The following is a 49,127-nucleotide window of genomic DNA, read 5'->3' as shown; positions in this document are numbered from 1 at the left end:
CGACATCGGTATCGATGATCATGGATGGCCTGCAGGTGGGGTGGGTGCGGCGGGTGCCAGCCGACGTGCGATCGCGGCCGGGCGGGTATCGGGTTTTGCCTGTGGCGCAAAGAGCAGCCACCAGATCAGCATCAGCAGCGCGATCTTGAGTGCGATAACAACGAACAGCTCGAGCGTCAGCCGGTGCAATGGCCGAGGAGATGACGATGCCAGGTAGTTAGGCAAGAGTCGAATCCCGACATTACGAACCCACCAGCGGGATAGTGGAGATTCTTCGGGTGCGTCTCTCGGGTGTGCGGCTTCGGCCATGATCATTCCCCCTGACGGGTTGGAACTATCGTGGCGTGTCGGCGAACCCGCTTGGCGATACTGCAACGCCTGAATCTTATCACAGGCAGCGTGACGGTTTAGTGCACCGCGCTGATGAGGTGCTTGTTGATGGCATGCAGATCACGAGCAGAATTACTCCCGCGAGCCGAGTGTGCGGCAACGTACAGAGCATGCCGCCGGAAGAGCAGATCATCCAATGGCGGTTCGAAAGCAATATTGGCGACACCCACGACAGGGACGTTTCTCGAGTATCAACGCCAACCTGGATAGCGCCGACATGCAATCTAACGAACACCGTTCCAATCACCCGATTCGCATTCACAAAAGTGATCATGAGCTGGATATCGAGAAGCACTCCGACATTGCCGAAAACGAAGACAGCGAGATCGAAGAAGGTTCATGGAATCATCGCCGCAGTCCAAGTTCGTTGAACAATTCTTCTCCGGGCCGCCGGCCCGAACGCGCCGATCCAACCATGATGCACGATCGCCGCTAGTCGCAGCTGCTTCCGCGCGCGATCAACTTACAGCAGCGCGAATAGACGGCTGGCCTTGGTGAATTGAAATTCATGCCTACGACGGCGATGTACGCCTCGAGACAAGGAAATTGACATGCAACACTACTTTTGGAACGACTACTTCGGTTGGGGATGGCTGCTCTGGTGCGGTGTCCTCATCCTGTTTTTTTCGAGCTTTGGAAACTGGCGCTATACCTACGCGGCGCACAGGCGATATGGCTTGCCTCTGCAGAAAGAGGCGCTCGATATTCTCAACGAGCGATACGCCAAAGGCGAGATCACTCGTGAGCAATTCGGGCAGATGAAGTTGGACATATCGAAGGTATAGGTCGGGACAGATACGGAGTCCCCATGGCATCCGCCGGCCTGCACATCCTGACGATCAATGGCGGTTCGTCGAGTATCAAGTTCGCACTTTTCGAGGCGGATGCTTCATTGCGGCGGGTGTTGGTGGGCGAGCTTGCGCGGATCGGACAGCCGCAGGCCACGTTTGTGGTGCAGGAAACGGTCGCGGCGGATAGCGTTACGCATGCGGTAACGGCGCCGGACCACACGGTTGCCGTGGGTGTTCTGCTCGACTGGATCGAACAGAGAGGTCTGCACGACACGTTGGTAGCGATAGGACACCGGCTTGTCCATGGCGGACCGGAGTTCCACGAACCGCAGCAGATCACTGCGACCATGATGCAAAAGCTGCATGGGCTCAGTCCATTTGATCCCGAGCATATGCCGGAGGAACTGCTGCTGGTCGAGGCGTTTCACCGTCGTTTTCCGAAGCTGCATCAAGTCGCGTGTTTCGATACCGCCTTTCATCACGACCTGCCGCGCGTGGCCAGGCTGCTGCCGATCCCGCGCCGTTATGAGGCTCTGGGTGTCAGGCGCTATGGCTTCCACGGTCTGTCCTATGCCTACCTGATGCAGGAGCTGATGCGTCTCGGCGATCCGGCGGCCACGTCGGGCCGAGTGATCCTGGCGCATCTTGGCAGCGGAGCAAGTCTCGCTGCGGTTGCCGGTGGCAAGTCGATCGATACCAGCATGAGTTTCACTCCCTGCGCGGGCGTACCGATGGGTACACGCGCAGGCGATCTGGATCCCGGGCTGGTCCTGTATTTGTCGAACGTCGAGAAGATGAGCGCGAAGCAGTTCAACGACATGGCCAATTTCCAGTCCGGCCTGCTCGGCATATCCGAAACCAGCTCCGACATACGCGACTTGCTGGATCACGAGACGCATGACGTGCGTGCGGCTGAAGCGGTTGCGCTCTTCTGTTATCAGATAAAGAAATGGATTGGAAGCTACGCGGCGGCGCTGGGTGGTGTGGACACGTTGGTGTTCGCCGGTGGTATCGGCGAAAACGCATCATCGATCCGCGAGCGGATCTGCGGCGGCCTCGATTTTCTTGGAATTGTGCTGGATGCAAGCCGCAATGCACAGAACGGTGCCCTGATCTCTCCCGATGACGCACGCGTCAAGGTACGCGTCATTCACACCGACGAAGAACTCATGATCGCGAAGTCCGTCCGTCGCGTCCTCCCTCTCACGTGCCGGAATACCCAACCATGAAAACCCATACATTGACGCCGGAACTTCTCCACCAGATGGATGCCTATTGGCGCGCCGCCAATTATGTTTCGGTCGGCCAGATCTATCTCTACGACAATCCGTTGCTGCGCGAGCCGCTGACGCTGGCACATGTGAAGCCATTGGTGGTCAGTCACTGGGGCACGACTCCTGGTCAGAATTTCATCTACGTGCATTTGAACCGTGTCATCAAGGAATATGACCTGGACATGTTCTATGTCGCTGGTCCCGGTCACGGTGGTCCGGCTGTCGTGGGGAATGTCTATCTCGAAGGCACATGGACGGATGTTTATCCTGATGTCACCCAGGACGAAGCCGGACTGAAAAAGCTGTTCAAGCAATTCTCGTTTCCTGGCGGTATCTCCAGCCACGTCGCGCCCACGACGCCGGGTTCCATTCACGAAGGTGGAGAGCTGGGGTACTCGCTGAGCCACGCCTTTGGTGCCGCCTTCGACAATCCGGGCCTGATCGTGGCCTGCGTCATCGGCGACGGAGAGGCGGAAACCGGACCGCTGGCCACTGCGTGGCAGTCGAACAAGCTACTTGACCCGATCACCGATGGTGCGGTGCTGCCGATCCTGCATCTGAACGGATACAAGATCAGCAACCCGACGGTGCTGGCACGCATCGACCATGACGAGCTGGAGCAGTTTTTTCGTGGCTGCGGGTGGACGCCGTACTTCGTCGAGGGCAATGACCCAGACACGATGCACGAGCTGATGGCCAGCACGCTGGACCAGGCGATCGAAGACATCCGCACGATCCAGGCCAGTGCGCGCGCGGAGCACAATACCACCCGCCCGCGCTGGCCGATGATCGTGCTGCGTTCACCCAAAGGCTGGACCGGACCCAAGATAGTCGACGGCTTGCAGATCGAAGGGACCTTTCGTTCGCATCAGGTGCCGTTGCTGGTCGACGCAACCCATCCCGATCACGTGAAGCTGCTGGAAAGCTGGATGAAGAGCTATCGCCCCGAAGAGCTGTTCGATGAAAACGGCCGGCTGATCACGCAGCTCGCGGCGCTGGCGCCGATGGGCGACCGGCGCATGGGCGCCAATCCGCACGCCAACGGGGGCTTGCTGATGCGCGACCTGCGCATGCCGGACTTCCGCGAGCATGCCGTGAAGATTACATCCCCGGGTGCCGTGGATGCCCAGGACACGATGGTGCTGGGCAAGTTTCTGCGCGACGTGATCACGCTCAATCACGAGCAGCACAACTTCCGTCTGTTTGGCCCCGATGAAACGCTGTCGAATCTGCTGGGCGCCGTTTTCGAAGCGACCGACCGCCAGTGGGACGCGAACATGCAGGGTAACGACGAGTACCTGGCACCCAGCGGACGCGTGCTCGACTCGATGCTCAGCGAGCATCAATGCGAAGGATGGCTGGAAGGTTATCTGTTGACAGGGCGGCACGGGTTGTTCAACAGCTACGAAGCGTTCATCCGCATCGTCGACTCGATGTTCAGTCAGCACGCCAAATGGCTCAAGGTGACCAAGGAGCTGCCCTGGCGCCGGCCGATCGCATCACTGAACTACTTGCTCGCCTCGCACGTCTGGCAGCAGGACCATAACGGCTTCACGCACCAGGATCCCGGCTTCCTCGATCACGTGATCAACAAGAAGGCCGACATCGTGCGGGTGTACCTGCCGCCGGATGCCAACTGCCTGCTGTCGGTGGTCGACCACTGCTTGCGCAGCCGCAACTACGTCAATGTGGTGGTGGCCGGCAAGCATGCGTTGCCGCAATGGCTGGGCATGGATGCCGCCGTGGTGCACTGCACGCAAGGTATCGGTATCTGGCAATGGGCAAGCAATGATCAGGACAGCGAGCCGGATGTGGTGATGGCCTGCTGCGGCGATACGCCGACGCTGGAGGTGCTGGCCGCGGTATCGATCTTGCGTGAGCATCTGCCCGAGCTGAAGATCCGGGTGGTCAACGTGGTCGACCTGATGAAACTTCAGTCTTGTTCCGAACATCCGCATGGATTGAGCGATGCGGATTACGACTCGCTGTTCACTCGCGACAAGCACATCATTTTCGCCTTTCACGGCTACCCGTGGCTGGTCCACCGGCTCACCTATCGGCGCACGAATCGCGAATTGCATGTGCGCGGCTACAAGGAGGAGGGCACGATCACCACGGCCTTCGACATGCGCGTACAGAACGAGCTGGACCGTTTCCACCTGGTGCAGGACGTGGTGGATCGCGTGCCGGGGCTAGGCTCGAAGGGCGCGTATCTCAAGCAGCAGATGCGCGACAAGTTGATCGAGCACAAGCACTACATCGACCAGCACGGCCAGGACCTGCCCGAGATTCTTCACTGGAAGTGGAAGGCGTGATGTCGCGATAACGCGGCCATGGATGAAAGCGATCGAACGCGAACCGGCATGCCGAAGGTTCGCGTCAACCCGGATGCGGGATGCGTCTGCTCACTGGTAGAGCCTGGCAAAGCCAGCAATGAAAGGACGACGTGTCATGACAACCGATCCCGATCCCTCCAAAGCCACCGATACCACATCGGAATCGAAACCCGCGGCCAAGGACGATCTGAAAACGATGCCGCTGGCGGACCTGGAAAAGAAGCTGGCATGCTCGCCGGATGGACTCGGTCAGGCGGAGGCCGCCAAGCGGTTGGCCCAGGACGGGCCGAACGAGATCGAGGAGAAGAAGCCGAACCTGATCCTCAAGTTCCTCGGCTATTTCTGGGGGCCGATTCCCTGGATGATCGAGGCTGCAGTGATCCTGTCCGGCGTGGTGCGGCACTGGCCGGATTTCTTCATCATCTTGCTGTTGCTGGTCGCCAACGCGGTGGTGGGTTTCTGGGAGGAACATTCGGCGGGTAACGCGATCGCCGCGTTGAAGGCCCGGCTGGCGACGAAGACGCGGGTGAAGCGCGACGGCAAGTGGGTCACCCCGCCGGCGCGTGAGCTGGTGCCGGGCGACGTGATCCAGCTGCGACTGGGCGACATCGTTCCCGCCGATGCCCGCCTGCTGGACGGTGATCCGATGTCGGTCGACCAATCGGCGCTGACCGGGGAGTCGCTGCCGGCTACGCGCAACCCTGGCGATGCGGTGTTTTCCGGTTCGATCGTGCGCCGCGGCCAGAGCAACGCAATGGTCTATGCCACAGGCACCCATACCTACTTCGGCAAGACCGCCAAGCTGGTTGAGGAGGCGCAAACCGTCAGCCATTTCCAGAAGGCTGTGCTGAAGATCGGCAATTACCTGATCATTCTGGCGGTGGCGATGGTAGTGGTGATCATCGCCGTGGCGATTTTTCGCGGCGATCCGATCCTCACCACGCTGCAATTCGCGCTGGTGCTGACTGTGGCGGCGATTCCGGTGGCGATGCCGACGGTATTGTCGGTGACGATGGCGGTCGGTGCGCGCCTGCTCTCGAAGAAGAAGGCGATCATCAGCCGGCTGGTGGCGATCGAGGAACTGGCGGGTGTGGACGTGCTGTGCGCGGACAAGACCGGCACGTTGACCCAGAACAAGCTGAGCCTGGGCGATCCGTTCTGCGTCGACGGCGTCACCGCCGCGCAAGTGACCCTGGATGCCGCGCTGGCTTCGCGCGCCGACAACGACGACACCATCGATCTGGCCGTGCTCGGTGGCCTGAAGGATGACCAGGCTCTGAAGAGCTATCAGGTCGTGCATTTCACACCGTTCGATCCGGTGCACAAGCGTACCGAGGCCAGCGTCAAGGACAAGGACGGCAAGGCATTCAAGGTGACCAAGGGCGCGCCGCAGGTGATCCTGGATCTGGCGGCCAACGCGGCCGCGGTGAAAGGCGCGGTCGACAAGGCAGTCAATGACTTCGCCGCGCGTGGCTTTCGCTCGCTCGGCGTCGCGCGCGCCGAGGCCGATGGCATCTGGCAGCTGGTCGGCGTATTGCCGTTGTTCGATCCGCCTCGGGAGGATGCGAAGGCGACCATCGCGCTGGCGCTGGCGATGGGAGTGAAGGTCAAGATGGTCACCGGCGATGCGCTGGCGATCGCCAAGGAAACCGCCAAGAAGCTGGACATGGGCACGAATATCCTCGATGCCAGCAGCCTGGGTGACTCGACGAAGGAAGAAAGCGCTGCCGTGACGGCGTCCATCGAGAACGCCGACGGCTTTGCCCAGGTATTCCCCGAGCACAAGTTCCACATCGTCGACGTGCTGCAGAAGCACGGCCATATCGTAGGCATGACCGGCGATGGCGTGAATGACGCGCCGGCCTTGAAGAAGGCCGACTGCGGCATCGCGGTGTCCGGCGCCACCGATGCGGCGCGTGCGGCGGCATCGATCGTGCTGACGACACCGGGGCTGTCGGTGATCATCGACGCCATCAAGGAAAGCCGGCGCATCTTCCAGCGCATGAACAGCTACGCGATCTACCGCATCGCCGAAACGCTGCGTGTACTGCTGTTCATGACCTTGGCGATCCTGGTGTTCAACTTCTACCCGGTCACTGCGGTGATGATCGTGATGCTGGCCCTGCTCAACGATGGCGCGATCCTGTCGATCGCCTATGACAACGTGCATTACCGGAACCAACCCGAAGCCTGGAACATGCGCATGGTGCTGGGAGTTTCCACCGTACTGGGCGTGGTCGGCGTGGTGGCTGCGTTCGGGCTGTTCTATCTCGGCGAGCGCGTCTTCCACATCGACCGGGCGCAGATCCAGACCATGATGTACCTGAAGCTGTCGGTGGCCGGCCACTTGACCATCTTCCTGACCCGCACGCGCGGCCCGTTCTGGTCGATCCGACCGGCGCGGGTCCTGTGGATCGCGGTGTTGGGCACGCAGATCCTGGCGACGCTGATCGCGGTCTACGGGTTCCTGATGCCCCCGCTGGGTTGGGGTTGGGCAGGGTTCGTCTGGGGCTACGCGTTGATCTGGTTCCTGATTAATGACCGCGTGAAGCTGCTCGCTTACCGGATTCTTGATCCGGCCAAGGTCGGCGACAAACCGCAAGTCAAGGCCAGTCCAAAACCCGGCGCTGCAACCGAACCTCCAGTCGGAGCGAAACCTGAGCCGATACATCAGGCCAAGGTTGTCGCCATGCTGGACACGAAGGTTTTTCCACCCGATGGCACGGCCGAAGCTTCAACCGACGCGAAAGTCACGCCCCAGATTGACGCAACCGATGCCAAGGCCAGGATACTGCCCGAAGTCAGGCGCGTCGCCACGGCCGAACCGCCATCGCCAGCCGTGCAGCAGGTTCAGCCAGAAATCGAAGTCAAACCTGATTCTGGTGCGAACGCGAAGCCCGAGAGTGGGCCTGAAGCGCAAGCCGGGAAGTTGCCCGAGGTGACGCCGCAGCTCGTCAAGCGTGTCCATGCGCTCTACGAAGAGCTGGGTCGCGAAGATGTTCAGGCTGTCCAGGAAACAGAAAAAGTGCATGCGGCGCCGCGCAAGGATGAAGCATCGAAATGAGTACGTCCCTATCTCAGACATGGCCATCATGATGAAGACGAAGATCGATACAGAGGCATTCCGCGTTTCGCCCGTCGATGGAGTCACGCTCGGCGACCGGCCGACTCGCGTGAAGTCGTTCTGCAAATCGAAGAAGCACTACAAGAAGTTGCTTGAGGAGCACGTGGAAGTGCTGACCGAACTGCAGCAGCTCCACTACGCGTCCGAACGCTATGCCTTGCTGCTGGTTTTTCAGGGCATGGATGGCGCGGGAAAGGACGGCGCGATCCGCCATGTCATGTCCGGGGTCAATCCGCAGGGCTGCGAGGTTTTCAGTTTCAAGCAGCCTAGCGCCGAGGAACTGAAGCACGACTTTTTGTGGCGCACGACGTGTCGGCTGCCCGAGCGTGGCCGGATCGGCATTTTCAATCGCTCGTACTACGAGGAAGTGCTGGTTGTCCGCGTGCACCCGGAGTTGCTGCACACGCAACTGCTTCCGGAAAAAGTTCTGGATGAGAAAGACATCTGGGAGAAGCGCTACCGGTCCATCACCGATTCCGAAGAGCACCTTTCCCGCAATGGCACCCGGATAGTGAAAATCTTCCTCCATCTATCGAAGGAAGAGCAGCGCAAGCGTTTCCTCGCGCGGATTGACGAGCCCGACAAGAACTGGAAATTCAGTCTCTCGGATATTCACGAGAGGAAGTACTGGAAGCAGTACATGGAGGCATACGAGGCCTGCTTGAGCGCGACCAGTGCGCATCACGCCCCTTGGTACGTCGTTCCCGCCGACGACAAGGAGAATGCCCGGTTGATCGTTTCCCAGATCGTTATCGACACATTTAAAGGACTCCATATGGCTTACCCCGAAACGAGCGGAGCACGGCGAAAGGAACTGCTGTCGATCCGCAAGCAACTTGCCAAGTGATGTGACCCTTCGTAGGTGCGGACCCGCATGTGCGCTCGTGCCGAGCGTGACGAGACGAGTCGTGGCCAGTCGACGTGAGGGTGCCCGCCGCGCTTAAAGTCGATCACCGCCAAAGCCGGCGCGTTTCAGTCCCTGAATCACATAGGGACACTCACGCATCAGTGACCACAGCAGACCACTCCGATGATTTTCGATCATCAGCACAACCGGGCCCTGGTTGATTCCGAAGTGCCAAGGCGAAACCCAGCCACCGGCGTGACCAGGCTTTGCGGCATAGGTTGGATTGATGGTTGCCCTGAAGCCGTAAGGATTGACGTCGTGAAGCTTCAACTCGTCGACGAAGTAATCGATGGCAGGCAACACGATCTCCGGTGCAAACGGCAGGGAGGCGACCACCGACCACGGTGCGATGGTCCCGTCGTCGGGACCGTACGGAACTCCCCGTGCGACATAACCAAGAAACTGACGTTCCACGCCGTCAATCAGCACGGTATCGGGACCGGGGCCCTGGCTTGCGGTCAGGCCCCAGCAATTGGCCGTATAGCCGTTGAATCCCAACGGGTTGGCGATGGCATATTGCCGCTGTATGTACGTCGCGCGACGACTGTTTTCAAAATAATCAATGCCCTTGTCGCGCATGAAGTTGTCTTGGATGCCGCGGAAGTCGATCCAGATCTGCGGAAATTGGTGGGTAAACAGGGCGCCGCCGTAGAGGTAGTCGTAACCATAGACATGTTTCCATTCGTACCCCGATGTCCACGCCTGATAACTGCGCTGCGGAATCGGATGGGTTGGTGAGCCAAGCGCCAATAGATAGAGCAACAGGGCTTCGTTATAGCCTTTCCAGCGCGGCGTGAGGAATCCGGACTCGGGACGCCATCCCATGCTTATGGCCGCATCGCCATCAAGCGCCCAATCCCACTCTACGCGTCGATAGAGTGCATCGACGAGTGAGCGAATTTCGACTTCGGCGGGTGCTTGCCCAGCGAAAAATCTTGCACTGGTGAGCATGCCCGCAAGCAGCAGCGCCGTATCGATGGTCGACAATTCGCATTGCCAGGCACGTCGGCCGGTTTGCATATCGAGGAAGTGATAGTAAAAGCCCCGATACCCGGTGGCATCTGGTTCGGGACCGTGAGGACTCTGCGCAAAGAACCGCAGGGTGGCGAGTGTGCGTTGCACGGCCGCCTCGCGCGACAGAAGGTCACGTGTAACTGCGACTGGATAGGAAGCCAGAGCAAATCCCACGGCCGCGATACTTGAAGGCCAATCCCGCGACCACTTGTCGCCAGGCGCAGTCTTGTCGCAAATCAATCCATTGACTGGATTGGCTTCGCGTTCGAAATAGCGAAAAGCCTTCTTCTGGATGTCCTGAAGCTTTTCATCGGCGCTCCCGGGTGGGTTACTCATCGCACGAGACCAGGGGAGGGTGCCGATTCACGAAGACAACGGGTAACCTTGGTCGTACAGCCATTCTGGAGTTGTGCGACGGCTAGTGGCGTCGACACGCGTTCCATCCGAGCCACATGCGCTTGATCTTGAAGATCCGCCGGCTCGATTCGTGGTCATCAGATGACGCTCTCAGTCGACGCGGAAAACAGAGATATTCTCGCAATCAGGGCAACGAAATGTCTGCAGATCTGCGTCTTCTGCGTGAGAGGGCCTGTCTTCGCGGACGGCGCTCTGTGGATGCCTTTGCATCTCGACTTTGTGGCCAGAATTCGCGCATGTCTTGCAAATTACCGGTCCGCTGGGAAGAGTCGGGTAAACATTTTCCATGTTAGCAATCCAGGTGGTCGATTGCGCCGAAATTTGGTCTGTCATTGGTTGAGACCTATGCCTGGCGCGGTCCATAGATGACTTAATTGCCAGCCGGATCTTTGGCCAGCGCGAGATGCTGTTTCAGCGTTGGCAGTATAAACACCCGCCTCGTTGTCACTGAATTCGAAGGTAACCCTTATCCCGTGCACAGCATGTGCAAAAGACAGGATGTTTGGTGATTTTCGATGGGTGCCATTCAATCAGGGACTTCGGCTATTCGTGGCTTGAAATCACCCGTATATGCCACTCTGTTCGATGGTTGCGGCACCAGAAACAATATTGGACAGCGAGCCGACAGTGGCGTTCTTAACCGTTCATCAACTTTGCTGCCTAGCGAGTGGGTCATCACGTTGATATGCAGCCTCTGCCTCATTCTTGAGCGGCTGCGCCACCGCTGTCTCGATCATTTCGCGTGAGTGCTTGGTCGATTCCGCAACCCGGTCGTGAAAAGTGGATCGGAAGCCGACAGCCCGCGACCTCAGCTGCATGATCCGAACAATATCTAAACGACGCCTTTTGCCAGATGGTCGAACATGCGCCATTGACCGTCGACACCCTCGACGGTGATCAGGGTGTCGTTGCCTCGTTGTTGCGCCCTCAGAGCGGCGCTGATTGCGAACCGAAGGGCGTCCATGCGGCTTTTAAATTCTGAATGACCATCATTACTCACCGACACAGACCATTCGCCATGACGCGACGGTGCATAGGGGATGTCAATGATGATCATAAAATGCGCATGCGTGGCTGACTGATCTGAAGCGTGGCCTTATTACAGTGACTACACCGTAAAAGTTGACGACGGATCGTAGCCAATTTTTGGTGGTGTGCTTTACCGCTAAGTCTCAACACGCTGCGTACACAGAGGTGTGGTGGGTTACTGCGCTACGGCTTCTCATCATCACGAACCCAGCACTGATCTTGGGCTAGGTTGACAGGCTAATTCAACGGTGCCCCTGCGAACCCAGTGGAAAGCCAAGAAAGCCATCGAATCGTCGTAACGCTCGCGCAAAAAGCCAGAGATGGCGCAGATGCGCAGCAATTGGCTGACTTCATTGTTTCTTCCTGGCAGACGATCGAAGCTTCCCTTTCGCCCATCATTGGGCAGCGCAGCGTCGCAACGCTCTATAAGCGCAGCTTTTATCTCGCCAGCCGAGAGCATCCATGGTTGATGGATATGCATGAAGGCATGCAGACAACGGTGAATCTTGCTGCGTTGAAAGCCGCACTCCTCGAGCGGACTAGCGCTGAGATCGCAGCCGGTGCGGGAGCCGCACTGCAGATGTTTTACGAGGCGCTAACCAACCTGATTGGGGCCTCGCTCACTGAACGACTAATGCGATCCGTATGGGCAGATCTGTTTCCTGTTCCTACGCAGGAAAACTCAGCATGAATAAGACCGTGACCATCAATCGCTTGGCCACCGGCGTTCCCGGCCTGGACGACGTGCTCGGAGGAGGGCTGCCCGAATTCTCGTTCAACCTGATCGCGGGGCCACCGGGTTGCGGCAAGACTACCCTTGCGCACCAGATGATGTTCGCCCTGGCCACGCAGCGGCGTCCGGCAATCTATTTCACCGTGCTGGGCGAGCCGCCGTTGAAGATGTTGCGCTACCAGCAGCAATTCGAATTTTTCGACGATGAGTCGATCAATCAAGCGGTTCGCTTCATCAGCCTGACCGACGACATGATGGCGGGTGGCCTCAAGCAGGTGCTGCGCCGGATCGTCGACGAAGTAGAGGCGCAGAACCCGGCACTTGTGTTCGTCGACTCCTTTCGGTCGGTGATGTTGACAAGCACAGCCGAAGGCGGGGCCTATCTCAACCTTCAACATTTCGCTCAGCAGTTGGGCATGCTGATGACAAGCTGGCAGGCCACGACGTTCCTCATCGGGGAATACTTCAACGAGGCCGATGCCAATCCGGTGTTTACGGTGGCGGACGGTTTGATCTGGTTGCGTCAGAGCGTGCAACGCAACTCGATGGTGCGCAAGTTGGAGATCATGAAAATGCGTGGCCAACCCACGCTACCGGGGTTGCACACTTTTCGTATTGACGCTTCTGGCATGCGCGTGTTCGCACCCGCTCGGGTATCTGTCGCGACGCCCGCTGTCTCTGCTGCGACGGGCTCCAATGAAAGGCTTCGGATGGGCGTGCCTCGTCTGGATGACATGCTGGGTGGCGGCCTGCCGCGCGGCTATTCCATGCTTGTGGCTGGTCCTTCAGGCTCAGGCAAGAGCATTCTTGCGGCAGCCTTTTTGGCAGAGGGGGCGCGTTGTGGAGAAACCGGTGTCATTGCGGCTTTTGAGCAAGTTCCCAACCGTTCTCATACACCGATTCTTGCTGAGCTGATCGACAAAGGCAGGGTGGCTTTGGTGAATAACCGGTCACCCGATTTGTCGATCGATGAAATCATGCTTCTGCTGGCGTCGGAGATCCGTCGCCTCAAGGCGACACGCGTAGTGATCGATTCGCTGTCAGGCTTCGAGCTTGCCTTGGCTCCGACCTTTCGTCCGGACTTTCGCGAAAATCTATCGCGTATGATTGCCGCCCTCGCGGCGGAGGGTGTCACGGTGCTGATGACTTCCGAGCTGGAGGATCGCTACACGGATCTGCGCTTCAGTCCGTACGGTACTGCTTTCATGACGGACGCCATCATCGTACAGCGCTACATCGAGGTCGACAGTCGGTTGCTGCGCATGATGGCGGTGGTCAAGGTGCGCGGGAGCGCGCACTCGGATGAGTTGCGTCTCTTCAGTATCAACGACAACGGCATCCAAATTAGCGAGATGCTCACTGATCAAGAGGGATTGCTGGGTGGCAGACCTAGGAAGAAAGATCACCGTGATGTAGCGTCCCTCAACGCTGAAAATGCTCATGAATGATCCACACACGTCAGATCTTTTGCTATGAGCAGCAAACCAGTCGATGACACCGAGGCTGCAGCGCTTGCAGCACGTGAACTTGTCCAGCTGCAACAGCAAGCCGAGCAAGTGCGGGAAGTATTGAATGGCTTACAACAGAATCTGGTTGAAGTAGAGACTAGTCTGGATAACAGCCATGCGGCGCAACTTCGTGAAGCCAACGAGCATTTGGTGCAGGCGGCTCTTCTTGCCCATAGCCATGCCGATACCGTCAAGCAGGCACTAGAGCAAGTGTCACGAACTGCCGAACTCGATGCGTTGACCAAACTCCCGAATCGCCCTCTGCTGTTCGATCGCTTTACCCAAGCCATCGCTATGGCAAAACGCACCGGAAATCGGGTGGCGATTCTTTTCATTGATCTCGACGACTTCAAGCACATCAACGATACGTTCGGCCACACGATGGGCGACGAAGCACTTCAAGCGGCGGCACACTGCCTTTCGTCATCCGTTCGCGATGCAGACACCGTAAGCCGCCATGGAGGCGATGAATTCCTGATCCTGCTCCCGGACTTGGCTGATGCCTCCGACGCGGCCGTCCTCGCCGAGAAGGTCATAACGGCACTCGCAAGACCCATGCGGCTTGGTGATCATGTATTGCGGTTGGCTGCAAGTATTGGCATCAGTATCTACCCCGATGACGGTGCGGAAGCCGACGCGTTGATCCACCATGCTGACGTCGCCATGTATCGAGCGAAAAAGGGCAGCCCTGGAAGTGTTGTGTTCTACGGCGATGAAGCTATAGATCAGTCTCCTCATGAGCCGATTGCGCTGGCATCGCTGAAGCGTCCCTTGGTTCGTTATGAGGAGGCGTTGCTGGAGCACGAGCGTCGCCATGCGCAGCTGTGCGAGGCGAACGAGCAGCTTGTGATGGCGGCGCTCAATGCGCAAGACCTGCAGGCGGCCGCAGAACAGGCACACCGAAAGCAAACAGAGTTTCTGGCCTTCGTAGCGCACGAATTGCGTGCCCCGCTGGCGCCAATTCGTCTGGCGACAAGCATGATGGTAGAGGTGGGCACGGAGGAGTTGCCCAAGATGCAGGCGATCATCGAGCATCAAGTCACGCACATGGCTCGACTCGTAACCGATTTGCTGGACGTATCGCGAATCAATACCGGAAAATTGCGAATCGAATGTCGAAGGATCGACATCGTCTCGATTCTCGATGCTGCTATCGAAGGATGCCGGCCTGCGATGGATCTGCGTTTGCAGCACTTCCGGTTGCAGTTGCCCGCAGTTGCCGTGGAGGTACAAGGTGACCCCGTTCGGCTGACACAGGTCATGAGTAACCTGCTCACCAATGCATCGAAGTACACGCAAGAAGGTGGGCAGATCAGGCTGCGACTTGTGCCGACTGACGCTGACGCCGTGATAACTCTGACCGACAACGGCATCGGCATCAGCGCCGCCGCGCTACCGGAGATCTTCAATCCCTTTGTGCAAGATGCACATGCCATTGGGTTCAACGGAACGGGCCTGGGCATAGGCCTGACGGTGGTTCGCGAACTGGTTGAAGCGCATGGCGGCACGATTGTGGCGACCAGTGACGGCAAGGGATTCGGTAGTCAATTCGTGGTGACGTTGCCTCTGGCCCAAGCCTCCCTGACATCCCGGGATACTGGGTCTGCGACATGACACCGTGAACCCCAGCAATTCGGAGCTTGGAGACCTTCGCGGCTCAGAGCCAACCACCATTGAAACCGGCACGCTTGAGCCCATGAACGAGATAGGGGCATTCGCGCATCAATTTCCACAACAATCCGCTTCGATGATTTTCGATCATCAACAGGACCGGTCCCTGGCTGATGCCGTAGTGCCACTGCGAGATCCAGCCTGCTTTATCGATCCCTTTTCCAGGATAGGTAGGGTTGATCGTCGCCCTGAAGCCATATGGATTGACGTCATGCAGTTCGAGTTCGTCGACAAAATGATCGATAGCTGGCAAGACGATTTCAGGTGCGAACGGCAGTGATGCGACCACCGCTGATGGCGAGATCGTGCCGTCATCGGGGCCGTACGGCGCACCGCGTGCGACATAGTTGAAGAACTGGCGTTCGATGCCGTCAATCAGGACGGTCTCCGGTCCCGGACCTTGGCAGGCGGTCAGACCCCAGCACTTCGGCCCATAGCCGGCGAACCCAAGGGGATTGGCAATCGCGTATTGGCGTTGGACATAGGTTGCGCGCTGACTATTTTCGAAATAGTCGATGCCTTTGTCGCGCATAAAGGCATCCTGGATACCGCGGAAGTCTATCCAGATGTGTGGAAACTGATGCGTGAACAGGGCTCCGGCATACAGATATTCATGTCCATAGATTTGCTTCCATTCATAGGCGGTCACCCAGGCCAGGTAGCTGTTTTCAGGAATCGGATGTGTCGGCGACCCCAGCGCTAGCATGTATAGCAACATTGCCTCGTTGTAGCCCTTCCAGGAAGGTCCGAGAAAGCCACTTTCAGGCCTCCATCCCATGCTTACTGTCGAATCATTGTCCTGCGCCCAGTCCCATTCCACGCGACGATAGAGTGCATCGGCTATCGATCGGATTTCAACCTCGGCGGGCGCTTGCCCGGCGAAAAAACGTGCACACGTGAGCATGCCAGCCAGTAACAGCGAAGTATCAATGGTCGATAGCTCACATTGCCAAGCGCGCCGACCGGTCTGCATATCGAGAAAGTGATAGTAAAAGCCGCGGTACCCGGTGGCGTCCGGCTCGGGGCCGTGTGCACTTTGGGAAAAGAATCGCAACGTGACTAGCGTCCGTTGGACGGCTTCCTCGTACGAAAGGAGGGCGCGGGTCACCGCGACTGGGTAGGACGCCAAAGCAAAACCAACGGCAGCAATACTTGCGGGCCAGCCCGATATGTCGTTGCCGTCCGGCGCGGTCTTGTCAAGAATCAATCCATTGCTTGGATTGAACTCATGCTGAAAGTAGCGGAAGGCCTTTTGCTGGATGTTCTGGAGTTTTTCGTCAACGCTCTCGGGCGGATGATTCATTGGATTTCCAGGCTCTTCTATCTATAGAGCCATCATGTAAGCGTTGCTCTGAAACAGAATTTCATCTAGCCGTAAAGTCAGGTAGAAGGCGATCGAATTCGCGTTTTACCACCGCATAGCACTCGCAACAGGCTCGCTCCAGGCCGGGCCGATCGAGCACGGTGATGTGCCCGCGGCGGTATGTGATCAGACCTTGCAATTGAAGTTTTCCGGCGGCTTGCGTGACGCCTTCACGCCGTACGCCGAGCATGTTGGCGATAAGGTCTTGGGTCATGATCAGCTTGTTGGAAGGCAGCCGGTCAAGACTCATTAGCAACCAACGGCATAGCTGCTGATCGACCGAATGATGCCGATTGCACACTGCGGTCTGAGCCATCTGTGTGAGCAGAGCCTGTGTATAGCGCAGCAACATGTGCTGCAACGCGCCGGATAGGCTGAATTCCTTTTTCAGCAACTGCCCCTTGAGCCGATAGGCGTAGCCTCGACTTTGTACCACCGCACGATTGGGTGTGGTTTCACCACCCATGAAAAGCGCCACGCCGACCATGCCTTCGTTGCCGACCACGGCGATTTCAGCCGACGCACCGTCTTCCATGACGTAGAGAAGCGAAATGATGGCATCGGTCGGGAAATAGACATGCTGTAGCGTGGTGCCAGATTCGTACAAGACATGACCAAGTGGCAGCTGCACCAGTTCTAGGTGCGGGAACACACGCTCACGAGCCTCCACTGGCAATGCAAGGAATAGATGGTTCTCTTGGGGTTTATGATTATTCGGCATACGCGCACCAAGCTTGATTCACCCGAAGGCATTGAGAGGGGCGCTCTAAGCGTGGCTCGCTTACAGCTGCTCAGCATAAGCACGTGTTGCGTTCATGCTGTGTGTACGGCGCCGAACATGGCTGCTTCGTGTTGCGCACGCTCACGTAACAGCCTTCCCAAGCCGGGTCATGCAGTGCATGAAGATCCAAATTGGGTGGCCGATCCCGTTGTCGAGCATGTGCTGGATGCGAGCGCATTTCGGCTTAGAAAAATTCCATCGCCGCATCAAATCTACGCTTCGATCGAGGTGAGTGATGTCGCTCATGGTCGTCAATTTCTAAACAAATGACATTGGAAATCCACATTCCGATCGAACGGAAGTTGTCACAGTGAATTGACGCGGTCAGGTAGATCATGACTCACGACCCTCACGGTCGTGAGGTGAATCCATGAACAGATATAAATATCTCGCTTTCGTCGCGATTGTTGGAACCTTCCTCACAGCGACTGCTCCCGCCGTAAAAGCCCAGATCGCCATCGGTGTTGGCATCGGAGTCGCTCCTGAATGCCCTTACGGTTACTACGACTACAATCCTTATCCGTGTGCACCTTATGGTTACTACGGCCCGGAATGGTTTACGGGGGGTGTCTTCATTGGTGCTGGTCCGTGGTTTCGCGGCCGTCACAACTTCCGCGGGCACGTAGATAACCGCTTCGATGCACAACGTGGCTATCGAGGCCATATGCCGAATCGCGGCGAGAGGCCAACGATGGCGCAGCGTCCAGGCAGGGTGGCCAACTTCAGAGGAAATGAAGTTCGCGATGGGCGCGGCCACGTAGGCGGTGGTGGCGATAGACAACACTAGAAAGAAACGGTCGATACATCGCGCTCGGCAGCGAATAAAATCAATTCGTTGCTGCAGCGCGCTGTCAGCGCGATACGTCGAGCAGGCCGCACAGACATATGTGAGTAAGCATCCGACTGTGCCGAAACAGCGAAAGCGGAAGCATGGGCTGCTGTGCACACCAAAAAGTACGGCTTAGGCAGCGAAGGCTGCAAAGCTTGCCAGAACCCAGGAACTGTTCCGGCCACGAGTGCCGCCTTCAATAGCGAAACCAGCCAGGCCGCGCCAGCCCACGAGAACAATCAGGGCGGTGCTCGCAAGCGAAGCAGCCGTGAGAGCAGCGCTCGCGCCGCTGCCCAGAGATTCCCACTGCGCGACTCGCGGTTTCTCTAGTGCAGTCCAACTACTAACCATGTTGATACAACAAGGAAATGCGCGCAGCAACGACATCGATCGTCGTCTTGCCTGCACATTGGCGGCGATCGCAGGCGCGCTTAACACGGCTGCATTCGAGGCGGTCGGTTTCTTCTCAGCCAACATGACCGGGAACGTCTCCTCACTTTCCGACCATGCAGCACTCGGTGAATGGCAGTCCGGTGCGTTCTACCTGACCATCGTTCTTGCCTTCATTGGCGGCGCGGCAGTTTCCACGCTGCTGATCAATGCTGGCAGACGGCGGCAAATGCATGGCATCTATGCATTCAGCATACTGGCTGAGGCGGTTCTGATGATGTTGCTTGGCTGCGCTGAGCTCTGGCTGCCTCAGCAGCAACGCGGGCCTGTTCCAATCCTGGGACTGAGCTTCCTGATGGGACTCCAAAATGCCGTGGTGACGCGTATCTCTGATGCTCGCGTCCGGACAACACATGTGTCGGGCATGGCCACAGATATCGGGATCGAACTCAGCATGCTGTTCGATATTGCTCGTGGGCATGAACTTCATGCGGATGTCGCCTCATACCGATCGAAGCTCCGGCTTCATGTACAGACGGTGCTGTCGTTTCTGGTAGGTGGTGTTGTTGGCATTGTGGTCTATCTCGCTATCGGCAGCCGACTTCTTTTTGGAACGGCTGCGGTGCTCTTGGTTATAGCGCTTGTAGGAATCCGAAAGGCGCACGTGCTGCGCAACGAGCGGTCGATGCTGCCATCGTAGCCCAGCGCCTCGGACCAAGCCTTCCGTTGACCTACTGCGAGTGAACTATCGCTAATACGGAAACGCACAATCCGTATTCTCGCAGTGGCGCACTCTAGGTGATTTCGAGGCGGCGAAAAAGCGGCGCTTTTGCTGAGTCGAGAATGACCGCGAAGACGCACGCGCCGGCAAGCACGCCAACAATCAACCAGACGGATAGAGGCTTCATGGCAATGCCTGTGATGGCCAACGTCGAGGCGATCAGGATATCGCCAGCCGACGACACGATGAGCCATAAGCTCGGGCGGGATGACCACAGCCGACGACGCTCGCGATTGGTATAGGTCGTCGCCTGATTGCCGAACACGATGACGACAAAAGCCAACGTCCTCAATGTATCAATGTCGAACCGCTTCGAGTAAACGCCGAAAGCCAGCGCGGACACGCAAAAAATAAGCTCGCCGACTCCCATGACGACTCCCGCGACCGTCAGATTACCGATTTGCCAAGCATTTGGCGCGGGTGATGGCCTAACGTTATCAGTCGTTAGCGACATGCCGAGGAAGTCGCCGGTGATCATGATGATCACCATGAGTAATGGTGTCAGGATCGCATGGCCGGTCACGACTAAGCCGACTGCGAGAAAGAGCACTTGCACGGTCTTCTTTGTAATGGAGTTCAGCGTATAGGTCAGGATGCGTTGGAAAATCACGCGACCTTCCTTGACCGAAGCGACGATACCGGCAAGCCCCGGTTCGGTCAGCACCATACCGGCGGCCGATTTGGCGACATCAGTCGCCGTCGAGACCGCGATTCCGATTTGCGCCTGGCGCAGCGCTGGCGCGTCGTTAGCGCCATCGCCGCACATGCCGACGGTATGGCCGCCGTTCTGGAACGCCTTGACGAGCTTGTATTTGTCCTCCGGCATGACTCCAGCGAAGACAGCAAATTGTTCGGGGTGGACGCTGTCAGGGATCGGCCCAGGCGGGCAGATGGCACCATCGAGCCCAACCGCGTGAGCCACGATAGTCGCAGTCGCTGGCGCGTCGCCAGTTACCATCACTGTGCGCACGCCTAAGTTTTGCAATTCGGTAACGAGTGCTACCGAGTCCGCACGAGGCGGATCGCTCAGTGCAATCAAGCCGATGAGCTTCATCGCATTCGGCGCCCCAATTGCAACCGCCAGAACGCGAAAGCCTTTTTCCTCAAGTTCCTTCGCCGCTGCCGTCACCGTTGCGGGCGGCGGCAGCGCAAGATGAATCACTGTAGCAAAGGCACCCTTCACAACGCGTTGTAAGGCGCCCTTCGAATCGCTCACTGTCGCCTCGGACATTTTCGTCGCCGGGTCGAATGGCACGAAATTGATTGTTTTTGGCGCATCGGAAACGGCCTTGCACGCCGCCGCAACACGGATGGCGCCATCAACCGGATCCTGGCCGCCATCCGAGCTGGCTAGTGCGGCCAAGTTCAGAACGTGCGCTTCGTCGAAGCCGGCGCTCGGATGAACGCTTGTTACATTCAGCGCGTTCTGCGTCAGCGTGCCGGTTTTATCGGCACACAAGACATCCATCGATGCTGCCTCGTCCACCGCGGACAGGCGGGTAGGGAGCACGCCAAGCTTCGCCAAGGCCCGCGCACCAAGCGCTGCCGCCAAAGTAAAGGTCGCTGGCAGCGCAACGGGTATCGAAGCGAGAACCGCTGTCAACACGAGAGGGATGATCTCGGCAAACGGCATCTTGAGAGACCTGGCATAGATCACCAGTATCACGATGACCACGCCGTTGAACGAGGCGAGGTTGCGTACGACGCGTAACACCGCCTTCTGCTGGGTACTCACGACATGCGCCGTACGGACCAACTCCGCGGTGCGACCGAACTTGGTGCGCACACCCGTGGCCGTGACTTCCGCGACTGCCTCACCGCGTCGTACCAACGCGCCAGCATATGCCTGTACGCCCACACCAGCTTCGATGGGAACCGATTCGCCGGTGAGCGTGGACTGATCGAGCAGGATTTCTCCTCCCATGAGACGCACATCCGCCGCGACCACGCCACCGAGTGAAAGCTTTATCACGTCGCCAGGCACCAGCTCCATCGCCGGCACGGCTTTCCACTCACCGTCGCGTTTGACCGATGCGTTCAACGCGAGTCGTGATTTCAGTGCAGCGAGAGTCAGCTGCGCGCGGCTCTCTTGGAAAAAACCGAGCCCCGCGTTGAACACGAGAAGGGTGCTGATGATCCCGGCCTCGACATACTTGCCGAGGAACAGTTCCAGCAAGATCGCGGCTTCCAGCATCCACGGGATGGGAGCCCATAATTTTTCAAGCGCCATGCGCAACGGGTGGAGGGTCGTGTCAGGCATCGCATTGGGGCCGATCTGACCCAACCGATGGCGTGCCTCTTCACTCGTCAGGCCGCTCACTGGCTCGACGTGTGCTGGAGTTGTTGAGTTGGCAGATGGAGCACGCATAGGGGACATTCGGTTTACATGATCAGTGGTCCCCCAGAGCATTCAAGCGTGCGCGCAAGTCTGAGCCTAATCTGTGCGGCACCGCGCATAGGAGCCCGTCGAAATTCCCGTATGAAATGGTCATCTCGACACATGGTTGCCTAAAAATGGCACGTTCCTGAGAGATGACCGATCGTGTTGTTAACGCATTAGAACCTGAGTTTTCGCCGTTGGATCATGCTCCATGACGTGCTTCTGTGCGTTGCCGTACCGACCCGAGCATCGACGCGCGGCAGCATGCTGATGCAGTCTCTGAAGATGGGACGCAAGCCAACCGAGCAACCCCTGCTCAATTCCAAAGGAGAGTGACCGATGTTGCGTAGCATGAGTGATCTGGAAAATTATGCGATCCGTGCTATCGACGGCCCTATTGGTCATGTCAAAGATTTCTATTTCGATGACGAAACATGGGTCATTCGCTACCTGGTTGTCGAAACCGGTACCTGGCTTTCAAGTCGCAAGGTACTGATCTCGCCTTTCGCGATCGGCCCACCGGACTGGGCTGGAAAGGTGCTCCCGGTATCAATCACCAAAGAACAAGTAAGGAACAGTCCCGATATTGATACCAATAGGCCGATCTCCCGACAGCACGAAATCGGGTATCTGGGTTATTACGGTTACCCGTATTACTGGGGTGGCGCCGGTCTCTGGGGGGCGGGCGTTAGTCCGAGCATGATGCTGCCGGGTGCAGGTTCTGGCAGCTTTGAGACCGAATACAACAAGAGACGGCTACTTGAATCCGGATCTGGCAAGCATGACGACCCCGATCTGCGCAGCTGCAAGGCCATAGTGAACTATCACATTGATGCACGGGATGGTGACATCGGCCACGTGCACGGTTTGCTCGTCGACGAGGAGAGCTGGGCCATTCGATACATGATCGTGCAGACGAGCAACTGGTGGGGCGACCACCAGGTGCTCATAGATCCGCAATCGATCCAAGAAGTGAGTTGGCTTGACCACACGGTCACCGTCGATCTGACCCGACAGGCTGTGAAGGACTCTTCACCCTATGATGAATAGCAGTCGTCGGACTGTGGCATAAAGAAACAGCGATCTAACAGGCGCCATTCACCTGATTCATCGCGTGCCAGAACATCCTCGCCACTTGAGTGACGAACGCTACGCAGGGACACCAAGGGTCAAGCTAGGCGAAAAGCTTTGCGTAGTCTTCAAGTAGTGTGCCGTAGCATTCACATGCTGCAGCCTCCAGTCCGCTGCGGTCGAGGATATGTATCTCGCCTCGCACGTAGCGAATGAGCTTTTTTCGCCGCAGCACCCCGGCGGCTACACTGATACCGCTTCGGCGCACACCAAGCATATTGGCGAGGTACTCGTGTGTAAGATGGAAATGATCAGCGTGGGCACGGTCATGCGTCATCAATAGCCATCGCGCCAACCGTGGCTCGATCTCATGGAAATGGGTACAGGCGCCGATTTGCGACAGTTGCGCCATCAGGACATATAGGTAGCGCTGAAGTGTGCGGCGAAGTGCCGGACTGCGCTGCATTTCTTCCCGCAATTGCACCGCCGTCATACGCAAAAGGACTCCTGCTCCCTGGACCACGGCGCGCAGAGGAACAGAGGAAATCCCCAGGACTATCGTCCCGCCGAGCATGCCTTCGTTGCCAATCAGCCCCATTTCCAGCGGCTGATGATTCTGCAGCGAGGTTACCAGCGAGATAAATCCGGTGAGTGGAAAATAGACATGTCGGAAAGGCTGGTCGGGCTCGCACAGGATGTCACCGAAATCCAGTTCCATCGGCTCGCAATGTTCCAGCATCCAATGGCGCTCCCTACGCGGGAGGCCTTCGATCAGGCGGTTGACGACTCGCATGGAAGCTATGGCTGACAATGAGTGGTCCTGCAACATAGGCGGCGCCAAGGTGTTGCTTGCGAACGGCGTGCGTTGGTTCGATGCGACAGTGTGAGCAATCCCTGATCGTTGGTCTGTTCGCTACGGCACGTACTCCGATTGGTCGTGTGATCAAGGTGCGAGAACGGCGGCGCCCTCGAATTTTCCTGCGCGAAGATCGGCGAGAGCTTGATTCGCCTGTGTCAGTTTGTAGGTCGTGGTTGTCGTGACAATGCCGATGTCTGGCGCCAAGCGGAGAAAGTCGAGTCCATCCTGCCGCGTAAGGTTGGCGACCGACATGAGTTGGCGCTCCTCCCACAGCAATCCATATGGGAAACTCGGAATGTCGCTCATGTGAATGCCTGCGCAGACCACGCGCCCACCCTTGCGCACCGCTTTCAATGCGAGTGGGACAAGTTCACCTGCTGTTGCAAAGATAATTGCGGCATCCAGAGGTTCCGGCGGCATCTCATCGGATCCACCCGCCCATGTCGCGCCAAGATGTCGGGCAAAGCCTTGAGTGGCAACGTCCCCCGGGCGCGTGAAAGCGAACACTGATCGTCCCTCCCATCGAGCGACCTGCGCCAAGATGTGGGCTGCGGCGCCAAACCCGTATAGCCCCAGTTTTTTACCGTCACCCGCGATCATTAGCGACCGCCAGCCGATAAGGCCGGCGCAAAGCAAAGGAGCCAGGGACACGTCGCTACCCAACTCGCCGAGGGGGAACGCATAGCGCGCATCGGCGATCATTGCGGTCGCAAAGCCACCGTCCCGCGTATATCCGGTGAAGAGCGGGTGGTCACAAAGATTTTCACGAGCCCCTATGCAATAGGGGCAGACGCCGCAGGTATGGCCCAGCCAAGGGATGCCGACGCGTTCGCCCTCATATAGACCCTTGACACCCGGTCCGACCATATCGATCCGGCCAACAATTTCATGGCCTGGGATGATTGGCAATTGCGGGTTGGGAAGCTCACCATCGAGCACGTGCAGGTCTGTCCTGCAAACGCCGCATGCCATCATCTTGACGCGTATTTCGCCAAGCCCCGGAGACCGATCAGGAAGCTCAGTCCACTCCAGTGGACCACCCAACTTCCTAAGCACCATCGCATGCATGGCCATCACTGACATCCTGATTCATTGAGCGTGCTGGATGGGATTGCATTGACCTTCCTGGGCAACAGATAACTCAGTGCGACACTAGCGAACAGCGGGCCGGGTGCAACATGAGGTTGCGTGTTACGCCTCCCAGCGCCCATTCGCGAAGACGGCTATGTCCATAGGCACCTGCGACCAATAGACCCGCATTCCTTTGCTGGGCGATGGCATCCAGCTCGGCAGCATCGTTCCCCTGCGAAAGAACGCTCATAGCCTCCGCCGCTATACCGTGGCGCCCAAGCCATGCGACAACATCCTTCAAGCGGTCATTGGCAGCCGCGATATCTGCGATGGCGCAGATCTCCACCACGGTCACATGTCCAGCCTTCTTCAGCATCGGCAACGCATCGCAGATGGCACGGCGCGTTTCTAGGGTTTCTTTCCATCCAACAACGACACTTCTTAAATCAAGTTGATTCACACCGGACGGGACAAGTAGAACAGGGCGCGCCACGTGCATAACCAGGTCGCCAACATTCACTCGTCTTGAGAAATCGCGTGTCACACCTTCTTCTTCAGGGCTGATGATAAGAAGGTCTGCAGCGCGCGCCTGCTCCGCCACGTAGGCTGCCAAAGACGTGTCGAGAACCTTTGAACGCCACTCCAGACGAGATGCCATCCCATGAAGCACGGCTCGGAAGCTAGCTTCCGCTTCGCTGGTCTCCCTCTTCATCTCGAGGCAATCCTGCTCGTAGAGATCTCCCGCCATGAATCCATCGCCATAGGTGATCTGCAATGGCTGACTCGCGGCTATGCCGATCACATGAGCGTTGAAGCGTTCTGCAAGATCAGCGGTGATATGAAGAAGCCCCTCATTTGGAATCCCAAGACTCAGATGAACCATCAAGGTGGAGTAAGTCATCAGCTGTTTCCTAAAGGACACGCACAAGAGTCGGCTAGGGTAGGGAACTAGCGACTACAAGGTTTCAGTTTGGTCAACAGCCGTGTGCCCGTCTGTTCGATACAGCACAGAGCGAAGTATCGAGTTTTATTTCTGCTTCGCTGAGTGCGATAACGCACAGACGCGCACTCGATAGCACGAGCAACGTACTGGCATGACAATCAACATGATTTCCGACATTTCCTTCCTGGCGATCGATATCCTGATTGCCAGTGCGCTGTTCACAGTCATGACACGGGTGTGTTTTAGCGAATCCGTGCCTATCAAAGCACTACGGTTCCGTAAGACTTTGATGTGGCAACGATCCTGCAGTCGCATCTCGACCTGCTTCCGCGCTGCACACCATGTGCGGCAGACCGTCTAAACCACTCTTGGCTGAGGCTTCAAGTGGGTGATCCAGGAAGAGCAAATTCCCATCAAACACGCCAAGCCATGACGTCACCAAGAAACACAGCGACTCTGGCCGCGGCCTTTAAGCATAACTATTTCAAGGAGCATCCCATGACCGAACTCAATGTCGTGATCGCCGTCTTCGCCGATCACGAAGGTGCAGAAGCCGCAGTCAAGAAGCTGGCCGATGCCGGAATCGACATGAAGCATCTAAGTGTCGTCGGCAAGGGATATCACACTGACGAGAAAGTCGTTGGCTTCTACAACACCGGAGATCGAGTGAAGTTCTGGGGCAAGCGCGGCGCCTTCTGGGGCGGCTTGTGGGGATGGTTGTTTGGCGGAGTGTTCATGACCATCCCGGTACTGGGAAATGTAGTCGTTCTCGGCTATCTCGGCGCCATGGTGATTGCCGCCATCGAGGGTGCCATCGTTGTCGGTGGGCTGAGCGCGTTGGGCGCAGCGCTTTATAGCAGTGGCATTCCGAAAGACAGCGTGATCGCCTACGAAACTGCCGTGAAAGCCGATGGGTTCCTGGTGATGGCGCATGGACCATCCGAAGAGATGGTCCGTGCCAAAGCGATTCTCGGTGCTCTCAATCCGTTGCGCATCGACCTGCATGAAAGTGCAGCTGCCGTCGCAGCTGTATGAGGCATATCCCGGCCCTACGATTAGCGGCGGCCTATCCGCCGCTGTTTGCTCCTCTGACACTGCTGCCCTCATAAGGAACCATGTTCATGGCCGGCAATGAACATGCGAGTCTGCATTTCCCTGATATGCCGGATCATCGCCACTTCTCTCCCGATCACTGAGAAGCACCTGGAAGGCGAATGCACCGCAGCAAACGGCACCGGAGGAAACACATCGCGTGGTTACCAGCAGCGGTGTTGGGTGCCGACGATGGCATCGTATCAACCGCCAGTCTGATACTCGGTGTCACCGCTGCGCATGGAACCCATGCAAATATTCTGATTGCCGGGATCGCTGGTCTGGTCGCCGGCGCCATGTCGATGGCGGCCAGCGAGTACGTCTCGGTGTACTCGCTGGAGGACTATGAACAGGCGGATCTTCAACGTAAACGCGCGTGCATCAAGGCTGATAGTGACGGGACACACGCAGCACTGGTGGCAAGCTATCTTGGTCTTGGTCTGGACGCAGCCCTTGCAAAGCAGGTGGCTGATCAGCTCATGTCCAATGGCGCTATGGGCGCCTATGCTCGCAACGAACTACTGATTTCGCCGGCTCGCAGAGCTCGCCCGAATCAAGCTGCATTTACGTCGGCAGGCAGTTTCGCGCTCGGTGCGTCCATGCCGGTTCTAATTGTCCTGCTCGCGCCACGAGCGGGTTTGATTGCTTGCGTGTCTGCAGTTTCGCTGATTTCCCTTGCACTATTGGGCGCGTGGGCAGCGCGCATGAGTGGACTGCTATTCGGGCTAACCGTCGCCTGTTTATCTACGTTCGCCGGTTATCCCACGTTCGCAAATGCGAACGGCACGTATGCCAGCGAAGGGGCGGCGATGGCTGCCTGTCAGGCGGAGGTTGCAACTGCTCCAGCTGGCGCTTATCACTGTGTAGATCAGGGCGCGATTAATTCGACCACGGGACTGGTCGCGATGTTGAACGTCAATAACGCCGCTACGGATGCCTTCGCTTACACGCTTGGGCCTGTGGCTACGGCTTGCCAGCAGTCTGCCGCTGCTGACGCGACGAACGGTCAGTCCATTATGATTTACAGTGCGAGCGGTTCGCAGGCGTCTACTACTCACGGTTTCACGTTCTGGTCCCCGAGCAAGTATGGCCCTCAGGTTCTCTGTGCCGCTCAGATGACGGCCGACTCGCCTGCTACCCTAAATCCAGAGACGGGTCAAATGGAACAGTGGGTTACTGTGACAGAGACCGGTAACCTTGCGTCCGGCACCGCTCCCACCATGACCGACGGCAACGGTAATGCCACGCCTTCGGATACAACTCCACCGACGATGCCCGTTACGACGGTCACTGCACAGCCTGCTATCTGCGGAGGCGGGTCGTGTTATGACCCAGTGTCTAACCAGTTCGCTGCGGTGGATTCCTCGGGTAACCAAATCGTGGTGCCTGGACCAACGGCGGACAGCTCCGCAGGTGGTTGCAGCAGCTCTGCCGTTGCTACGCTTTGCGCCGGCTCGCCCACAGCGCCACTGCCTCCTGCACCTCCGGGTTCCCCGATTTCCGATCCAGCCACACAGGTCCAATCTGTAAACCAGTACGTCCAGACCAACACGACGACCGGTGCAAATCAGACCGTCACCACAACCACCTATGCGACGACTCCAACAGGTGTCTCCAGTGGCCAGAAGCCCGGCGACTCAGGCCCTTCGGCAGGATCAAATAATGGGAGTGGCACCGGCACGGCGCCGGCTGGTTCCTCTAGTTCGTCCGGCACCGGTTCCTATGGTGGTGGAACCGATTGCAACACTCCGCCTGCGTGCACGGGGGACGCCGTGGCCTGTGGGGCGGCTAGAACGGAGTGGGCGACCGTGTGTCAGGTCCACAGCGATCTGGTCGGTTCGACGGGCGCAGCTCCTACCGATTGGACGGCCAAACAAACAGCGCTCAATCAGTCACAAGTCTGGGTTGCACCGACTACGGGCAATACGGTTGGCGATCAGGCAAACGCTGGCACTTACGATGAGAGTGGTGGCGGTGCGCCCACCACCTGTCCCTTACAGGATTTCACCTTCACCAGCGTTCGTGGTGTGACGGTCAAGCTGTCCGATGGCTGCCAGCCTCTTAGCTGGCTCGCTCTGATAGGTGAGGGCTTCGCGCTCTTTGCTGCTGCAATGGTGACCGCAGGGAGGAACGGATAATGCCAATCTTGGTGGCTTGGATCGGGGAAATGCTCTTGAGCATTGTGGGTCAGATGGTCATTTCAGGCCTACTCGCGGTGGGTATAGGGTTCGCGTCGCACGCTGCTGTATCAGGTCTGATCAACAACAGCAGTATTTTTGCGGAGTGGAAGGCAAGCGGCGCGATGTGGAACTGGGTCGGGTTCCTGCACCTCGATACCGACGTAACCATTTACCTCAGCGCATGGGCGGGGCGGATGCTTACTGATGCCGCGAAGGTTCGGTTAACTGCCTTGCCTAAAGCACCAGCGTAGGATCCTCTCATGCCTGTGACGCTCCTTACCGGTCTCCCCGGATCTGGAAAAACTGCGCAGCTGGTGAAGCGTATTGTTGATCTACAGCAGAAAGAGCCCGGTCGCCCGGTGTTCCAGATGGGTATAAATGGACTGAAGCCCGGTCTCGCATCTGATCTCACTATGGAGCAGCTCGAACACTGGTGGGAGGAACTGCCCCCGGGTTCGATTATCTGCCTCGATGAGTGTCAGGAAGATCACCTGATGCCGAAGGATCGAGGCAACCCCGCTCCGTGGGTGCAGAAGATCACGAAGGTTCGACACTTCGGTATGGATTTCATATTGACCACCCAGCACCCGGCGAACATGAGCGCTTATGTGCGCCGCCTTGTTGATAATCATGTGCATTCCATTATGCGATCGAAAGGCGTTCGCCAGACGTATACGTGGATGCGGTGCATCGATGACCCAGAAAATCGGCGCGAGAAGAAAACGGGTGAGATGTCTTTTTCTCCGCTCCCGAAAGAAGTCTTTGATCTTTACAAGTCCAGTTCGCTGCATACGATGAAGGTGCGTACGCCCCGCATTGTTTGGGTGATGCTGGCGCTCCTTCTGGCTGCGCTCGCGCTTGCCTTTATCATCCCGCATCGTCTGAACCGGTCTTTGCACCCGACACCCGCCCTCTCCGTTGCCGACGTTCCCACCGCATCAGACACTCTCCGTCAGAAGGATTTCGCCAAGTGGATGCAGCCGCGCGTCTCTGGCATCCCGTGGACTGCCCCTATGTTCGACAAGCTCACCGTCAAAGCCGACCCGCGTCTGTACTGCGTGGCCGTTGATGATGGTCGATGCAGTTGTGTAACGGAGCAGGGGACGGACTACGATGTGCCGCTCGCTACGTGCCGCGTTATGGTGCACGCGGGCGGCGTCTATAACCCTTTTATTGCTCCACCTGAGTCTCCTTCTAAATCGAGTCGCAAGGAAGATTCTGACGACCGCCAGACAGCCGCTTTGCGGCCTGTCGGGCGTCAGAATCTGGCGACGGCAGATTTAGGAGATGCAGGCGGGGCTGCTGGTCTTCCTGACCGCCAGACGGCTAAGCCGTATACGCCGCCTGAGTATCAGCATTTCGATCCGACCCCGATCCCAGGCGGTGACGGTCAGTGAGGACCCCCTGAAACCCGGCCGAAGGCGAGGCCGGGAGGCCGTCTCTAAGGGCAGGGCAGAACTCTGTTCCTTACGTCGCCCACCCTGCCCGCACATGAAGATTTCTTCATCTTCGTCGGCGATCCTCTCTCACCAAACCTGCTTTCGTAGTTTTCTGTAACATCGTGCAGCATATTGCGCGGGAATCATGCGAACAGGGGAAGGACCTATGGAGTCGTCGTCAAAGATCGCTCTGGCCATCGTTGCTGCCGCAGCGTTGTTGTTGGTTGGCTTCATTGGTTATCGCGAGTTTGAACGTCAACGCGATATATCGGATGCACAGGCCGCCTTGGCCAGTATTGGCGAACAGGGTAAGCAGCTATCCGCCCAGTTTCAGCAGCAGTCCGTGGTTGATCAAGAGCAGACGCGGGAGGCCGCTGCGATGCAGTGGGATCGTCGCCTGCTTGAAGGTAAGCAGCGTTGTATAGGCGGTGTGGTCGTTTTGGTCGATGGTTCCAGCTATACGCAGCTGGGTACCGTAGGTGACCCAGTGCGTTGTTCTGGCCGCTATGCGGATCGGCCGATCCGTTAGAACAGTGTCATTTGCTTTCGGCTGAGTTCTTTCCGATCCCAGTCCCATGCTCGTATGTCGTGCTCGAGTACGTGTTGGGCTATCCGGTTCTGTCTAACGCTCCCACCGGGTGGGATGAGCCATTGCTGTCGAACTCGCCAGCCAGACCATTTGCCGGTCAGATCGAACCGGCCTTCGAGCAGGTCGGTTCGCCACTGGAGTACTTCTCTAAGGGATATCCGCCGGCCGTTGGGCATCAGCAGGGCGTCATCGTCCAGACGCCAGTTCTTCTCACTCCAAAATCCACGCATAGTGCTTGGAACCCCCGTTCCTTATGGCGGCGGACGCCGTCAGGGCGAGGATAGCGAGTAATGTTACATTTCGCATAATGTATATTATGTAAAATAAAGAATGGCGCATCTGAGTTGAGTCACGCCGCAAGAGCCGTATAGAGATATTGTCCTTTCCCCGGCTCGTGCGTTGAAGCTAGCACTGCCCGCGAACTTTGCGCTTTACCGGAGCTTCCACGGATTGAAGATTACGAACATGACGCGGGTTGCCGTGTAGGTTCAGACACCCGGCCAACGTCACTTTGGAGGTGTCCGACCATTTATCCGATACGGCGATTCCTTCTGAGTGTCCTCACATCCTAGCGAAGCAAAATCTTGCGCCGCGGGCTTATTCCGGCAGTCTTCAAAGCCACGCAAGACAGTGTCCTATGGCATATGGCCGCTTGCCGAAATACCAGCCTAGGCTAGTACCCTTTGCCCCTTCCCCAGCAAACATAAAATCTGACCGTACCCGGACGGACCTCTCCGTCTACGGGCGTGGCTGATGGAAATCAGTAGTTATGTGGATAGTCAAAATTGCGCTGGATCGGCCGCTCACGTTCATCGTTCTGGCCTTGCTGCTGCTGATACTCGGACCGCTCGCGATTCTGAATACGCCCACGGACATTTTTCCGAACATCAATATCCCGGTCGTCTCGGTGGTGTGGCAGTACACCGGTCTGCCTGCGGAGGACATGAACAACCGCATCGTGACCGGTTTCGAGCGTTCGATCACCACCACGGTCAACGATGTCGAGCATACCGAGACGCAGTCATTGAACGGCGTCGGCCTGGTCAAGGTGTTCTTCCAGCCGAACGTCAACATCGACATGGCGGTAGCGCAAATCACCTCGATTTCGCAGACCGTGCTGAGATCGATGCCGGCAGGCACAACGCCGCCGCTGGTAATCGTCTACAACGCATCCAGCGTGCCGATCCTGCAGTTTGCGTTGTCGTCGAAGGACTTGTCGGAAGCAACCATCTTCGATGATGCCAACCAGATCGTGCGCACCTTCGTCACCAGTGTACGCGGCGCCGCCACACCCTACCCCTATGGCGGCAAGCAGCGCCAGATCGAGGTCGACCTGAATCCGCAGGCCTTGCTGGCGCATGGCATGTCGCCGAATGACGTGGTCACCGCCATCGGCCAGCAGAACCTGATCCTGCCAGCGGGTACTGAAAAGATCGGCGACATCGAATACAGCGTTAAGTTGAACGGCAGTCCGCAACAGATCGCCGACCTCAACAATGCGCCGATCCGCACCGTCAACGGCGTTACGACGTATATCCGCGATGTCGCACTGGTGCATGATGGCTCACCACCGCAGACCAATATCGTGCGCGTGGATGGTCAGCGTGCCGTGCTGATGTCGATCCTGAAGATCGGCAATGCCTCCACCCTCGATATCGTCGATAGCCTGCGCGGGATGCTGCCGAAAATTCGTGAGGCGATACCGCAGAACCTGAAAATCCAGGCACTCTCCGACCAATCGCTGTTTGTGCGCGCGGCCATTTCCGGCGTGATTCGCGAAGGCGTGATCGCAGCGGCACTCACCGGCTTGATGATCCTGCTGTTCCTTGGCTCGTGGCGCTCCACGCTGATCATCGCGATCTCGATCCCGTTGTCGATCCTGGCTTCGATCATTGCGCTGTCCGCGCTGGGCGAAACGATCAACATCATGACCCTGGGTGGCCTTGCGCTGGCCGTGGGTATCCTGGTCGACGATGCCACGGTAACCATAGAGAACATCAATTCGCATCTGGAGCAAGGCAAGGACGTCTACGAAGCGATCATGGAAGGCGCACATCAGATCGCGATTCCGGCGCTGGTTTCCACCTTGTCGATCTGCATCGTGTTTGTGCCGATCTTCTTCCTTGGCGGCGTCGCCAAATATCTGTTCGCACCGCTGGCCGAGGCCGTCGTGTTCGCGATGCTCGCGTCATACGTGCTATCGCGAACACTGGTGCCGACACTTTCACTATATTGGCTGAAGAAGCACGCACACGGAGAGCAGACTCCGAAGGGGCCACTTGCACGCTTCCAGGCTGGCTTCGAACGACACTTCGAGAAGACGCGCGAGAGTTATCGTGGCGCCCTCGTAGCCGCTGAAGAACACCGCGGCCTGTTCGCCATCCTGTTCTTCAGCGCGTGCGCGCTCTCTGTGGCCTTGCTGGTGCCGTGGCTGGGCCGCGATTTTTTCCCGTACGTCGACGGTGGCCAGATCGAACTGCATTTTCGCGCCCAGACCGGCCTGCGCATTGAGGAAACCGCGCGCCTGGCCGACGGCATCGAGAACGTGATTCGCCAGACCATTCCGAAGCAGGAACTGGTCAGCGTCGTCGATACGCTTGGCCTGCCCTACAGTGGCATCAACCTGTCTTACAGCAACACCGGCGTGGTCGGCACATCCGATGGCGACATCTTCGTCAGCCTGGGCGAAGGTCACCATCCGACCATCGATTATGTACGCACGTTGCGACAGCGTCTGATGCAACAGTATCCAGGCATCATCTTTTCCTTCCTGCCGGCGGATATCGTTGGTCAGATCCTGAACTTCGGTTCGCCAGCACCGATCGATGTGCAGGTCAGCGGGCGCGATACGGAAACCACAGCGAAGGTGGCCAATGAGCTTTACGGCAAACTCCTGCGCGTGCCCGGCCTGGTCGATCTGCGTCAGCAACAGGCACTCAACCTGCCGCAGATCAACGTCAATGTCGACCGAACGCGCGCCAACCTGGTCGGCCTTACGCAACAGGATGTGGCCGGCAACCTGTTGACGGCGCTGGCGGGTTCCTCGCAGGTCAGTCCGACGTTCTGGGTCGATCCGAAAACCGGCATCAGCTATTCCATCGCCACGCAGGCGCCGCAGTATCGACTCGATACCTTGCAGGCATTGAGGACGCTGCCGATTACCAGTGAAAGCGGTGCGACTCCGGCTGCATCGAGTACCAGTACTGGCACCAGCGGCTTGCCCGGCCAGACACTGCAGGACGTGGCAAGCTTTTCACGCAGCGCTGGGCCTGCCGTCGTGACCCATTACAGCACGCGCCCCACCATGGACCTGTATGCCTCGGTCGACCGTACCGATCTGGGCAGTGTTGCCGCTGATGTGCAGCGCATCGTCGACGCGTATTCCAAACACTTGCCGCGCGGTGTCGACATCAATGTGCGCGGTCAGGTCCAGACCATGGCTGCGTCCTACCGTGGTCTGATCGGTGGTCTCGCCTTCGCCATCGTGCTGGTCTACCTGCTGATCGTGGTCAATTTCCAGAGCTGGGTGGATCCGCTGATCATTATCGCGGCGTTGCCCGCCGCACTGGCCGGACTGGTCTGGATGCTGTTCCTGACTGGCACACCACTGTCGGTACCGGCGTTGATGGGTGCGATCATGTGCATGGGCGTCGCCACCGCCAACTCGATCCTGGTGATCAGTTTTGCGCGCGAGCAGCTCGATCAGCACGGTGATCCGGTCAAGGCTGCGATCGAGGCCGGCTTCGCACGTTTCCGCCCGGTGTTGATGACTGCCCTCGCAATGATCATCGGCATGGTGCCAATGGCACTGGGAATGGGTGAAGGCGGCGAACAGAATGCGCCGCTCGGTCGTGCCGTGATCGGCGGCCTGTTGCTGGCGACTGCTGCCACACTGTTCTTCGTACCCACGTTCTTCAGTCTGTTGCATCGGCGTCGCCAGGCGCGCCTCAACAATGCCGCCGCCGCTTGAGATACTGATCATGACCAACCCAAACGCCCCCTCTCCACAGCGTTCTTCCAAGCCGTCACATCGTGTACGACTCGTGCTGATCCTGCTCGGTGTCGTGCTGATCGTGCTTGCTGCTCTCGGCATCCTCAAGCGTGTTCACGCGCGTCATGTGTTGAGCGAGGACACCGATCGCAACGCCATTCCGACCGTATCTACGCTGACACCGCAGGCCGCGCCAGAGAATCAGTTCATGACGCTGCCTGGCACGGTCAAGTCCTGGCAGGACGCGCAGATCTACGCACGTACGACGGGCTACGTGAAGAAGTGGTACGTGGATATCGGGGCGCGGGTGAAACGCGGCCAGCGCCTCGCCGATCTCGACACTCCGGATGTCGACAACGAGCTCCTGCAGGGTCAGGCGCAGATGCGTACCGACGAGGCCAACGAGAAGCTGGCAAAAGTCACTGCCGATCGCTACGAGACGCTTGTGAAACAGGGTCTGGTGGCAGTGCAGCTCGGTGACCAGTACGTCGCCCAGTTGAACGCCGACATCGCCACAGTTGAGGCGGATCGCGCCAACGTAGCCAAACTCCAGAACATGGAAGATTTCAAGTACATCAACGCACCTTTCGATGGCGTGATCACCCATCGCAATCTGGATGTGGGTGCGCTGGTCGACGCTGGCTCAACCGGCAGCGATCTGTTCGTGATCGCCGATACCACCAAGCTTCGTGTGTACATCGACGTGCCTGAAAGCTACGCGAACAGCGTGCGCATCGGTACGCCGGTCACCGTGACCTTGAGCAGCTACGGCACCAAGCCGTTCACCGGCACCGTTGCCCGTACCGCGGACGCGCTCGATTCAAGCACGCGAACCTTGCGCACCGAGATCGACGTGGACAACGCCGGTCAGGCATTAGTCCCGGGCGTGTACGCCGACGTCAAGCTGGCGCTTTCGACCGCCACGCACAACTTCATTGTGCCAGCCAATACCCTGCTGTTTCGCAGCGAAGGGCTGCGCATCGCCCTTGTCGATGCACAACAGCGCGTTCATTTGCAGCCGATCACGCTGGGCCGCGATTTCGGCAATACGATCGAGGTGACTGAAGGACTCGATTCGGATATGCACATCATCCTCAATCCATCTGATTCGCTTTACGAGGGCGAGCAGGTAGACGTCGCCAGGCACGGCAAATAACCCGAAGATCCGGACTAACGAAGGTGAAAATTCCGTCAAGGTCGGTGCTTGTCACGCACGCCACTTCCCCTTCATGCTAGAAGGGTGCAGTAGGCCGTAGCCAAGGGCCCGTTTCTCCGTGATTACAGGATGGTTCGCCCATGAGTGTCACCAGCCCCGCCGAACGTGACGAGTTGAACCGGCTGTTGATACAGACAGGTCGCAACGATCAGAAGGCCTTTGCCGAACTCTACAAGCGCACCTCGTCCAAGCTGTTTGGCGTGTGCCTGCGGATGTTGCGCGACCGTGGCGAAGCCGAGGAAGTGCTGCAGGAGACCTACACCACGGTATGGCGTCGTGCCGAAGGTTTCGATGCGGCGAAGGCCAGCGCGATCACCTGGCTGGTCACGCTGTCACGCAACAAGGCGATCGACCGCCTGCGCCAGCACCGCGAGGAATTGCTCGACGACCCATCCCGGCTGGAAGAAACCGTCGATGAACAGCCCACGCCCGCGGCTGATGCCGAGACCAGCCAGGAATACCGCCGGCTCGAGCATTGCCTGGATGAACTGGAGCCGCAACAGCGATCGTCGGTGCGTGAAGCCTTTTTCACCGGAGCTACGTATAACGAATTAGCGACACGCTGCAAGGTGCCGCTCGGAACCATGAAAAGCTGGATCCGTCGCAGCTTGATGCAACTTCGCACGTGCCTCGACCAATGAATACACCAGCCGACGACGGTAACAACAATCTGCGCTACGCCGAGTACGTACTGGGCGTGCTGGACGCCGATGCGCGTGCTGCGGTTGCGCATGAAATCGAGACCACGGGTGAGGCCGCAACAGCTGTTGCCCTATGGCAGCGCCGCCTGATGCCGCTGGCCGATACCATCGACGAGGTCACCCCTGCCCCGTATGTATGGGCACGCATCCACGACACCCTGCAGCTGGATGCACCGGCCAGGGTCCAGCCACGCAAGGGTCTGTGGGACAACCTGCAGCTGTGGCACTGGCTCGGCATCGGTGCCAGCGTCGTGGCTGCCGCCTTGGTGGTTGTGGTGGCCCTGCCCCGCCTGGCGCCCACACCGTCTGTGGTCACCACCGGTTACATGGCCTCGACGATTCAGCAGGACAATGGCTCCACCGGCTGGACTGCCACCATGGATCTGCAGCACGCGCGGATGGTCGTGGTGCCGGCGACGCCGGTGGCTTTCGCACAAGGTCGTGCGCCTGAGTTGTGGCTGATTCCGGCCGGCGGCAAGCCCATCTCCGTAGGCATGATCGCGCGCGACAAACCCACCACGTTGGCTCTCGATCCTGCCTTGCTGGCGCGACTCGGGCCGACCGCTGCGCTTGCTGTCTCGGTGGAGCCGCTGGGTGGCTCACCGACCGGTCAACCCACGGGTGCAGTCATCGCCAAGGGGGCTATCACTGGCGCACCTGATACTGGGAGCAAGGTGGCGGCCATCTACGTTCAGGACGCGTTACGTACATCTACCTGATCGGACTGTCGCCGTCTCCCGCATGACCTTCGCGCCGGCCCTGTGCCGGCGCGATCTTTATGTAGCTGCTGATGCCCAATTACCGGGTTGCCAGCCGATCCCGCATGCATGCATCCGTATGCCCCGCCGGCCCGTACCTATCAATGACACGCAGATAGGCACCCCCCATGGCACTCTCCAAACCGATCCTGATACCGATCCCTCACGGGACCGAGTCATCGACGCTCGCCGCAGACACTCCTGATACCCGGGGGTCATGGCTGGGTCGGAGCATACGGCGCTGGGTCGATACCGCCACCAGTGACGAGCTCGACGAGGCAACCGCCGATCGCATCGACTGGTTGCGGGCCGCACCGTTCGTCGCGATGCATCTGGCCTGCCTGGGCGTGTTCTGGGTCGGCGTCTCGCCGATCGCGCTGGTCGTGGCTGGAACGCTCTACGTCGTGCGCATGTTTGCGCTGACCGGCTTCTATCATCGTTACTTTTCGCATCGCACATTCCAGACCTCGCGCGCCGTGCAATTCGTGTTCGCGCTGATCGGTGCTTCGTGCGTGCAGCGTGGGCCGCTATGGTGGGCGGCTCATCACCGCAATCACCACCGAAATGCCGATACCACGCGCGACCCGCATTCGCCGGGCGTGTGGGGCTTCCTGTGGAGCCATGTCGGGTGGTTCCTGACCCCGCGCAACTTCCGCACCGACCTGTCACGCGTGCCGGATCTGGCGAAATATCCGGAACTGCGCTGGCTGGACCGTTACGACATCGCCATCCCGGTCGTGCTTGCCGTCTGCCTGTATGGACTGGGTGTACTGCTGCAGCATGTCGCGCCGCAGCTGGGAACTACCGGTGGACAGATGCTGATCTGGGGCTTCTTTGTCTCGACCATCGTGCTGTTCCACGCCACAGTCACGATCAACTCGCTGGCACACCGCTTCGGCAAGCGCCGCTTCGACACCAAGGACGACAGCCGCAACAACGTGTGGCTGGCACTGCTCACCTTCGGCGAAGGCTGGCACAACAATCATCATTTCTTCCCCGGTTCGAGCCGGCAGGGCTTCCACTGGTGGGAAGTCGACCTGACCTGGTACGGGCTGAAATTGATGTCGGCGCTAGGCCTGGTGCGTGGGCTGAAGCCGGTACCCGCCTGGGTGCTGACCAAGGCGAGAAACTGAGCCATGCGCCTTGCCGTAGTGGGATCAGGTATCGCGGGGCTGGCATCGGCATGGCTGTTGTCGCGCAAGTACGATGTGACGCTGTTCGAAGCCAACAGCTATTTCGGTGGCCACACGCATACGCACGACGTGGTGCAGCAAGGTCGCAACTACCGGATCGACAGCGGCTTCATCGTGCATAACCCGAGCCATTACCCGCTGCTGACGCGGATGTTCAAGCAGCTTGGTGTAGGGTCACAGCCCACCACGATGAGCTTCTCGGTGCACAACGAAGCCAGCGGTCTGGAATACAACGCGGCCACGCTGGATACGCTGTTCTGCCAGCGTCGCAACCTGTGCTCACCGCGCTTCATCGGCATGGTGCGCGACCTGACGCGTTTCTATCGCGAGGCACCGGCGCTGCTGGATTTGCCCGGAGAAGGCCCCACGCTGGGCGACTATCTCGCCGAGCGCGGATACGGTGCCGCCTTTCGCGACGAACATCTGGTGCCGATGGCGTCGGCGCTGTGGTCCTCGCCGGCTACACATATCCTCGGCTTCCCTGCCCGCTACCTGGTGCAGTTCATGGCCAACCACCAGATGCTGCAGCTTAGCGACCGTCCGCAATGGCGGGTGGTACGCGGTGGTTCGTCGAGCTACGTGCAGGCATTGCGTGCGCATTGGCCGGTACGCGAACGGCTGAATTGCGCGATACGTTCGATCCGCCGTCATGCTGATGGCGCCGTTTTGGAGAGTGCTGCGGGTGTCGAGCACTTTGACCAGTTGGTACTGGCCTGCCACAGCGACCAGGCACTCGCACTGCTGAGCGACGCGAACGAACGCGAGCAGGCCATTCTTGGGGCGATGCCTTACCAGGCCAATGACACCGTGCTGCATACCGACGCCAGCGTGCTGCCGGTGCGCCGCAAGGCATGGGCAGCCTGGAACGCATGGTTGCCGCGCGACCCTAGCGAAGCGTGCACCGTCAGCTACTGCATGAACCTACTCCAGGGTATCAAATCCCCCGAACCCTTCGTGGTCACGCTCAACCGCACTGCAGCGATCGATCCGGACAAAGTGCTGGCCCGCATGCAGTACCACCACCCGGTTTACAGCCATGCTTCGGTGGCCGCGCAGATGCGCAAAGCCGAGATCCAGGGGCAACGACGCACCTGGTTTGCCGGTGCGTACTGGGGCTGGGGTTTCCACGAGGACGGCATGCGTAGCGCGGTCGAAGTCGCTGAAGCACTCGGCGTGCGCTGGCCGGTGGGGACAGCATCTCTCCATCTGGTAAAGCCACGCGGGCAGGATATGGCAGCATGAGCGCCGAATTGGCCCATGCGACCGCGCCGCTGGTGAGCGCCGTGTACGAAGGCGTGGTGCGCCATCGTCGCCTCGTGCCACACCCGCACGTCTTCGATTACAAGATGGCTCAGCTCTATCTGGATCTGGATGAAGTCGATCGCGTGTTCAAGCAACGCTGGCTGTGGTCCAGCGAGCACGGCAACATCGCGCAGTTTCGGCGCAAGGATTACCTCGGCCCGGTGGAGCTGTCGCTAGCCGAAGCCGTGCGCCAGCGCGTCGAGCAGGCTACTGGTCATCGGCCGATCGGACCGATCCGCCTGCTTACCCATCTGCGTTACTTCGGCTACGTATTCAACCCAGTCAGCTTCTACTACTGCTACGCCGAAGACGGCGTGACTCTGGTCTGCATCGTGGCGGAGATCACCAACATGCCGTGGCATGAACGGCATGCCTATGTGCTGCCAGTCGAGACCGCACAGATGCATGGGCGTGCCATGCACTGGACCTTTCCCAAGACCTTCCACGTATCACCCTTCATGCCGATGGCACGCGAGTACGACTGGCGCTTCACCGCACCGGACGACGACCTGCTTGTGCACATGGGCGTGCTGCGTGACGGCCAGCGCGAGTTCGACGCCACCCTCACCTTGCAGCGGCAACCCATGACCAGCGCTTCGCTCGCCCGCGTGCTGTGGCGATATCCGCTGATGACTGCCCAGATCGTCGGCGCCATCCACTGGCAGGCGCTGCGACTGTGGCTGAAACGCAACCCCGTCCACGACCATCCGCAACCGCTTTGAGGTCCGCATGAACGCTATCATCAAACCCGGTGTTACTGAATCCGCTGATACCACGGCGCCATCTGCCGGTGCGCGTTTTCTGCGCCAGCGCCTGCTCGCGCAGATGGCAGGTCTGCGGCATGGCCGGCTGGTGCTTCAGGATGCACTGGGTACGGTCGAGTTGGGCACGCCAGCGACGCAACACCCGGACCTCACCGTACACATTGAGGTCCTCGACCCCGCGTTCTATCGGGCTGTTGCCGCCAATGGCAGCGTCGGTGCCGGCGAGTCCTACATGGATGGGCAGTGGCGCTGCAGCCATCTGGTCGGCCTGATCCAGTTGCTGGTACGCAACCGCGACCTACTCGACGGCATGGAGACCGGGCTGGCCCGTCTCGGCGGCATGGCGATGCGCGCCTGGCATACCCTGCAGCGCAATACGCGCACTGGCAGTCGTCGCAACATCGCTGCACATTACGATCTCGGCAACGATTTCTTCGAACTGTTCCTGTCGCCGGACCTGATGTATTCCTCGGCGATCTGGGCCGGAGCCGACGACACGCTGGAGGCTGCCTCCACGCGCAAGCTCGAACGTATCTGCCGCAAGCTCGATCTGCAGCCGACTGATCGCGTGATCGAGATCGGTACCGGCTGGGGCGGCTTCGCGCTGTACGCGGCACAGCATTACGGCTGCCATGTCACCACGACGACGATCTCGCGCGAGCAGCATGCGCTGGCCAGTGAACGCGTCACCGCTGCCGGCATAAGCGATCGCGTCACCTTGCTGCTGAAAGACTATCGTGACCTGGATGGGCAATACGACAAGCTGGTATCGATCGAGATGGTCGAGGCGATTGGCGCGCCTTACCTCGACACATATTTCAATCAGCTTGGCCAACTGCTTAAATCCGATGGACTGGCACTGCTGCAAGCCATCACGATTGAAGACCATCGCTACGCACAGGCCTTGAAGTCGGTCGATTTCATCAAACGCCATGTGTTTCCCGGCAGCTTCATTCCGTCGATCAGCGCCCTGCTCGCCGCCAAGACGCGCAGCAGCGATCTGGCGCTGGTCCAGCTGGAGGACTTTGGCGAGTCCTATGCGCGCACCCTGCAGGCCTGGCGCGAACGTTTCATGGCGCGTCTGTCGCAGGTACGTGCGCAGGGTTTCGACGAACACTTCATCCGCATGTGGGAATTCTACCTGGCGTATTGCGAAGGTGGCTTCCGCGAACACTCGATCGGGGTGGCACATCTGCTGCTGGCCAAGCCCGGCAACCGCCGACCTGCCCTGCTGCCTGAAATCGGGATCCCAGCATGAAATTCTGGATCAGCCTTATCGGCTATCAGCTGGTCTGGTTCAGCGCCGTGATTGGTGCCGAACACGGGCTGGCGTGGCCGGGGGTTGTCGGCATGCTGGTATATGCGGCATGCCAGCTGGGTGTCGTGCGCCACTACAAGGCCGATCTGTTACTGATGGCGACCGCCATCGTGATGGGGTTCCTTCTCGATGGCGGATTGATCCGCGCCGGACTGGCCAGCTACGCAGCTTCGTGGCCGTCCGCAGCCTTGGCGCCGGCATGGATTCTCGCGTTGTGGGCCACCTTTGCGCTGACCTTCACGCAATCGCTGGCCTATCTGCAGACGCGTCTCTGGCTGGCGGTATTGCTGGGTGCCGTTGGTGGTCCACTGGCTTACCTGAGCGCAGCCCGCGGCTGGCATGTAGTGACCTTTGTCGATCCTAGCTGGCGTGGCTTGCTATGCCTGGGAATCGGTTGGGGCTTGGCCACGCCAGCATTGGCATGGCTGGCCAGACGCGGGATAGCAACGACTGCTCCTGTATCCATCTCCCTGCAAGGTCACGCACGATGAATCCATGGATCCAGCTGGGCTGCCTGTGGGTGCTGGCGGCCTTGATGATGAGCCTGGGCTGGCTGTGGCAACGCCCCCGCGCCAATGCGGGCATCGTCGACGTGCTGTGGGCCAGTGGTGTGGGCGGCGCGGCAGTTTTCCTTGCGGTATTCGGTGATGGCGACGCGTGGCCGCGCGCCATCCTTGCCGTGCTCGGTGGCCTTTGGGGTGCGCGGCTCGCTGCGCATTTGTGGACACGCGTTCGGGGCGAGCCGGAGGATGGCCGTTACCAGAATCTGCGCTCGCATTGGAACGGCAATCAGTTCAAGTTCTTCCTGTTCTTCCAGTTCCAGGCCTTCCTGATCGTGCTGTTCGCGCTGCCATTCCTTGCGGTGGCACGCAATCCCGACGGCTTTGGTCCGTGGGCTCTGGCAGCGATCGCGATCTGGCTGATCAGCGTGATCGGTGAATCGATCGCCGACCGTCAACTCGCGCGCTTTCGGACAAATCCCGCCCATCGCGGGCGCACCTGTCGCGATGGCCTGTGGCGTTACTCGCGTCACCCCAATTATTTCTTCGAATGGATCCACTGGTTCGCCTACGTCTGCCTTGCGCTGGGCTCGCCCGTCGCGTGGCTGGCCTGGTCGGGGCCGGTGGTGATGTATGTGTTCCTGCGCTGGATCAGCGGCATCCCGTATACCGAGACGCAGGCGCTGCGCAGCCGCGGTGAGGACTATCGCGCCTATCAACGCAGCACATCGATGCTGTTTCCCTGGTTTCCGAAGAGGATCGAACCATGAATGCCTATGCCGCCGTCAGCGACGAACTGCCACAAGAGCACCCCGCCAGCGGTCTGTTGGGTCTCGCCGAACGAGGCCACTTGCCTGACGCGCTCTTGCGGCAGGGCATCCGACGCATGTGCGCGCAGCGCTTGCGCGAGGAAATGAGCGGCGGACTGGATCAGCAGGCTGCCCGTTTTGCGGAGCGCATCGACATGCTGCGGCACAGTCCGGTGGCCATCCATACCGACGCTGCCAATGCGCAGCACTACGAACTGCCGCCGGCCTTCTTCGAACTTTGCCTCGGCAAGCGCCTGAAGTATTCGGGCTGCTATTACCCGCGTGGCGACGAGTCGCTGGAACAGGCCGAAGAGGCGATGCTCAAGCTGTATGGCGTGCGCGCCGAGCTGGCGGACGGCCAGAAGATCCTCGAACTCGGCTGCGGCTGGGGCTCGCTCACGCTGTGGATGGCCGAACGCTATCCGAACGCGAAGATCGTCGCGGTCTCGAACTCGAACCAGCAACGTGAACACATCGAAGCGCAGTGCCGTCAACGTGGCCTTTTCAACGTGCGCGTGATCACCCAGGACGTCAACCAGCTCGAACTGGAAGCCGCCCAATTCGATCGCTGCGTGTCGGTCGAGATGTTCGAGCACATGCGCAACTACGAAATCCTGCTCGGTCGTATCTCAAGCTGGCTGCGGCCCGGTGGCAAACTGTTCGTGCACATCTTCGCGCACAAGACCCTGATGTATCCGTTCGAGACTGCGGGCGAGGACAACTGGATGGGCCGGCATTTCTTCACCGGCGGCCTGATGCCAGCCTCCGACACCCTGCTCTGGTTCCAGCGCGACCTGCAGATCGAGCAGCGCTGGCACGTCGACGGCACGCATTACCAGCGCAGCGCCAATCACTGGCTTGCGAATCAGGATGCACGCAAGGATCGGGTGATGGCCACGTTGATCAAGGCCTACGGTACCAAGGCCGCGCCGCTGTGGTTCCAGCGCTGGCGCATGTTCTGGATGTCCTGCGCGGAGTTGTTCGGCTACGCCGATGGCCAGGAATGGCTGGTCGCGCATTACCGGTTCGTGCGTCCCTGATCGACCGTCGATCCACTTTCCAAGTACGACACCGCGCCCACCAGGAGCATCGAATGCAACTCACCAAATCTCTGCTGCTGGCTTGCGGTCTCGCGATGGTAGCTACGGCCGCGACTGCGAGCGACATGGCGCCGATCAAACCAGTCGCCCATGTTGACCTTCCCCGCTTCATGGGCAGCTGGTACGTGATTGCATCCATACCTTCGTTCGTCGAGAAGAAGGCTTACAACGCCATCGAGACTTATACGCTGCAGCCCGACGGACGCATCGGCACCTCGTTCCGCTATCGCAACAGTTCATTCGACAACCCGGTAAAAACCATCCACTCCACGGGTTTCGTAACACCGAATACCAACAACGCTGTCTGGGGCGTGCAACTGATCTGGCCGATCAAGGCGCAATACCTGGTGGCCTATCTTGACGACAACTACAGCGAGACGATCATCGCCCGCGACAAGCGCGACTACGTCTGGATCATGGCGCGCACGCCAACGATTCCGTCGGCTGACTACGACACGCTGGTGGCTCGCGTGAAACAGCTCGGCTATACGGTTGAGGACATCCGCAAGGTGCCTCAGGCGTGGCCTGAAACTGGCAAGTAGCATTTACTCTGGGTCGATCACCACGGCTCGGCACGAGCCTTCATCCTGCCTTCCGGCACATGAAGCAGGCCAGGCCTACGGCCCACTATTCATAAGTCACTCAAACCAAGGGCGAGCTTATGATGGGTTCGACGCTGAAACACGTTGCAGCCGGAATGGTGCTCAGTTCGCTAGCAGCACTGACACCAGCCAGGTCAACAACGAACGTCCCCACAACCGACAACATGCATTGGGTCGATGCCTGGACAGCGTCACCGGATTCGGCAGGGCCCCCACTGGGGACAAGAACCATACGTCAGGTCATACGCACCAGCATCGGTGGATCGAGCGTGCGCATCCGCTTCTCCAACCTTTTTGGTACGGCACCGTTGACGATCGGTCCGGTACACATGGCGCAACATGCAAGTGGTTCGGCGATTCGGCCGGAAACCGATCACGCGGTGACCTTCAGGGGCAAACCCACCGTGACGATTGCCAAGGGAGGCGACGCACTCAGTGACCCGATTCCCCTTTCGGTAGCTCCGCTGGAAGAACTCGCGGTCAGCATGTATTTGCCCATCCGCACAGGATCTTCGACCCTTCATACCGTTGGAAACCAGACCGCCTTCATGACGCTGACTGGCGATGCTACGGCAATGACACAGTTTCACACCGGTGAAACTACCAGTAGCCGAATCTTCTTGACCGACGTGGAAGTAGCCGCTGGAAGCAACGCCCAAACCATCGCGGTTATTGGCGATTCCATTACCGATGGGGTCGGTTCGACGCAAGACAAAAACGCTCGATGGCCGGATGCGCTCGCCGCGCGATTGCAGGCGAACCCGGCGCTCCGGTCCATTGCAATTGTCGATGCAGGCATGGCCGGCAATCGGATTCTCCATGACGGTGCTACACCCTTCCTGGGACCGAGTGCTCTCGCGCGCCTGGATCGCGATGTCCTGAACAAACCCGGCGTGCACTGGGTTCTGGTGATGGAAGGCATCAACGATATTTCCGCTACGGATGTACTCGCGACGCCCGATGGCAACGTGTCCGCGCAACAAATCATCGATGGCATGAAAACGATGATTGGTCGTGCGCATGCGAAGGGCATCAAGATATACGGCGTCACGTTGACACCCTACGGAGGCGTCGATTGGCCATTCACCTCGGCCGCCGGTGAGGCAAAGCGTCAGGCAGTCAACGCGTGGATTCGCCATGCCGGCGCGTTCGATGCGGTCATCGATTTCGATCAAGTGGTGCGCGACCCGGCACACACGGGCTCTCTCCTGGCTGCCTTCGACAGTGGCGATCATCTGCACCCGAACGATGCAGGGTACAAAGCGATGGCGGCGGCCATCGATCTGCGTCTCTTTACGCGAGATAGATGAAAGGCGAAGGTTTCGCCTGCCAGACTCTGGGCCTTACGGGCTTACTACGAGGATAGGCTCTCTAACTTCGCCCCCGCCTGGGGTGCGCTACCCCAAATGAGTCGCTTCTGCTGGGCAAGAGGGCGTATAAGGCAAGTTGGGTTGCAGGGATTGAATGGCCGAAGCCTGCAGGGATGAGTCGAATCTGACATTTCGTCGAGGGGAAATCTCAATGCCAGCTATGGTCATCGACACCGGCAATACTGCCTTTATGTTGCTTTGCTCCAGCCTGGTCATGCTGATGACGCCGGGGCTGGCGTTTTTCTACGGCGGCCTGGTCGGTCGCAAGAATGTTCTGGCCATCATGATTCAGAGCTTTGTGTCGATGGGCTGGACGACTGTGCTCTGGTGGGCGTTCGGTTTCTCGCTGTGCTTCAGCGGCGATCTGAAAAGCGGAACGGATGTCATGGGCCTCATCGGCAACCTCGATTGGGCCTTTCTGCGCGGGATCACACTGAATACGCCGTCGCTGATCAACCCGACCATTCCCATGTTCGTCTTCTGCGCCTACCAGATGATGTTCGCGATCATCACACCAGCGCTGATTACCGGCGCCTTCGCGAATCGCGTCACCTTCAAGGCGTACATGCTGTTTCTCACCGCTTGGCTGATCTTGGTCTACTTCCCGTTCGTGCACATGATCTGGGGCGGCGGCATCCTGGCGAGTTGGGGCGTACTCGACTTCGCAGGTGGCATCGTCGTCCACAATATCGCCGGCATCGCCGCTCTCGCCTCGGTTCTCTATGTCGGCAAACGCCAGGTTGAAGATCGTGGCCCGCACTCCATCCCGCTCGTCGCACTGGGCACCGGCTTGCTCTGGTTCGGCTGGTACGGGTTCAACGCAGGCAGCGAGTTCCGCGTCGATTCGGTCACGGCGGTCGCCTTCGTGAACACCGACTTCGCCGCCAGTTTCGCTGCCATCGCATGGCTGGCCATGGACTGGATAACGACAAAAAAGCCGAAGTTCCTTGGTCTGCTGACCGGCGCAGTCGCAGGCCTCGCCACCATCACACCGGCGGCCGGATATGTATCGCCCGCAACAGCCTGTCTCATTGGTATCGTCGCTGGCCTCGTCTGTTTCTACGCAGTGGCGCTGAAGAACAAACTCGGTTGGGACGATGCGCTTGATGTCTGGGGTGTGCACGGCGTCGGCGGGGCGCTCGGCATCGTCCTTTGCGGCGTCTTCGCGACGACTGCATTCAACCCAGCCGGTGCCGACGGCTTATTGCGCGGAAATCCGCATTTCTTCTTCATCCAGCTCGGCGCAGTGGCGCTGTCCTCCATCTGGGCATTCGTCTTTACCTACGGGATGCTCTGGCTGATCGACCGCATCACAACAGTGAAAGTCGATGAAGCCGGCGAAGCAGCTGGCCTCGATCAGTCGCTGCACGGCGAGGCGGCATACCTGGAGAATCTTTGAGGCAGTTGACCGAAAAGACGGGAGCGCATCAGCAAGCTCGCATGTCCGCTTTCGATCCAAGCGGACGTTTGCGCTGAGGAATGGCGTCGTTTTGTTGGTGGCTCTCAGTTCGCCAGCGGCTCAGCCAGCATGGGCCGACGCACGCTCAACGCGGTACCCGCCGCCGCCACGATGATCGTCACGATGGCCAGCCACTGCAGCAGGCTGAGCCGTTCGCCCAGCAACGCCACGCCGGCTAACGCTGCGATGGCCGGCTCCAAGCTCAACAAGGTGCTGAACGTGCGTGCCGGCAACCGGGTCAGCGCGACCATCTCCAGCGAATATGGCAGCGCTGAGCTTAGTACCGCCACACCCAGGGCATACGGCAACAGCGCCGGCGACAGCAGTGCACTGCCGGCGTGCACGACGCCAAACGGGATCGCCAGCAAGGCGCCGATCGAGGTGCCCAGCGTCACCGCGTCCGCGCCGTAGGCTGCCCCGGCCTTCTTTCCCAGCACGATGTACAGCGCCCAGCCCACGCCAGCAGCCAACGCGTACATCACGCCAACCGGATCGAGTGCATGCACCTGCTGGCGCAGCGGCAACAACAGGGCCAGCCCGGCCACCACCAGTGCGATCCAGACGAAGTCGAGCAATCGGCGCGAGCCGAATAGTGCCAACGCCAGCGGCCCGGTGAATTCCAACGCTACCGCGATGCCTAGCGGGATCGTGCGCAGCGACATATAGAACACCATGTTCATCGCACCCATCGAGAGGCCATAGCCCCAGAGCGCGCGCCAGTCACGCTGGTTGACCAACCGGCGCCACGGCCGCCGCCATAGCAACAGGATCAGTGCGCTGAGCCCCAGCCGATAGGCGGTAGCGCCCTGCGCGCCGACCTGCGGGAACAGGTGCTTGGCCAGCGATGCACCACACTGGTACGAGACCATACTGATCAACAGCATGCCGACCGCGAGCGCGACCAGAGCAAGGGTGGAACGTGATGACATGAGCGCAGCCACGGCGGGAGAACAGTGCGCACATGATGCCCGCAGATCCAGACGAAACCCACTATGCGGGCCGACCCACCGTCGCCATTGCTGACAGCATCTGTCAGCAATCAGGGGCACGATTCGCGGGATGATGCATCGATGTCTAGACTC

At 59.0% G+C, this 49,127-nt stretch carries 41 protein-coding genes; 31 read left to right on the top strand and 10 right to left on the bottom strand.

Annotated features, from left to right (window positions below):
- Positions 1-18 precede the first annotated feature (18 nt).
- The gene (cydP, locus tag GSQ75_RS07985) at positions 19-225 is read right to left on the bottom strand and encodes a cytochrome oxidase putative small subunit CydP (RefSeq protein WP_254058497.1); all 207 of its coding nucleotides are present in this window, start codon (positions 223-225) and stop codon (positions 19-21) included.
- A 382-nt stretch (positions 226-607) separates the two neighbouring features.
- Here cydP and GSQ75_RS07980 point away from each other — a divergent pair, with 382 nt between their 5' ends.
- The 6 genes from GSQ75_RS07980 (at position 608) to GSQ75_RS07955 (ending at position 8,762) form a co-directional block, all read left to right on the top strand.
- Positions 608-826 carry a hypothetical protein gene (locus tag GSQ75_RS07980; RefSeq protein ID WP_158754035.1) on the top strand — a complete coding sequence of 73 codons (219 nt, stop codon included), beginning with the start codon at positions 608-610 and terminating at the stop codon, positions 824-826.
- 115 nt (positions 827-941) lie between these two features.
- Positions 942-1,175 carry an SHOCT domain-containing protein gene (locus GSQ75_RS07975; protein ID WP_158754034.1) on the top strand — a complete coding sequence of 78 codons (234 nt, stop codon included), beginning with the start codon at positions 942-944 and terminating at the stop codon, positions 1,173-1,175.
- A 23-nt stretch (positions 1,176-1,198) separates the two neighbouring features.
- Positions 1,199-2,410, top strand: a complete 1,212-nt coding sequence (locus tag GSQ75_RS07970; RefSeq protein WP_158754033.1) for an acetate/propionate family kinase — start codon at positions 1,199-1,201, stop codon at positions 2,408-2,410.
- Positions 2,407-4,770, top strand: a complete 2,364-nt coding sequence (locus GSQ75_RS07965) for a phosphoketolase family protein (protein WP_158754032.1) — start codon at positions 2,407-2,409, stop codon at positions 4,768-4,770. The genes GSQ75_RS07970 and GSQ75_RS07965 overlap by 4 nt, the downstream gene beginning before the upstream one ends.
- 136 nt (positions 4,771-4,906) lie before the next feature.
- Complete coding sequence (locus GSQ75_RS07960) at positions 4,907-7,855, top strand: plasma-membrane proton-efflux P-type ATPase (protein WP_216840652.1); 2,949 nt, start codon at positions 4,907-4,909, stop codon at positions 7,853-7,855.
- Between the two features lie 31 nt (positions 7,856-7,886).
- On the top strand, positions 7,887-8,762 hold the full coding sequence (locus GSQ75_RS07955) for an ADP-polyphosphate phosphotransferase (protein ID WP_158754031.1): 876 nt from the start codon (positions 7,887-7,889) through the stop codon (positions 8,760-8,762).
- Positions 8,763-8,855: 93 nt separating this feature from the next.
- Here the strand turns inward: GSQ75_RS07955 and GSQ75_RS07950 are convergent, their stop codons facing one another.
- Both GSQ75_RS07950 and GSQ75_RS07945 read right to left on the bottom strand, forming a co-directional pair.
- Positions 8,856-10,172 carry a glucoamylase family protein gene (locus GSQ75_RS07950; RefSeq protein ID WP_158754030.1) on the bottom strand — a complete coding sequence of 439 codons (1,317 nt, stop codon included), beginning with the start codon at positions 10,170-10,172 and terminating at the stop codon, positions 8,856-8,858.
- 913 nt (positions 10,173-11,085) lie between these two features.
- Positions 11,086-11,310, bottom strand: coding sequence for a hypothetical protein (locus tag GSQ75_RS07945; protein WP_158754029.1), 225 nt, complete (start codon positions 11,308-11,310; stop codon positions 11,086-11,088).
- A 237-nt stretch (positions 11,311-11,547) separates the two neighbouring features.
- Here GSQ75_RS07945 and GSQ75_RS07940 point away from each other — a divergent pair, with 237 nt between their 5' ends.
- Genes GSQ75_RS07940 through GSQ75_RS07930 form a run of 3 tightly spaced genes read left to right on the top strand, consistent with a single transcriptional unit; the run spans position 11,548 to position 15,137 of the window.
- Positions 11,548-11,973: a hypothetical protein gene (locus GSQ75_RS07940; protein ID WP_158754028.1), complete on the top strand. Its 426-nt coding sequence runs from the start codon at positions 11,548-11,550 to the stop codon at positions 11,971-11,973.
- Complete coding sequence (locus GSQ75_RS07935) at positions 11,970-13,463, top strand: ATPase domain-containing protein (RefSeq protein WP_158754027.1); 1,494 nt, start codon at positions 11,970-11,972, stop codon at positions 13,461-13,463. The genes GSQ75_RS07940 and GSQ75_RS07935 overlap by 4 nt, the downstream gene beginning before the upstream one ends.
- 24 nt (positions 13,464-13,487) lie before the next feature.
- Positions 13,488-15,137, top strand: coding sequence for a diguanylate cyclase (locus GSQ75_RS07930; protein ID WP_158754026.1), 1,650 nt, complete (start codon positions 13,488-13,490; stop codon positions 15,135-15,137).
- 43 nt (positions 15,138-15,180) lie between these two features.
- Here the strand turns inward: GSQ75_RS07930 and GSQ75_RS07925 are convergent, their stop codons facing one another.
- Both GSQ75_RS07925 and GSQ75_RS07920 read right to left on the bottom strand, forming a co-directional pair.
- Positions 15,181-16,497, bottom strand: coding sequence for a glucoamylase family protein (locus GSQ75_RS07925; protein WP_158754025.1), 1,317 nt, complete (start codon positions 16,495-16,497; stop codon positions 15,181-15,183).
- Between the two features lie 61 nt (positions 16,498-16,558).
- Complete coding sequence (locus GSQ75_RS07920) at positions 16,559-17,278, bottom strand: Crp/Fnr family transcriptional regulator (protein ID WP_158754024.1); 720 nt, start codon at positions 17,276-17,278, stop codon at positions 16,559-16,561.
- A gap of 430 nt (positions 17,279-17,708) precedes the next feature.
- On the opposite strand from GSQ75_RS07920, the gene GSQ75_RS07915 reads away from it, so the two are divergent.
- Positions 17,709-18,125: a hypothetical protein gene (locus tag GSQ75_RS07915; RefSeq protein WP_158754023.1), complete on the top strand. Its 417-nt coding sequence runs from the start codon at positions 17,709-17,711 to the stop codon at positions 18,123-18,125.
- A 391-nt stretch (positions 18,126-18,516) separates the two neighbouring features.
- Complete coding sequence (locus GSQ75_RS07910; protein ID WP_158754022.1) at positions 18,517-19,257, top strand: YoaK family protein; 741 nt, start codon at positions 18,517-18,519, stop codon at positions 19,255-19,257.
- 94 nt (positions 19,258-19,351) lie between these two features.
- On the opposite strand, the gene GSQ75_RS07905 is transcribed toward GSQ75_RS07910, so the two are convergent.
- Positions 19,352-21,706, bottom strand: coding sequence for an HAD-IC family P-type ATPase (locus GSQ75_RS07905; protein ID WP_158754021.1), 2,355 nt, complete (start codon positions 21,704-21,706; stop codon positions 19,352-19,354).
- A 363-nt stretch (positions 21,707-22,069) separates the two neighbouring features.
- On the opposite strand from GSQ75_RS07905, the gene GSQ75_RS07900 reads away from it, so the two are divergent.
- Complete coding sequence (locus GSQ75_RS07900; protein ID WP_158754020.1) at positions 22,070-22,768, top strand: PRC-barrel domain-containing protein; 699 nt, start codon at positions 22,070-22,072, stop codon at positions 22,766-22,768.
- Positions 22,769-22,892: 124 nt separating this feature from the next.
- Here GSQ75_RS07900 and GSQ75_RS07895 read toward each other — a convergent pair whose 3' ends face one another.
- The 3 genes from GSQ75_RS07895 to GSQ75_RS07885 form a co-directional block, all read right to left on the bottom strand.
- Positions 22,893-23,528 (bottom strand): Crp/Fnr family transcriptional regulator, encoded by a 636-nt coding sequence (locus tag GSQ75_RS07895; protein WP_254058495.1) that lies wholly within the window; start codon positions 23,526-23,528, stop codon positions 22,893-22,895.
- 204 nt (positions 23,529-23,732) lie between these two features.
- Positions 23,733-24,722 carry a zinc-dependent alcohol dehydrogenase family protein gene (locus GSQ75_RS07890; protein WP_254058494.1) on the bottom strand — a complete coding sequence of 330 codons (990 nt, stop codon included), beginning with the start codon at positions 24,720-24,722 and terminating at the stop codon, positions 23,733-23,735.
- A 67-nt stretch (positions 24,723-24,789) separates the two neighbouring features.
- Positions 24,790-25,620, bottom strand: coding sequence for a universal stress protein (locus GSQ75_RS07885; RefSeq protein WP_158754018.1), 831 nt, complete (start codon positions 25,618-25,620; stop codon positions 24,790-24,792).
- A gap of 540 nt (positions 25,621-26,160) precedes the next feature.
- On the opposite strand from GSQ75_RS07885, the gene GSQ75_RS07880 reads away from it, so the two are divergent.
- The 19 genes from GSQ75_RS07880 (at position 26,161) to GSQ75_RS07790 (ending at position 47,985) form a co-directional block, all read left to right on the top strand.
- Positions 26,161-26,697: a DUF1269 domain-containing protein gene (locus tag GSQ75_RS07880; RefSeq protein WP_158754017.1), complete on the top strand. Its 537-nt coding sequence runs from the start codon at positions 26,161-26,163 to the stop codon at positions 26,695-26,697.
- 179 nt (positions 26,698-26,876) lie between these two features.
- Complete coding sequence (locus GSQ75_RS07875; RefSeq protein WP_216840651.1) at positions 26,877-28,892, top strand: VIT family protein; 2,016 nt, start codon at positions 26,877-26,879, stop codon at positions 28,890-28,892.
- Entirely contained in the window at positions 28,892-29,185 is a 294-nt protein-coding gene (locus tag GSQ75_RS07870) for a DUF2523 domain-containing protein (RefSeq protein ID WP_158754016.1), read from the top strand. Before GSQ75_RS07875 ends, GSQ75_RS07870 begins: the two co-directional genes overlap by 1 nt.
- 9 nt (positions 29,186-29,194) lie before the next feature.
- On the top strand, positions 29,195-30,331 hold the full coding sequence (locus GSQ75_RS07865) for a zonular occludens toxin domain-containing protein (protein ID WP_158754015.1): 1,137 nt from the start codon (positions 29,195-29,197) through the stop codon (positions 30,329-30,331).
- Positions 30,332-30,539: 208 nt separating this feature from the next.
- Positions 30,540-30,902, top strand: coding sequence for a hypothetical protein (locus GSQ75_RS07860; RefSeq protein ID WP_158754014.1), 363 nt, complete (start codon positions 30,540-30,542; stop codon positions 30,900-30,902).
- An 829-nt stretch (positions 30,903-31,731) separates the two neighbouring features.
- A complete protein-coding gene (locus tag GSQ75_RS07855) occupies positions 31,732-34,932 on the top strand; it encodes an efflux RND transporter permease subunit (RefSeq protein ID WP_158754013.1) in 3,201 nt (1,066 codons plus the stop codon).
- A 10-nt stretch (positions 34,933-34,942) separates the two neighbouring features.
- Positions 34,943-36,109, top strand: coding sequence for an efflux RND transporter periplasmic adaptor subunit (locus GSQ75_RS07850; protein ID WP_158754012.1), 1,167 nt, complete (start codon positions 34,943-34,945; stop codon positions 36,107-36,109).
- 140 nt (positions 36,110-36,249) lie between these two features.
- A complete protein-coding gene (locus GSQ75_RS07845; protein ID WP_158754011.1) occupies positions 36,250-36,810 on the top strand; it encodes a sigma-70 family RNA polymerase sigma factor in 561 nt (186 codons plus the stop codon).
- The gene (locus GSQ75_RS07840) at positions 36,807-37,589 is read left to right on the top strand and encodes an anti-sigma factor (protein ID WP_158754010.1); all 783 of its coding nucleotides are present in this window, start codon (positions 36,807-36,809) and stop codon (positions 37,587-37,589) included. Before GSQ75_RS07845 ends, GSQ75_RS07840 begins: the two co-directional genes overlap by 4 nt.
- 167 nt (positions 37,590-37,756) lie before the next feature.
- Positions 37,757-38,761, top strand: coding sequence for a fatty acid desaturase (locus GSQ75_RS07835; RefSeq protein WP_158754009.1), 1,005 nt, complete (start codon positions 37,757-37,759; stop codon positions 38,759-38,761).
- Positions 38,762-38,764: 3 nt separating this feature from the next.
- A complete protein-coding gene (locus GSQ75_RS07830; RefSeq protein WP_158754008.1) occupies positions 38,765-40,063 on the top strand; it encodes an FAD-dependent oxidoreductase in 1,299 nt (432 codons plus the stop codon).
- Positions 40,060-40,845 (top strand): DUF1365 domain-containing protein, encoded by a 786-nt coding sequence (locus tag GSQ75_RS07825; protein ID WP_158754007.1) that lies wholly within the window; start codon positions 40,060-40,062, stop codon positions 40,843-40,845. The genes GSQ75_RS07830 and GSQ75_RS07825 overlap by 4 nt, the downstream gene beginning before the upstream one ends.
- Positions 40,846-40,852: 7 nt before the next feature.
- On the top strand, positions 40,853-42,145 hold the full coding sequence (locus GSQ75_RS07820) for a cyclopropane-fatty-acyl-phospholipid synthase family protein (RefSeq protein ID WP_158754006.1): 1,293 nt from the start codon (positions 40,853-40,855) through the stop codon (positions 42,143-42,145).
- Positions 42,142-42,696: a DUF2878 domain-containing protein gene (locus tag GSQ75_RS07815; RefSeq protein WP_158754005.1), complete on the top strand. Its 555-nt coding sequence runs from the start codon at positions 42,142-42,144 to the stop codon at positions 42,694-42,696. Before GSQ75_RS07820 ends, GSQ75_RS07815 begins: the two co-directional genes overlap by 4 nt.
- A complete protein-coding gene (locus GSQ75_RS07810; RefSeq protein ID WP_158754004.1) occupies positions 42,693-43,475 on the top strand; it encodes a DUF1295 domain-containing protein in 783 nt (260 codons plus the stop codon). The genes GSQ75_RS07815 and GSQ75_RS07810 overlap by 4 nt, the downstream gene beginning before the upstream one ends.
- The gene (locus tag GSQ75_RS07805) at positions 43,472-44,554 is read left to right on the top strand and encodes a cyclopropane-fatty-acyl-phospholipid synthase family protein (RefSeq protein ID WP_158754003.1); all 1,083 of its coding nucleotides are present in this window, start codon (positions 43,472-43,474) and stop codon (positions 44,552-44,554) included. The genes GSQ75_RS07810 and GSQ75_RS07805 overlap by 4 nt, the downstream gene beginning before the upstream one ends.
- A 53-nt stretch (positions 44,555-44,607) precedes the next feature.
- A complete protein-coding gene (locus tag GSQ75_RS07800) occupies positions 44,608-45,156 on the top strand; it encodes a lipocalin family protein (protein ID WP_158754002.1) in 549 nt (182 codons plus the stop codon).
- A 329-nt stretch (positions 45,157-45,485) separates the two neighbouring features.
- Positions 45,486-46,526 (top strand): SGNH/GDSL hydrolase family protein, encoded by a 1,041-nt coding sequence (locus GSQ75_RS07795; RefSeq protein WP_158754001.1) that lies wholly within the window; start codon positions 45,486-45,488, stop codon positions 46,524-46,526.
- Between the two features lie 211 nt (positions 46,527-46,737).
- Entirely contained in the window at positions 46,738-47,985 is a 1,248-nt protein-coding gene (locus GSQ75_RS07790; RefSeq protein ID WP_216840650.1) for an ammonium transporter, read from the top strand.
- A gap of 104 nt (positions 47,986-48,089) precedes the next feature.
- Here the strand turns inward: GSQ75_RS07790 and GSQ75_RS07785 are convergent, their stop codons facing one another.
- The gene (locus GSQ75_RS07785; protein ID WP_158754000.1) at positions 48,090-48,974 is read right to left on the bottom strand and encodes an EamA family transporter; all 885 of its coding nucleotides are present in this window, start codon (positions 48,972-48,974) and stop codon (positions 48,090-48,092) included.
- Positions 48,975-49,127: the final 153 nt, after the last annotated feature.

This window comes from Dyella sp. S184 (genome assembly GCF_009766065.1).
Taxonomy (GTDB): Bacteria; Pseudomonadota; Gammaproteobacteria; order Xanthomonadales; family Rhodanobacteraceae; genus Rhodanobacter.
The sequence above is the reverse complement of the archived record's forward strand: the minus strand, read 5'-3'. Positions and strand labels throughout refer to the sequence as shown.

Excerpts from the sequence above, each read along its gene's own strand:
- GSQ75_RS07980 (WP_158754035.1), top strand. The coding sequence starts at position 608 with ATGCAATCTAACGAACACCGTTCCAATCACCCGATTCGCATTCACAAA.
- GSQ75_RS07975 (WP_158754034.1), top strand. The coding sequence starts at position 942 with ATGCAACACTACTTTTGGAACGACTACTTCGGTTGGGGATGGCTGCTC.
- GSQ75_RS07970 (WP_158754033.1), top strand. The coding sequence starts at position 1,199 with ATGGCATCCGCCGGCCTGCACATCCTGACGATCAATGGCGGTTCGTCG.
- GSQ75_RS07965 (WP_158754032.1), top strand. The coding sequence starts at position 2,407 with ATGAAAACCCATACATTGACGCCGGAACTTCTCCACCAGATGGATGCC.
- GSQ75_RS07960 (WP_216840652.1), top strand. The coding sequence starts at position 4,907 with ATGACAACCGATCCCGATCCCTCCAAAGCCACCGATACCACATCGGAA.
- GSQ75_RS07955 (WP_158754031.1), top strand. The coding sequence starts at position 7,887 with ATGAAGACGAAGATCGATACAGAGGCATTCCGCGTTTCGCCCGTCGAT.
- GSQ75_RS07950 (WP_158754030.1), bottom strand. The coding sequence starts at position 10,172 with ATGAGTAACCCACCCGGGAGCGCCGATGAAAAGCTTCAGGACATCCAG.
- GSQ75_RS07945 (WP_158754029.1), bottom strand. The coding sequence starts at position 11,310 with ATGATCATCATTGACATCCCCTATGCACCGTCGCGTCATGGCGAATGG.
- GSQ75_RS07935 (WP_158754027.1), top strand. The coding sequence starts at position 11,970 with ATGAATAAGACCGTGACCATCAATCGCTTGGCCACCGGCGTTCCCGGC.
- GSQ75_RS07930 (WP_158754026.1), top strand. The coding sequence starts at position 13,488 with ATGAGCAGCAAACCAGTCGATGACACCGAGGCTGCAGCGCTTGCAGCA.
- GSQ75_RS07925 (WP_158754025.1), bottom strand. The coding sequence starts at position 16,497 with ATGAATCATCCGCCCGAGAGCGTTGACGAAAAACTCCAGAACATCCAG.
- GSQ75_RS07920 (WP_158754024.1), bottom strand. The coding sequence starts at position 17,278 with ATGCCGAATAATCATAAACCCCAAGAGAACCATCTATTCCTTGCATTG.
- GSQ75_RS07915 (WP_158754023.1), top strand. The coding sequence starts at position 17,709 with ATGAACAGATATAAATATCTCGCTTTCGTCGCGATTGTTGGAACCTTC.
- GSQ75_RS07910 (WP_158754022.1), top strand. The coding sequence starts at position 18,517 with ATGTTGATACAACAAGGAAATGCGCGCAGCAACGACATCGATCGTCGT.
- GSQ75_RS07905 (WP_158754021.1), bottom strand. The coding sequence starts at position 21,706 with ATGCGTGCTCCATCTGCCAACTCAACAACTCCAGCACACGTCGAGCCA.
- GSQ75_RS07900 (WP_158754020.1), top strand. The coding sequence starts at position 22,070 with ATGAGTGATCTGGAAAATTATGCGATCCGTGCTATCGACGGCCCTATT.
- GSQ75_RS07895 (WP_254058495.1), bottom strand. The coding sequence starts at position 23,528 with ATGCTGGAACATTGCGAGCCGATGGAACTGGATTTCGGTGACATCCTG.
- GSQ75_RS07890 (WP_254058494.1), bottom strand. The coding sequence starts at position 24,722 with ATGGCCATGCATGCGATGGTGCTTAGGAAGTTGGGTGGTCCACTGGAG.
- GSQ75_RS07885 (WP_158754018.1), bottom strand. The coding sequence starts at position 25,620 with ATGACTTACTCCACCTTGATGGTTCATCTGAGTCTTGGGATTCCAAAT.
- GSQ75_RS07880 (WP_158754017.1), top strand. The coding sequence starts at position 26,161 with ATGACCGAACTCAATGTCGTGATCGCCGTCTTCGCCGATCACGAAGGT.
- GSQ75_RS07875 (WP_216840651.1), top strand. The coding sequence starts at position 26,877 with ATGCACCGCAGCAAACGGCACCGGAGGAAACACATCGCGTGGTTACCA.
- GSQ75_RS07870 (WP_158754016.1), top strand. The coding sequence starts at position 28,892 with ATGCCAATCTTGGTGGCTTGGATCGGGGAAATGCTCTTGAGCATTGTG.
- GSQ75_RS07865 (WP_158754015.1), top strand. The coding sequence starts at position 29,195 with ATGCCTGTGACGCTCCTTACCGGTCTCCCCGGATCTGGAAAAACTGCG.
- GSQ75_RS07860 (WP_158754014.1), top strand. The coding sequence starts at position 30,540 with ATGGAGTCGTCGTCAAAGATCGCTCTGGCCATCGTTGCTGCCGCAGCG.
- GSQ75_RS07855 (WP_158754013.1), top strand. The coding sequence starts at position 31,732 with ATGTGGATAGTCAAAATTGCGCTGGATCGGCCGCTCACGTTCATCGTT.
- GSQ75_RS07850 (WP_158754012.1), top strand. The coding sequence starts at position 34,943 with ATGACCAACCCAAACGCCCCCTCTCCACAGCGTTCTTCCAAGCCGTCA.
- GSQ75_RS07845 (WP_158754011.1), top strand. The coding sequence starts at position 36,250 with ATGAGTGTCACCAGCCCCGCCGAACGTGACGAGTTGAACCGGCTGTTG.
- GSQ75_RS07840 (WP_158754010.1), top strand. The coding sequence starts at position 36,807 with ATGAATACACCAGCCGACGACGGTAACAACAATCTGCGCTACGCCGAG.
- GSQ75_RS07835 (WP_158754009.1), top strand. The coding sequence starts at position 37,757 with ATGGCACTCTCCAAACCGATCCTGATACCGATCCCTCACGGGACCGAG.
- GSQ75_RS07830 (WP_158754008.1), top strand. The coding sequence starts at position 38,765 with ATGCGCCTTGCCGTAGTGGGATCAGGTATCGCGGGGCTGGCATCGGCA.
- GSQ75_RS07825 (WP_158754007.1), top strand. The coding sequence starts at position 40,060 with ATGAGCGCCGAATTGGCCCATGCGACCGCGCCGCTGGTGAGCGCCGTG.
- GSQ75_RS07820 (WP_158754006.1), top strand. The coding sequence starts at position 40,853 with ATGAACGCTATCATCAAACCCGGTGTTACTGAATCCGCTGATACCACG.
- GSQ75_RS07815 (WP_158754005.1), top strand. The coding sequence starts at position 42,142 with ATGAAATTCTGGATCAGCCTTATCGGCTATCAGCTGGTCTGGTTCAGC.
- GSQ75_RS07810 (WP_158754004.1), top strand. The coding sequence starts at position 42,693 with ATGAATCCATGGATCCAGCTGGGCTGCCTGTGGGTGCTGGCGGCCTTG.
- GSQ75_RS07805 (WP_158754003.1), top strand. The coding sequence starts at position 43,472 with ATGAATGCCTATGCCGCCGTCAGCGACGAACTGCCACAAGAGCACCCC.
- GSQ75_RS07800 (WP_158754002.1), top strand. The coding sequence starts at position 44,608 with ATGCAACTCACCAAATCTCTGCTGCTGGCTTGCGGTCTCGCGATGGTA.
- GSQ75_RS07790 (WP_216840650.1), top strand. The coding sequence starts at position 46,738 with ATGCCAGCTATGGTCATCGACACCGGCAATACTGCCTTTATGTTGCTT.
- GSQ75_RS07785 (WP_158754000.1), bottom strand. The coding sequence starts at position 48,974 with ATGTCATCACGTTCCACCCTTGCTCTGGTCGCGCTCGCGGTCGGCATG.